Below are 57,671 nucleotides of genomic sequence, written 5' to 3'. Positions count from 1 at the left end.
CCCGCGATCCGGTCCCTCGCGGTCCGCCACACGCGTCGGCGAGCAACAGGGAGCGAAACGGCTATGCGCTGCGCACAGGGCATCGACCCCGATGTCCGATGCGCCGTGCACCCGGAGCGGTTTCCTGCCGAACAGCGCGGAGGGCGGACATGACCATTGAATTCAACCCCTCGAAGCGGGCCACCCTCGGAGTGGAGTGGGAACTGCAACTGGTGGACCGCGACAGCGGCCACCTGCGCCAGGACGCCCAGAAACTCCTGGAAGAACTCCCGGAGCTCAGTGGCGCCGAAAGCAACCCCCCGCTGCGCCATGAGCTGATGCAGAGCACGATCGAGGTGGTGACCGGCATCTGCGAGACCGTGGACGAAGTCAAGGAAGACCTCTCAGCCACGGTCGCACGGCTCACGCAGGCCGCGGACGGCCGCGGAATCGAACTGGCGTGCGCCGGCACCCACCCGATCGACGACTGGCGGGACCAAGAGTTCGCCCCGAGTCAGCGCTACAGCGAACTGATCGAACAGATGCAGTGGCTGGCCCGGCGCATCCTCACCTTCGGGGTCCATGTCCACGTGGGGGTGACCGACCGCGACAAGGTCATCCCCATCGTCAATGCGCTCTCCCGCTACCTGCCGCATTTTCTCGCGTTGACCGCGTCCAGCCCGTTCTGGAGCGGGCACGACACCGGACTGGCTTCCAGCCGTTCCATCGTCTTCGGTGCGCTGCCTACGGCGGGGCCGCCGCCGCGGCTCGCGCACTGGGGGGCGTTCGAGGAGTACATGGACACGCTGCTGCGGGCAGGCACCATCACCAGCATCAAAGAAGTGTGGTGGGACATCCGGCCGCATCCGGAGTTCGGCACGGTCGAGATCCGGATGTTCGACGGAATCCCCACGGTGCGCGAGGTGGGCATGGCCGCCGCGCTGTCGCAGAGCCTGGTGCAGTTGTTCGAGCAGCAGCTCGATCGGGGATACCGGCTGCCCAGTCCGTCGAGTTGGGTAGTCACCGACAACAAGTGGCGAGCCACCCGGTACGGGTTGGACGCCCGGATCATCATCGATGAGCGCGGGAGCACCGTCCCCCTGCGCGACGACCTGTACGAACTGCTCCATGAACTACGGCCGATCGCTGAGCGCCTGGGGTGTGCCGAAGACCTCGACGTGGTCGCGGAGATTCTCCACTACGGCGCATCCTACGAACGCCAGCGGGCCATTATCCGGCAGGGAGGCGTCCTCAAGGACGTAGTCGACGCGCTGGTCAAAGAGTTCCGGGCTGGGGCACCCGCGGTCGGGTCGAGCCATGGTCGAACAGATCCATCGAGAAATGGGGGTCCCTCGCATGCAGGGGCGTGACCTGCGCGAACAGTTGGCCGTGTTCCTGGCGCACCGGGAACGGGAGTTTGTCGAGTTCCGCCGCGACCTTCACCGGCATCCCGAGCTCGCTTTTGCGGAGCACCGCACGACGCAGCGGATCGAGGAGCGGCTCATCGACGCCGGGCTCAAACCGTTGCGTCTCCCCCAGGGCACTGGGTTGATCTGCGATATCGGTACCGGTGAGGGTCCGACGGTGGCACTGCGTGCCGACATTGACGCGCTGCCCCTCAACGACGAGAAGGACGTTCCCTACCGGTCTACTGTCCCGGGCGTGGCACACGCCTGCGGACACGACGTGCACACCACGATCGTGCTGGCCGCCGGCCTGTTCCTCGCCCAGCAGGAGCGGGCCGGTGCGCTGCCCGGCCGGGTCCGGCTGCTTTTCCAGCCGGCCGAGGAACTGCCGGGAGGGGCCCGCGAAGTGATCAACGCGGGCGGTTTGGAAGGGGTCGACCGGATTTTCGCGCTCCACTGCGACCCGCGGCTTCCCGTGGGGCAGGTGGGGCTCCGGTCGGGGCCGATTACCGCGGCCTGCGACCAGGTGCTGGTGCGGCTGTCCGGGCCTGGCGGGCACACCGCCCGGCCTCATTTGACCGCAGACCTGGTCTACGCCCTCAGCAAGATCGTCACTGAGCTGCCCGCCGCCCTGTCGCGGCGGGTGGACCCCCGAGCCGGGCTCAGCCTGGTATGGGGGCGGATCAGCGCCGGCTCCGCGCCCAACGCTATCCCCGACGACGGGGTGGTGGAGGGGACGCTGCGCTGCCTGGACGACGAGGCCTGGCATGCCGCCCCCGATGTGGTGAAGGAACTGCTGGACTCGGTGGTCGCCGCCTACGGTGTGCAGGCCGAACTGGACTACCGCAGAGGCGTGCCGCCCACCATCAATGAGCCGAACAGCGTGGAGATCTTCCGCGCTGCCTGCGTGCAGGTGCTGGGCGAGCAGGCGGTGGCAGCCACTCCGCAGAGCCTGGGCGGCGAGGACTTCGCCTGGTATTTGGAGACCACGCCGGGCGCGTATGCGCGGCTCGGCACCCACTGGGGGAATTCCGACCGTCCCATGCTCGACTTGCATCGCGGCACGTTCGACGTGGACGAGACCGCGATCGGGGTGGGGACACGGTTCATGGTCGCCACCGCGTTGGCCGCGCTCCGCGCCGAGCAGCGCGGCGGCCTGGACGACACCGCTGAAGCGGACTGACCAGGGAGGACGCGCGCCGCAGTATGCCAGGGTGCGGCGCGGTTCCGGTGGGAAGCTGATTTCCATGGATGCTAAGCCGACCCTGGAACAGATCCGCCGCGCCCCCAAAGTGCTGCTGCACGACCACCTCGACGGCGGGCTGCGGCCGCAGACGATCGTCGAACTCGCTGATGCTGCCGGCTATACCGACTTGCCGACCGACGACCCGGAAGAGCTGGGCGCCTGGTTTGTGGCGGCGGCCAATTCGGGGAGCCTCGAACGCTACCTGGAGACTTTTCGGCACACGGTCGCGGTGATGCAGACCCGGGAAGCGTTGGAGCGGGTCGCCGCCGAATGCGTGGAGGACTTGGCAGCAGACGGGATCGTCTACGCCGAGGTCCGTTACGCCCCAGAACAGCATCTGCGCGGCGGGCTGCGCCTGGAAGAGGTGGTGGAAGCCGTCCAGGCAGGGTTCGCGGAGGGAGTCCGGCGGGTGGCGCACCGCGGCGCGGTGATCCAGGTGCGGACGCTGCTGACCGCGATGCGGCAGGCGGCGCGCTCCCGGGAGATCGCCGAGCTTGTGGTGCGCTACCGGGACGAGGGCGTGGTGGGGTTCGACCTTGCCGGGCCCGAAGCGGGCTTTCCCCCCAGTCGGCACGTGGACGCGTGCACGTACCTGCGGCAGCAGAACGCGTATTTGACGATCCACGCGGGGGAGGCGTCCGGCCTGCCGTCGATCTGGGAGGCGCTGCAGTGGTGCGGTGCGGACCGGATAGGCCATGGGGTGCGCGTCGTCGAGGACATTGAGGCGGCGGACGAGCACCTGCACGGGGCACGGCTGGGGCGGCTCGCCTCCTATGTGCGGGACAAGCAGATCCCGCTCGAGATCTGCCCGAGTTCGAATGTGCAGACCGGGGCGGCTCCTTCGTTGGAAGCCCACCCGATCCATCTGCTGCACCGGCTGCGGTTCCGGGTCACGGTCAACACCGATAACCGGTTGTTGGGAGGAATTACGCTATCTGACGAGTTTGCCGCGCTGGTGGACACGTTCGGTTACGGGTGGGATGACTTGGAGAGTTTCACGGTGAACGCGATGAAGTCGGCTTTCGCGTCGTTCGATGAGCGGTTGGTGCTGGTCAACGGCCGGATCAAGCCGGGGTTTGCGCAGCTCAAGTGGGGCGGGCGGTGACGACGTTCCGGCAGCCTTTCTCCCACTTCATGGGGTGGGCGTGGCTGGTGATCTCCGCGCTCCTGCTCGTCGACCTGGTGGTGCGGGGCAAGGATTTCAGCGCGGTGGTGTCGGGTGCGGTCCTGCTCATCACGGTGGGGGTGGCCTACGTGGTGGCGATCCGCCCCAAGGTGGTGGCGACCGAGGACGGGGTCCGCCTGGTCAATCCGCTGCGGGAAGTCTTTGTGCCGTGGTCGGCTTTCACGTGGGCTGATGTCTCCGACGTGCTGCGGGTCCACGCCGACGACCAGGTGTTCCGCTCGTGGGCGGTGCGGGAGAACAAGCGCGCCGAGGTGCGGGAGAACCTGCGGCGGCTCAACGGCTACGGGGAGGGGCCGGACGACCCGCGTCAGATGCGTCCCGCCGAGCGGGTGGCGTGGACGCTGCGCTCCCAGGCGGAGCAGCGCAAGGCCCGCGCGGGGAAGGGGGCAGGTGCCGGGGCGGGGCCGACCGTGGCGTGGTCGCCGGATGCGGTGGCGTCTCTTGCGGTTCCGGTGGCGCTGTGGCTGGCGTCGCTGATCGTGATGTGATGGACGTCCCCTTGACCCCCACACCCAAGTCGGGTTAGGTTAGGCATGCCTAAAGAGAACGGGGTGGTTGTGGGGCGCGGACCACAACCGCTCGGCTGTCTCGGGTGAAACGCGGGTCGCCCGAGAACGGTGAGTACAGCCCGGCAAGGGTTGCGCGGATCAGCGCCGGGATGTACAGCGTCACAGACCGTCGGCACGGCACCGGTGCGGAAACATCTCGGCACGGGATGCTGCTCGCCACGCCGCGCCAGGTGCCGACCCGGCGGATCGGGGCTCCGCGGCTTTCGGAGGGGAGGCGGACGTCCGCCACGACCATGCGGGCGTGGCGCTTCTCCTCCGAAAGCTGGGGCCGGAACTCTGCGCAGCCGGTTACCGCGGTTCACACGGCCGAGAACGCAGCGCCTGGACATAGTCGGCCGGCGCTCCGGCCTTCTGCGCTGCAGAAGCGATCATCTCCAGGTACCGGGCGGAAGGCAGCCCGCCCTCGTAGTCGTTGAGGATGTGGATCCACGCGGTCACCTCCCCGTTGAACAGGGTGGTTGCCCGCACTTTGATCCTGGAATACAGGCCGATGTCGCTCCCCTCCCAGCTGTCCAGCGCGTGCAGGTCCCGCTCGGTGACGTCGTAGAGCGCCACGAACACGCTGGACGTCACGTCCTCCACCACGGTGGCCAGAGCACCGTCGCCCTGCGCTCGGCCGCCGCCGAATGTCAGCCTCCAACCTTCCAGCCACCCGGTGTCCCACAGCGGGGAATGCGGCGCGCACCTGGCCATCTGATCCGGGTCGAGCGTGGTGGCGTATGCGGCGTAGAGGGGCACGGGGCCATGTTACGACCTCTTCTCCCTTTCGCGCCTGCCAAATCGCCGCTTGGGGATGCGCGACAATGGAGGGCACCGACCAGTAGGCGATACCGGCGCCCGCGGCCTACCCGGCTGGGGCGTGTCCACCACGAGCGGACCTCGCGGCCGAAGAACATTAAGGAGTGGATGGGACGTGACGAAGGTCGTCATTATCGGAGGCGGACCCGGAGGTTACGAGGCGGCCCTCGTCGCTGCGCAACTGGGAGCCGACGTCACGGTCATCGAACGCGACGGTATCGGTGGTGCATCCGTACTCACCGACTGCGTACCCTCCAAAACACTGATCGCCACGTCCGTGCGCACCTCGTACGTCAAAGAGGCAGCGACACTGGGTATCAACGTGGGCAACGAACCCGAGGACAAAGACCTTGTCCGGGTCGAGCTCAAAACCGTCAATGCGCGAGTCAAACGCTTGGCGCAAGCCCAGTCGGTCGACACCGCGAACCGGCTGAGGACGGAAGGCGTCGAGATCATCATCGGCGAGGCCAGACTGGTCGATCCGCACATCGTCGCCGTCGGCGACGAGCGGATCCGCGCCGATGTCGTGCTCATCGCTACCGGGGCGCATCCGCGCGAACTGCCCACGGCCCGCCCGGACGGTGAGCGCATCCTCACCTGGCGGCAGTTGTACGACCTCAACGAGCTGCCTGAGAAACTTATCGTGGTTGGATCCGGAGTGACCGGGGCCGAGTTCGCCAACGCCTACCAGGCCCTCGGATCCGACGTGACCCTCGTCTCCTCCCGGGACCGGGTCATGCCCACCCAGGATGCGGACGCTGCCCGCGTGCTGGAAGACGTGTTTGCCCGCCGCGGCATGACCGTGCTGGGGAACTCCCGCGCCGAGTCGGTGACCCGCACCGATGCCGGGGTGCTGGTCCGGCTCACCGACGGCCGGGTCATTGAAGGCAGTCACTGCCTCATGACGGTCGGCATGGTGCCCAACACCGCCAACCTCGGCCTGGAAGAAGCGGGAATCCGGCTGGACGAGCGGGGTTTCGTCCAAGTCGACCGGGTGTCGCGGACCTCCACCCCCGGGGTGTATGCAGCCGGGGACTGCACCGGCGTCAACATGCTTGCCTCCGTGGCCGCCATGCAGGGGCGGATCGCGATGTGGCACGCGCTCGGGGCTGCCGTGTCCCCGCTGCGCCTGTCCACTGTCGCTTCCACGGTGTTCACCCATCCCGAGCTCGCCGCAGTCGGCGCTACCGAGGACGACGTGGTGTCGGGCCGGGTGGACGGCCGCATCGTCAAACTGCCGCTGGCCACCAACCCGCGCGCCAAGATGCACAACACGCGCGACGGCTTCGTCAAGCTCATCTGCCGCCAGCACACCGGGATCGTGCTCGGCGGCGTTATTGTCGGTCCGCGAGCCAGCGAGCTCATCCTCGCGGTCTCCCTGGCGGTCCAGCAGCGGCTCACCGTCGACGACGTCGCGCACACGTTCGCGGTCTACCCGTCGCTGTCGGGAAGCGTGACCGAGGCGGCCCGCTCCCTCATGCAGGGCTTCCCTGAATAGGGAGCAGCGCGGGGCGCGACTCCTGCCCGAGGAGAAAGGGGTCCCGGCCGGATCAGCCGAGACCCCTACGCTGCCTGGTGTGCCGGAGACCGACGGTCAGAAGTCGCCGAAACCGCCAAAGTCTCCTCCGTCGAATCCGCCGCCGCCGAAGTCGCTGAAACCGCCTCCGTCGCCGCCGAAGTCGCCGAAGCCTCCGTCGTCACCACCGAAGTCGTCCATGCCAGCGCCCATACCGGCGCCCAGCATGCTGGCTCCCATCATCGAGCCCATCATGTTGCCGATCATCATGCCGGTGAACATGCCCATCATCATGTCCATACCGAAGTAGCCGCCCGCGTACGGCGCATAGGCGGGGCCCGCGTCGTAGTAGGCCACCCGGCGGCCGCCCATGTCGACCATGCGCACATCGGGGTGCATGCCGGACAGGACAGCGCTGGCGCAGGCCTGGCATGCCGGAACCGAGCGGACTGCGCCGCCCGGGGGCGCCCAGTCGATGTCCCGCACCGACGGGCCGTGCTGCGGGTTGAAGAAGCAGGGGGCGCGGCGCTCCGGCACCGGTTCACCCGCCAGCCGGGCGCGGGTCGCGGTCATGTAGTAGCGGCCGTCTTCCAAAGCGTTGGTCACCCGCTGGATCTCGTCGGCGCGGGTGATGGTCTCCAGCTCCGCCTTGGCCCGGTCGTAGGCGTTCAGCGCTTTGGCGTAGTCCTCGCGGGTCGCCTCGTCGGCTGTGCTGAGGTCGAGGTCGAGGCGGGCGATGTCCTCGCCGAGCAGGGTCACGTCCTCGGCGACAGCCTTCTTGACTTCCGCCAGCTCCCGGGCTGCCTGGGCTTCCCGCTTCTTCTTCGACCGGTAGAGGAAGAAGCCGGTGCCGACGATGGCGAGGATGAACAGGCCCAGCAGCACCATGCCGAAGATGCCCGAGGCTGCGGCCGCGTCCGCTTGGGCTTCGGCTTCGTTGGCGAAAGCCACGGCTGCGTCGGGGACGGTGCTCATCCGCTGGGCGGCCTCCTCGGCCGCGGCGACATCGGAGGGAGAGAGCACGGTGGAGTCAGCCGCGGTGGTGTTGCCGATGAAGACCAGGTAGGAGCCGTCGCCGACGTCTTGCTGCACTTCCGCCATGAAGGAGCCGAGCTCCGCCTGCGACGTGAACTCTTCTTCGGGGAAGACGACAAAGTAGACCGGGGTGTCGACGTTCTCCGCGGCCTGGCTCATCAGTTCCGCGTCGCGGTCGGTGACACCGGTGGCGTCCGGGTCGATGTAGACGTGGGAGCTGTTCAGCGCGTCGGCGACTTCGTCCACGCTGGGGTCCGCGTATGCGGGTGCGGCAGCCACGGCGGCAGCGGCCACCGCGGCGAGTGTGGTGATTGCTAGTCGGCGCACCATGATCCGTCCGTTCCTCTCGCCTCTCTCACCTATGACGACGAATGGGGTGGGGGTTTGGGTTCCCGCGCGGGCGGTCCATGACCGCGCAAGCTCGGAAAAGCCGGCGGGAGCCGTGCCGGGCGGTTGTGCTGCTGCGCCCGTGCGAGGGAGCGGGGGAGCCTTACCTCGTGGCGTCTATCTTCCTCGCTGCGGGCCCAGGGCGGCCAGGGCGAGAGGACATCCACCTCGGGCGGGAGTGCGCGCAGGCCGGGCGGGCCGCTGGACGGTCCGCCCGGCCTGGTGAGGAGCGCTACGGGTCAGGAGCTTTTGATCTCGCAGATCACCGCGCCGTTTCCGACGGTCTCGCCGGCGCTCACCGACAGGCCGGTGACGGTACCGGACTTGTGCGCGGTCAACGGCTGCTCCATCTTCATGGCTTCGATGACGACGATCGTGTCGCCTTCCGAAACCTCCTGGCCGTCGGAAGCCACGACTTTGACGATCGTGCCCTGCATCGGGCTGACCAGGGCGTCGCCGCTCACCGCTGCCGCGGACTTCTTCCGTGAGCCGCCGCGTTTGCCCGACTTCTTCGCGGGGGCGGAAGCGGACAGGTCCGCACCCAAGCCGGCAGGCAGGACCACTTCGAGCCGTTTGCCGTCGACTTCGACGGTGACCTTCTCCCGTTCCGCGGCTTCGGTCTGCTCCACGTCGCCCGAGAACGGCTCGATCACCCCGTCGAATTCGGTTTCGATCCACCGGGTGTGCACGCTGAACGGCTGCTCCGGGTCGGCCGGGGCGAACGCCGGGTGGCGGACGACCGCCTGGTGGAACGGGATCACGGTGGGCATGCCGCCGACTTCGAACTCGGCGAGGGCGCGCCGCGCCCGCTCCAGGGCTTCGGTGCGGGTCCGGCCGGTGACGATGAGCTTGGCCACCATCGAGTCGAACGCCTGCGGCACGGTGAAACCGGGCTCGCAGCCGGTGTCTACGCGCACGCCCGGTCCGCCGGGCAGCCGCATCGACGTGATCGTGCCGGGGGCGGGCATGAAGTTGCGGCCGGCGTCTTCGGCGTTGATGCGGAACTCGAAGGAGTGGCCGCGTACCTCAGGGTCGTCGTAGCCCAGTTCTTCCCCGGCTGCGATGCGGAACATCTCCCGCACCAGGTCGATACCGGTGACTTCTTCGGTGACCGGGTGCTCCACTTGCAGGCGGGTGTTGACTTCCAGGAAGGAGATGGTGCCGTCGGCGCCGACCAGGAACTCGCAGGTGCCCGCGCCGACGTAGCCGGCCTCCCGCAGGATCGCCTTGGAGGAGGAGTACAGCAGTTCCACCTGCTCGTCGGTGAGGAAGGGGGCGGGGGCCTCTTCGACCAGCTTCTGGTGGCGGCGCTGGAGCGAGCAGTCGCGCGTGGAGACCACGACCACGTTGCCGTGGGCGTCGGCCAGGCACTGGGTCTCCACGTGGCGCGGCCGGTCCAGGTAGCGTTCCACGAAGCATTCGCCGCGGCCGAATGCGGTGACTGCTTCACGTACCGCCGACTCGTACAGGTCGGGGATCTCCTCCATGGTGCGGGCGACCTTCAGGCCGCGCCCACCGCCGCCGAACGCGGCTTTGATTGCGATGGGCAGGCCGTGCTGCTCGGCGAAGGCCAGCACTTCGTCGACGCCGGACACCGGGTCCGGGGTGCCCGCGACCAGCGGCGCGCCGACCTTTTGCGCGATGTGGCGGGCCTTGACCTTGTCGCCCAGGGCGGTGATCGCCTCGGGGGGAGGGCCGATCCAGGTCAGTCCAGCGTCGATCACGGCCTGGGCGAAGTCAGCGTTTTCTGCGAGAAATCCGTAGCCGGGGTGGACGGCGTCCGCCCCCGACTTGGCCGCGATCGCCAGGATCTTGTCGATGTCGAGGTAGCTGTCGGCGGGGGTCTGCCCGCCGAGGGCGTAGGCTTCGTCGGCGACTTTGACGTGGAGCGCGTCGATGTCGGGTTCGGCGTAGACCGCGACGCTGCCGAGGCCTGCGTCCCGGCAGGCGCGCGCCACCCGGACAGCGATCTCGCCTCGGTTGGCGATGAGAACTTTACGCACGGTCGAACATTCCTCCTGGAGGGGCATCGGGCGTCGATGCCGTGGGCAAGTCTGCGGGCTGCAGGCCCGCAGCGGGGTGCGGGCAGAGGGGCCGGCGGGTTATCCCGGGTGGAAGCTGCGGCGCCAGGCGTCAGGGCTGGGCCGCGGCGGCACGCCGAGCAACCGGGCGCGGTCGCGCCAGCCTGAGCGGGGGGCAGCGCCCGCGGCCCGGCTGCGGGCGGCCTGGATGGCCCGGGCGCGGGCGGTGAGGACTGCGACGAGCGCCGCCGTCTCCTCAGGTGTGGGGGAGCCCCGCACGACCCGCAGGAAGGGGGCGGGAGTGGGCTGGGTGTGGTCGCTGGTCATCAGAGTGGGATATTCCCGTGCTTCTTGGGCGGGAGCTGCTTGCGTTTGCCGCGCAGCGCACGCAGGGCTTTGATGACGGACGTGCGGGTTTCCGACGGCATGATGACGCTGTCGACGTAGCCCCGTTCGGCCGCGCTGTACGGGTTGAGCAGAGTGTCTTCGTATTCGGCGATGAGCTGGGCGCGGGTCGCTTCGACGTCGTCGGCGGCGGCGAGGGTACGCCGGTGCAGGATGTTGACGGCACCCTGGGCTCCCATGACCGCGATCTGCGCGGTCGGCCACGCCAGGTTGATGTCTGCACCCAGGTGCTTGGAGCCCATGACGTCGTAGGCGCCGCCGAACGCTTTGCGGGTGATGATGGTCACCAGGGGGACGGTCGCCTCAGCGTAGGCGTAGAGCAGTTTGGCGCCGCGCCGGATGATGCCGCCGAACTCCTGGTCGGTTCCGGGCAGGAAGCCGGGGACGTCGACCAGGGTCAGCACGGGGATGTTGAAGGCGTCGCAGGTGCGGACGAACCGGGCGGCTTTCTCGGAGGCGTCGATGTCCAGGCAGCCCGCGAGGTTCATCGGCTGGTTGGCGACGACACCTACCGGGTGGCCTTCGACCCGGCCGAAGCCCACGATGATGTTCTGCGCGAACAGTTCGTGGACTTCCAGGAACTCCCCGTCGTCCACGATGTGTTCGATGACGCGGCGCATGTCGTAGGGCTGGTTGGCCGAGTCGGGGATGAAGGTGTCCAGCTCCCGGTCTTCCTCGGTCACCTCCAGGGTCACCTGGACGGGTTCGACGGGCGGCTCGTCCAGGTTGTTGGAGGGCAGGTAGGACAGCAGCGCCTTGACGTACTCCAGGGCGTCGTGCTCGTCGGAGGCCATGTAGTGGGCCACGCCCGACTTGGTGTTGTGGGTGCGTGCGCCGCCCAGCTCCTCCATGGTGACGTCTTCACCGGTGACCGTCTTGATGACGTCGGGCCCGGTGATGAACATCTGGGAGGTCTGGTCGACCATGACGATGAAGTCGGTGAGGGCGGGCGAGTAGACGTGGCCGCCTGCTGCTGCCCCCATGACGAGCGAGATCTGGGGGATGACCCCGGAGGCGTGGGTGTTGCGTTTGAAAATCTCGGCGTAGAGGCCCAGCGCCACCACGCCCTCTTGGATGCGCGCGCCGCCGCCTTCGTTGATGCCGATGACCGGGCAGCCGGTTTTGAGCGCATGGTCGAGGACTTTGACGATCTTCTCGCCGTAGACCTCGCCGAGGGAACCGCCGAAGACGGTGACGTCCTGGCTGAACACGGCGACCGGTCGGCCGTCGATGGTGCCGTAGCCGGTGACGACGCCGTCGCCGTAGGGGCGGTTCTTCTCCAAGCCGAAGTTGGTGGACCGGTGACGCGCGAAGGCGTCGAACTCCACGAAGGAGCCCGGGTCGAGCAGGGCGTCGATGCGCTCGCGGGCGGTCATCTTGCCCTTGGCGTGCTGTTTTGCTACGGCTCGTTCGGAGCCTGCGTGGACCGCCTCGTAGCGGCGTCGCTGCAGGTCTGCGAGTTTGCCCGCGGTGGTGCGAATGTCGATCTGGTCCGCGGGCAGCGGTTCAGGGGCTTGGGTCGCCATAAGGCCTCAGAGTATTAGTCCGGTTCTTCGTTCAACTGGGGAGATACGGGTTACTCATCGGTGGTGTCGGTGCGCGGGTCTTTGACCTGGCACATTCCGTCTCCACGGGACTTCTTTTGATGATAACAGTTCTCATGTTTATCGCTCGAGGTGCCTACGCTGCGCGATAAAAAGAACACCCCTACGTTCAAGTGGAGTAGACCAATCTGGGTATCGTCTGTGCCATGACACGCGACAGCGCCCGCCAGGAGATGCCCGACCAGCTTCGCCGCGACGTCCGGTTGCTCGGCGAAATGCTCGGCACCGTACTTGCCGAGAGTGGCGGTCAAGACCTGCTTGACGATGTGGAACGACTCCGCCGCGCCGTCATCGGAGCTCGCGAGGGGACGGTCGAGGGCAAAGAGATCACCGAGCTCGTCGCCTCGTGGCCACTGGAACGCGCCAAGCAGGTGGCGCGTGCCTTCACCGTCTACTTCCACCTGGTCAACCTGGCTGAAGAGCACCACCGTATGCGCGCCCTGCGGGAACGCGACGACGCGGCCACACCGCAGCGCGAATCGCTGGCTGCCGCAGTGCACTCCATCCGCGAAGACGCCGGGCCAGAGCGGCTGCGCGAACTCATCGCGGGCATGGAATTCCACCCGGTCCTGACCGCGCACCCCACCGAAGCGCGCCGTCGCGCCGTCTCCACCGCGATCCAGCGCATCAGTGCCCAACTGGAACGCCTGCACGCGGCCCACCCGGGAAGCGGCGCCGAAGCCGAGGCGCGTCGCAGACTCCTCGAAGAAATCGACCTGCTGTGGCGAACATCACAGCTCCGCTATACGAAGATGGACCCGCTCGACGAAGTGCGGACCGCCATGGCCGCCTTCGACGAGACCATCTTCACCGTCATCCCCGAGGTCTACCGCAGCCTCGACCGGGCGCTCGACCCCGAAGGCTGCGGACGGCGCCCCGCGCTGGCGAAAGCCTTCGTCCGCTACGGCAGTTGGATCGGCGGTGACCGCGACGGCAACCCCTTCGTCACCCACGAAGTGACGCGGGAAGCCATCACCATCCAGTCCGAGCACGTGCTGCGCGCCCTGGAAAACGCCTGCGAACGCATCGGCCGCACCCACACCGAGTACACCGGCCTCACCCCGCCCAGCGCGGAACTGCGCGCCGCGCTGAGCAGCGCCCGGGCTGCCTACCCGCGCCTGATGCAGGAGATCATCAAGCGCTCGCCCAACGAACCCCACCGCCAGCTCCTGCTGCTCGCCGCGGAACGGCTCCGCGCCACCCGGCTGCGCAACGCCGACCTCGGCTACCCCAACCCGGAAGCGTTCCTCGCCGACCTGCGGACCGTCCAAGAGTCGCTTGCTGCCGCGGGCGCTGTGCGCCAAGCCTACGGCGAACTCCAAAACCTCATCTGGCAGGCCGAAACCTTCGGCTTCCACCTCGCGGAACTGGAAATCCGCCAGCACAGCGCAGTCCACGCCGCCGCACTCAAGGAGATACGCGCTGGCGGGGAACTGTCCGAACGTACCGAGGAAGTCCTCGCCACCCTGCGGGTCGTCGCCTGGATTCAGGAGCGGTTCGGCGTGGAAGCATGCCGCCGCTACATCGTCAGCTTCACCCAGTCCGCTGACGACATCGCCGCCGTCTACGAGCTCGCCGAGCACGCCATGCCCCCGGGCAAGGCGCCCATCCTCGACGTCATCCCGCTCTTCGAAACCGGTGCCGACCTGGACGCGGCCCCCCAGGTCCTCGACGGCATGCTCCGCCTGCCCGCCGTCCAGCGCCGCCTCGAGCAGACCGGCCGCCGCATGGAAGTCATGCTCGGCTACAGCGACTCCGCCAAGGACGTCGGCCCGGTCAGCGCCACCCTGCGGCTCTACGACGCCCAGGCGCGGCTGGCCGAATGGGCGCGCGAGCACGACATCAAACTCACCCTGTTCCACGGCCGCGGCGGTGCCCTGGGCCGCGGCGGCGGGCCCGCCAACCGGGCCGTCCTCGCCCAGGCCCCCGGATCGGTGGACGGCCGCTTCAAGGTCACCGAGCAGGGCGAAGTCATCTTCGCCCGCTACGGTCAGCGGGCGATCGCCCACCGCCACATCGAACAGGTGGGCCACGCCGTGCTCATGGCCTCCACCGAAAGCGTGCAGCGGAGAGCCGCCGAGGCAGCCGCCCGGTTCCGCGGTATGGCTGACCGCATCGCCGAAGCCGCCCACGCCGCCTACCGCGCCCTCGTCGACACTGAAGGGTTCGCGGAGTGGTTCTCCCGGGTCAGCCCGTTGGAGGAGCTGAGTGAGCTGCGGCTGGGGTCGCGTCCGGCGCGCCGCTCGGCTGCCCGCGGCCTCGACGACCTCCGCGCTATCCCGTGGGTGTTCGCCTGGACCCAGACCCGGGTCAATCTGCCTGGCTGGTACGGGCTCGGCAGCGGCCTGGCCGCGGTCGACGACCTGGAAGCGCTGCACACCGCCTACAAGGAGTGGCCGCTGTTCGCCTCGCTGCTGGACAACGCCGAGATGAGCCTGGCCAAGACCGACCGGGTGATCGCCGAGCGCTACCTCGCGCTGGGCGGGCGTCCAGAGCTCACCGAACAGGTCCTCGCCGAATACGACCGCACCCGGGAACTGGTCCTCAAAGTCACGCGGCACACCCGCCTCCTCGAGAACCGCCGGGTGCTGTCCCGCGCGGTCGACCTGCGCAACCCCTACGTGGACGCCCTTTCGCACCTGCAGCTGCGTGCTCTGGAAGCCCTGCGCACCGGGGAAGCCGACCGGCTGTCCGAGGAGGACCGCAACCACCTGGAACGGCTCCTGCTGCTCTCGGTCAACGGTGTGGCCGCAGGGCTCCAGAACACTGGGTGAGCGCCGAGCTGCGGCAATTCCATGGCAAAGCCGCCCTCTCCCTGCGGGGGAAGGCGGCTTCGCCGTTGCTTGAATGGGACTATGCCTTCTTCGCTCCACTCCGACCTGAGCAGGCCGCCCCTGGACCAGCAGGCGCTCCACCAGGCCCTGGTCCAGCCGGGAGCGCTGTGGACCAGCGTCCACGTCGTGCCGTCGCTCGGATCCACCAACACCGAGCTGCTCGCCCAGGCGCGGCAGGGCGCTCCCGCGGGCACGGTGCTCGTCACCGAGCACCAGACCGCGGGACGCGGCCGGCTCGGCAGGTCGTTCCACACCCCGGCGCGGGCCGCACTGACCTTCTCGGTCCTGCTGCGCCCCACGGTCCCGTCCGCCCGCTACGGGTGGCTGCCCCTGCTCATGGGGGCGGCGACCGCCGCCGGGGTGCGGCGGGTCGCCGCGGTCGACGCCCAGGTGAAATGGCCCAACGACGTTCTCGCCCAAGACCGCAAAATTGCGGGCATCCTCTCCGAAGCCGTCTTCGGCCCGTCCGGGCCGGCCGTGGTGATCGGCACAGGGCTCAACGTCACCCAGACCGCGGCGGAACTCCCCGTGCCCACGGCCACCTCGCTGGCGCTCGCCGGAGCGTCCTGCGTCGACCGCGGCCTCCTGCTCTGCGCGATCCTGCAGGCGTTCGCGGACCGCTACACCCGCTGGGTCGAGCACGATGGGGACGCTGAGCGCAGTGGACTGGCCGCGGAGTATCGTTCTGTGTGTTCTACTCTTGGTCAACAGGTGCGCGTCCACCTCCCCGGCAACAGCGTGGTGGAGGGTACGGCCATGGGGATCGACACGGACGGGCGACTCCAGGTACGCTCCGACGGCGGTCGCGACCACGCCCTGACCGTGGGAGACGTCGTCCACGTCCGCTTCGCCGGCCCCTGACCACCTCCCGCTTCGCCCATCCGCCGGCCCGCAGCCCTTCAAGCAGGTGTTTCTTGACGGGGAAGCCCGAGAAGGGCTAAACCGACAGTCATGCGCGCCTCACCTCGCTAGGAGGGGTGTCGGCTCACCCATGTCCAGCGGGCGTCACCCCTACCGCCCCGACCTCGAATACGAGAGAACCCATGCCGTCTCGTCCTGACCCCAAGGAGACCGAAGCCGTCCTCATGGGAGGCGAGGCGCGGTATACCCGTGATGAGGTGGTGCGACTCGCGGGAACCTCGCCTGAGTTCGCCGCCAGGATCTGGCGGGCGCTGGGATTCGCTGCCCGCGAGGACGACGTTCCCGCTTACACCGACAGCGATGTCGAGGCGATGCGGGTCACCGCCCGGCTGATCCGCGACGGTCTCCTCACCGAAGAGGCCTCTATCCGTCTCGCCCGCGCCATGGGCCAGACGATGATCCGCCTCGCCGAATGGCAGACCAGCATCCTCACCACCCTGTCGTACAAACCGGAGGTCGACACCGACGGGCATCTGGGACCGCTGGTGGGGCTCGCCAAAGAGCTGCTGCCCGACATGGAGACCCTGCTGCTGCATGTGTGGCGCCGCCAGCTCGTGGCGGCTGTCTCGCGCAGCCTGGCAGTCCAAGAACAGCAGAGCGAGGACGCTTCCCCCCACTACTTTCCGCTCATCGTCGGTTTCGCGGACCTGGTCTCCTTCACCACGCTCAGCAGGGAACTGGACGAGGTCGCCCTCGCCGACGTGGTGGAGGGGTTCGAAGCGACCTCCGCCGACATCGTCGCCTCCTGCGGCGGCCGGATCGTCAAAACCCTGGGGGACGAGATCCTCTACGTCGCCGACGACGCCCGCTCGGCCGCGGACATCGCCCTGCAGCTCGCCGCCGGCGTCAAAACCCACGTCGAAGTGCCGGACGTGCGGGTCGGAGTGGCCTACGGTCCGGTGCTGGCCCTCCTCGGCGACGTGTTCGGCACCACGGTCAACCGGGCCAGCAGGCTCACCTCCTTCGCCCGCCCCGGCACGGTCCTCATCGACGAGGCCCTCGCCGCCCAGCTCAAAGACGAAGAGGGCTTCCAGGTCGTAGCGGTGCGCGCCCGCCACGCGCACGGCCTGGGGCAGCTCCAGCCCTACGCGCTGCGGCGCAGTTTCGGGTCGGCAGCGGCCGCACGCGGGTGACCCCGCCGCGTTACTCTCCCACGGCTGCCGGGAAGGCCTTGAACGAAGAGGTCGCCCGCGCGGTGCCGTGAGACGACGGAAAGCGGTGGTACATCCCATGACCGACAGTCCTGACACGGCAGTTCCCGTCACGGTCAGCGGGGTCGTCACCTCGGGAGTGCTGCCTCCCGAAGCCCGGACCCGGGAAGGCAGCGCCAACGTGTGGATCATCGGGGACGACCGCGGCGCGATCGTGATCGACCCGGCGCACGACCCGGTGGCGATCTCCCGCGGTCTCGGTGACCGCGAACTGATGGCAGTCGTGTGCACGCACGCCCACGAAAGCCATGTGAACGCAGCGGAAACCCTCGCAGACCTCACCAGCGCACCGATTCTGCTCCACCCGGCTGACCTGCCGCTGTGGTACCGGCGCCACCCCCGCCGCGAACCGGATGCGCCCCTGCTGGACGGGGAAGTCCTCCAGATCGGTGCGGTTGAACTGGAGGTGCGGCACACCCCCGGGTACACCCCTGGCTCGGTCTGCCTGTATGTGCCTGCGCTCGCCACCGTGTTCACCGGTGACACCCTGCTCGGGCACGGCGCGAGCGGAGAGTATGCTCCGGACGACCCGGAGACGCTCCGCACTTCGGTGGCGGGACGCCTCTTCACCCTGCCGCCGGAGACCACGGTCTACTCCGGGCACGGCGCCGCGGCCCCGATCTCCGCCTGGGCAGCCCAAGCGGAGTGAGACGGGAGCGGCGGGTCAGGCAGGCCCCGTGGTCCGCGCCAGAGTGGCCCGGCCCGGGGGGAGGAAGAGCGCGAACGTCGTCGGCTTGGACTGGATGAACTCCACCCGGGCGCCTTCGGACTCGGCGATGTGCCGAGCCAGCGCCAACCCCAGTCCGGTGCCGTTGCCACTCGTCACTTCACGCTCGAAAATGCGGGGGACGAGGTCTTCCGGAATCCCTTCGCCTTCGTCGCTCACCTCGATCCGCACGGACTGTCCGGTTTCGACGCGGCGGACAGTCACCGTGCCAGCCCCGTGCTTGAAGGCGTTCTCCACGAGGGTCGCCAGGATCTGGGCCAGGTCGGTGGGCACGGTCATCGCGGTCAGCCCCGGCTGGCCGGCGAGCTGGATCTTCCGCCCGGCCTGGGTGAACACCGGCCGCCACTCTTCCATGAACTGCTCGATCACATCGTCGATCGCGACCGGTTCCAGTTTGGGGTTCTGGGTGCGGCGGGCTCGTCCGAGCAGGCTTTCCACGATGTCGACGAGCCGTTCAGTCTGGGCGAGCGCGGCCTCGCCCTCCTCGCGGACCACATCGGGTTTGTCTGCTTCAGCGATGATCTCTTCCAGCCGCATCGACAGCGCGGTCAGCGGAGTGCGCAACTGGTGGGAGGCGTCGGTAGCGAAGTGCCGCTCAGTGGAGATCAGGCTGGCGATGCGTTCGGCGCTGCGGTCTAAGACTTCAGCCACGGCGTCGGCTTCGGGAATGCCGTAGCGGTGACCCCAGGGGCTGATGAATCCGGAACCGAGCCGTTCTGCGGCTGCCGCCAAGTCCACGAGCGGCAGGGTGAGCCGTCTCGCCTGCAAGATCGCCAGTCCTACCGCCACGCCGATCGCCAGCAGGGACAGGGAAGCGATCCCCAACCAGGCGCTGATGATCTCCTCGCGCACCCCCCGGGTGTCCCGCCACACCGAGATGGAGGCTCCGCTGGCGGAGACCACAGTCGCGTTGAGCGCTGCAGGCGCGTCGGAAGCGTGCGGATCGTACTCCCAGCCTCCGGTCACCACGGTGGAGGAGCCGCTAGGAGTGATCTGGATATGCCGCTGGGGGTAGACCTTGGCGAAGTAGGCGGCGTCGACGCGGCCCTCGCGCATGAGCTGGGTGTCCACCTCGGTGCCGATGATCTCGGCTTCCCGCTGGAGTTGGTCGATGTTCGCGTTGTTCACCTGTTGGTAGGTGAGCGCCCCCAAGGGCAGCCCGAGCAGTAGTACCGCGACGATGGCCACCACGAGGGTGGAGAACAGCATCCTCCTGCGCATAGTGCCTCGTCAACGCCGCGGGCGCCTCACTCCTTCTCGAACCGGAAGCCGACCCCCCGCACCGTAGTGATGTAGGAGGGCTGGTTGGCGTCGTCGCCGAGCTTCCGGCGCAGCCAGGAAATGTGCATGTCCAGTGTTTTCGTGGACCCCCACCAGTTGGTGTCCCATACCTCCCGCATGATCTGCTCCCGGGTGACCACCTTGCCCGCTTCGCGGACCAGGACCCGCAGCAGGTCGAACTCTTTCGTGGTCAGTTGCAGTTCGCGGTCGCCGAGCCAGGCTCGGCGGGAGTCCGTGTCGATGCGCACCCCGTGGACGACGGGGACTTCGCCGCCGCCGCGGCGCAGCAGGGCCCGGACCCGGGCCAGCAGCTCTGCCAGGCGGAAGGGTTTGGTGACGTAGTCGTCGGCCCCCGCGTCCAGTCCGACGACGGTGTCCACCTCGTCGGCCCGGGCGGTGAGGATGAGAATCGGAGTTCCGTGCCCTTCGGAACGCAGCCGCCGGGCTACTTCGAGCCCGTCCAGTTCGGGCAATCCCAAGTCCAAGACGAGCAGGTCGATGTCGCCGCTACGGGCACGGTCGAGTGTTTCCATACCGTCGACGGTGACGTCGACTGAATATCCTTCCCGCCGGAGCGCGCGGGCCAACGGTTCAGAGATCGAAGCATCGTCTTCGGCCAGCAAAACGCAGGTCATAGCACTGATCGTAAGACTCTCGCTGAGATTTTCGGGTTACGCTCGCCGATGGACCAGAGATTTCCTAAAAATGTGCAACTCCTGTCTTCGCCAGGTGCTGCCTATTTCGCGCAGTCCTCTGGTCCTAGAGATAGCGGCTCTGTGAAAAAAGAAGTTTACTGAGCAAATAATCCTTTTTGTTGTTGGCCTTGTCGAAAGTAAGTAAAAACCTTTTTACGAAAAATTGAGTGAATAGGGCTACCCCTGCTCCGCTTCTGCGGCAGACACCCGGTGCGGGGCGCGGAACACCCACCGGCGGTAGCTCCAGAACCGGAACAGGGTGCCCAGGCCCACCCCCACCACATTGCCTGCGATGTTCCGTGCCAGCGGGCCGTCCAGCCCGAGGACCGCGATCGTGAACCACAGGCAGGCGACCTGGATCCCCAACCCCACCGCGTTCAACCCGAAGAACATGACATACGACCACAGCAGATGGCCGTGCGAACGGTGCCGGAACGTCCAGAACCGGTTGCCGAGGAACGCCACCACGGTGGCGCAGACCGTGCCCAGCGCCTGCCCCACGAGTTCCGGAAGGCCCAGCGCATACCAGAACACGTTGGTGGCGACCAGTTGCGTCACATAGGCCACCGCGCCGACCACGCCGAATTTGGCCAGCTCGTGGATGAGTTGGGCGAAACGCTGGTACACCGTGGAGAGCAACCGCACGAGCCGTTCCGATCTGAACCAAGAGGATTACTAGACTTTTCCGGGTTCCCGCGTCGGTGGAAAGCGGGGCCGCACCCCAGTATCCGTGAACGAGAGGTGAGGCAGCCGTGAGCGAGACTAACCGGACCGTCCCCGTCGTCGGCATGGTGGGAGGCGGCCAACTCGCCCGGATGACCCACCAGGCGGCGATCGCGCTGGGCGTGGACTTCCGCGTCCTGGCGGCCCGCCCCACCGACAGTGCGGCGCGGGTCGTCGCCGACGTGCACCTCGGCGACGACCGGGGCCGCGACGACCTGCTCGCCTTCGCCAAAGACAGCGACGTGGTGACGTTCGACCACGAGCACGTCCCCCAGCCGGTGCTGCGGGAACTCCACGACGCCGGGATCGTGCTGCGCCCCGGCCCGGAAGCGCTGCACCACGCCCAAGACAAGCTGGTCATGCGCACCCGGCTGAGCGAACTCGGCGCCCCCTGCCCGCGGTGGCGCGGCATCACCAGCCTGGACGAGGTCACCGAGTTCGCCGGGCAGACCGGCTGGCCGGTGGTGCTCAAAGCGGCCCGCGGCGGCTACGACGGCAAAGGCGTGTGGGTAGTCGGCGATGCAGCAGAGGCCGCGGCCGTCGTAGAGCGCGCCGCCCGCGAGCAGGTCCCGCTGCTGGTCGAAGAGAAGATCGCGTTCCGCCGGGAACTCGCGGTCCAGGTCGCCCGCTCCCCCTACGGCCAGGTCGCGGCCTACCCGGTGGTGGAGACCGTGCAGCGCGGCGGAATCTGCCACGAAGTGATCGCTCCTGCCCCCCACCTGTCCGAAGACCGGGCGGTGGCCGCCCAGGAGCTCGCCATCGAACTGGCCGCTGCGTTGGACGTGGTGGGGCTGCTCGCCGTGGAACTGTTCGAAACCGACACGGGTGTCGTCGTCAACGAGCTGGCGATGCGGCCGCACAACTCCGGCCACTGGACGATCGACGGCGCCTGCACGTCGCAGTTCGAACAGCACCTGCGGGCCGTCCTGGACCTGCCCCTGGGGTCGCCGCGCACTGTGGCCCCCTTCACGGTGATGGCGAACCTGCTCGGCGGGCACGACCCCCACGTGTTCAACCGCTACATTCATGTCATGGCCCGGGACCCGGAGCTGAAAGTGCACTTCTACGGCAAAGAAGTCCGGCCCGGCCGCAAGATCGGACACGTGACCGTGGTCGGGGACGACCCCGAAGCCCTGCTGGAGAGAGCTAGAACTGCCGCCGCCTACCTCAAGGGAGACGCACAGTGAGCCAGAGCCCGCCCGCCGTCGGCATCGTGATGGGAAGCGACTCCGACTGGCCGTTCATGGAAGAGGCAGCCGAGGCACTGGACGAGTTCAGTGTCCCCTACGAGGTTGACGTGGTCTCGGCGCACCGGATGCCGCACGAGATGATCGCCTACGGCTCCCAGGCAGCGGAGCGGGGCCTGAAAGTCCTCATTGCCGGGGCCGGCGGGGCAGCCCACCTGCCGGGCATGCTCGCCTCGGTCACTCCGCTGCCGGTCATCGGGGTGCCGGTCCCGCTGAAGTACCTCGACGGGCTCGACTCGCTGCTGTCCATCGTGCAGATGCCCGCGGGAGTCCCGGTGGCCACGGTGGCGGTGGGCGCGGCCCGCAATGCGGGCCTGCTGGCAGTGCGGATCCTCGGCGCCCACGACGAGGAGCTGCGCGCGAAGATGGCCGACTTCCAGGACGACCTCAACCAGCAGGCCAAAGCCAAGGGGGAGCGGCTGCGCCGCAAACTCACGGAAGGCTCCTCGTTCGGCTTCGGCGCCCGCTGAGCCCGGAGCACCCGCCCAGCGACATTCCGAGCCCGGCCCTGGATCGAGCAGTCTCGTCGGCCGGGCTCATCCCACCAGGCGCGGCCATTCGATCGCGGGACAGCGGTCCATCACCATGGTGCGCCCCGCGGCCAGCACCCGGTCGGCAGCGGCAGGATCCACCACTCCCAACTGGAACCACACGCCCTGGACTTCAGGCCGGGTGAGCGCCTCGTCGGCAACCGCGCCCGCCTCTGCGGAGCGGCGGAACACGTCCACCACGTCCACGTCGAAGGGAATGTCGGTGAGCGAGGCGTACCCCCGCTCACCGTGCACTGTTGCCGCGGTGGGGTGCACCGGCACGATCCGTTTGCCGCGCTCCTGCAGGAACCGGGCCACCGAGTAGGCGGGGCGGTGCGGATTGGCGCCCAGCCCCACAATCGCCCACACCTCGGTGTCCACGAGCAGCCGGCGGATCGCTTCCGGATCATTGAGCTGTGCCATACCGTGTCCCCCTCGTGCGGAACAGCAACGGGCCGGTCACGGGCGCCCAAGAGCCCGGTACGTCCAGCCGCGGGAACGCCAGTAGTCGGGGTCCAGCGCGTTGCGGCCGTCCACGATCCGCTTCTCAGCCACCACCTTGCCGAGCTCGTCCGGGTCGGCATCCCGGAACTCGGCCCACTCGGTGAGGAGGAGAACCACTTCGGCGTCCCGGACCGCTTCCAGCATCGTGTGCGCGAAGTTCAACTGCGGGTAGGCGCGCTTGGCGTTCTCCAAAGCCTCCGGGTCGTAGACCGTGACCCGGGCGCCCAGCGAGTTGATCGTAGCCGCCACGTCCAGTGCGGGAGAGTCCCGGATGTCGTCGGAGTTCGGTTTGAAGGACGCGCCCAGCACACCGACGGTGCGTCCGGCGAAGCTCCCGCCGATGAGGCCGCGCGCGATGTCGATCGTGCGGGCACGGCGCCGCTGGTTGATGGCGTCGACCTCGCGCAGGAACGACAGGGCCGATTCCACTCCCAGCTCGTCGGCGCGCGCCATGAACGCGCGGATGTCCTTGGGCAGGCAGCCGCCGCCGAAACCCAGGCCAGGGCCGAGGAACTTGCCGCCGATCCGGTCGTCGTAGGAGAGCGCCTTGGCCAACTGGATCACGTCCGCGCCCACCGCTTCGCACACCTCGGCCATCGCGTTGATGAAGGAGATCTTGGTGGCGAGGAACGCGTTGGCGGAGACTTTGACCAGTTCCGCGGTCTGCAAGTCGGTGACCAGGAACGGGATGCCCCGTTCGATCTGGCTGGCGCAGATTTCCCGCATCACCTGCTCGACCCGGGGGGAGTCGGTGCCGAGGACGATCCGGTTCGGGTTGAGCGTGTCTTCCACCCCGTGGCTTTCCCGCAAGAACTCCGGGCTCCAACCCAGTTCCACGGCTTCACCCGCGGGGGCGAGGGCCCGGAACCGGGCGGCGAGGCGGGCCGCGGTACCCACCGGCACCGTGGACTTTCCGATGATGACGGCGGGCCGAGTCAGCAGGGGGGCCAGCGTGTCGACCACGGCGTCGACATACCGTAAGTCGGCTGCGTTGGAGTTGGCCTGCTGCGGGGTCCCGACACAGATGAAGTGCACGTCAGCGAAGGCCGCGACTTCGGCGTAGTCGGTGGTGAAGCGCAGCCGGCCAGCGGCCAGGTTGCGGTTGAGCACCTCTTCGAGACCCGGTTCGTAGAACGGCACCCGACCGGAGGAGAGGCTTGCGATCTTGCTCTGGTCCGTGTCGAGCCCGAGGACGTCGAACCCCAGGTCCGCCATGCACGCGGCGTGGGTCGCTCCGAGGTATCCGGTGCCGAGCACCGCGATTCTGAGGCGCTGCTTCTCCGCCAATGGAATCAGTCCTTCCTCACCGACCGGCCTAGGAATGCTATCTGCGGGCTGTTCCACCGCCCCAGGGCCCCCTCCGGGTCACGTGCCGCCACGACCGCTCACTGGCGTGCACGAGGGGCGGTTAATCCCAACACGGTAGTCGGCTTGAACCCTGTCGAACTCCCGCACAGCACAACAGACTGCAAGAAATTGGACAGCGTCTGGTGAGGCAGGACCGTGGTTTACCGTCCGTCGCCGAACACCCGAGTGTGATGGTCGTCATCCCCCGCCAGCGGATGGATGCCGTCCTCGCCGCGGCGGAACGGGAGAGTCGTCCGAGTAGCCAGGTCGTCGGCCTGGTCGGAGGCGGGAGGCGGGTCTGCGGGAGGCGGCGGGGTCGGCGTGGGGCCGTGTTCCCGGGCCGGGGGCGGAAGCGGCGGGTACACCTCCTCGGACCAGGGCTGGCTTCGCGAACGCCATCGGGACGGCACGAGCGCGGAGAGGAACAGCAGCGTGCCGAGCGTGCACAAGAGCGGCAGCCCGGGGCCCAGCGGATGGACCAGCGAGTCGGAGCCTACCAGCCACGCCGGGAGGAGCTGCGTCAGCGAGCCGGGGTCGAGGAGCGCCCACAGGGGGCCGCCGAGAAGCACTCCGCCGGAGACGAACGCAGCAAGCGGCGAGAACCGGGTTGCAGCGAGGACTGCGCCGAGCAGGCCGACCCCCATCAGGACGGCGCAGGCGGTGGGCAGCGGGACGCTGGACTCCTGTCCAGCGGCGTGTCGAGCGATCTGATCGCCCGCCCATGCCACGCCGACCCACAGCAGCGGGGTGACCGCGACTCCGGCGAGCAGACCGAGCAGGTGGCGTACCACGGGCCCTCCTTAACAACCGGTGTTCTCTCTCCCTACCACCGGGAGGCAGGAAACTCACTTCTGTCCGCCTCACCGGGACAACGCGCGGTAGCCGCCCGTGGTTTCCGGGACCGCGTACGGCCCGGAGTTCACCGGCACACGTTCTCCGCTGCGGTGCGCGTGTGCACGGTCTCCCGGCCGCCGACGTCCACCGGCTGCTCGGCAATCGGGGAGGCGGCGTGGGCGGGTACGGCTACCCCGGTGTGGTTCACGCCGGCGATCACTTGGAGGCGGCCTCCCAGCCCCGGGTCGACTTCGGCGCGCGCCCCCGGAATGCTCTCCACGAGCAGGGTGGCGGCGTCCTCGCGCTCCGGGGAGTAGCGGACCAGGGTCTCGGCGAGGTCCTGCTGCGGCCAGTTCCCGGCGCTCTCCGGCACCTGGAACCCCGACTCCAGCAGTTCGACACGCACCTGGGCGCCCAGCCCGGGAATGGTGGTGCCGTTGTAGACCTCCACGGTCACCTCGTCCGGGGAGGGGAGGGCTGAGTCTTCCGCGGACTGCGGCTGGGGGATGGGCCGGTCCGCAGCGATCGCGGTGAACAGTTCGGTGGCGTGCTGTTCATGCCAGGTGACCGCGACTTCGCCGCTCGGCGTCCAAAAGTCGATCCGGTCCACCGGAACCTGGGTAAACGTGACGTCGTCGAGGCCGAGGGAACGCAGCTGCGTGCCCAACTGGATGAGGGCAGCGGTGTCCAGCGTGTCGTCGACCGTGATCGAGCCGAGCGCGGTCTCCACGAACTGGGCGAGCCGGGCCGGGTCGCTGAGGATCTGCGCATTGAGCGCCTCGTCGAGCAGTGCGGCCAGCACCTGCTGCTGCCGGTCGATGCGGTCCAAGTCGCCGTGCGGGCTTTTACGGGTGCGGGCGAAAGCCAGCGCTTGGGTGCCCTGCAGGCGGTGGGTTCCGGCTTCGAGGGACAGGTGGGCCTTCTCGTCGTGGATCGCCTCGGGCAGGCAGACGGTGATCCCGCCGAGCGTGTCCACCACTTCCACGAACCCGGTGAAGTCGATCTCCACGTAGTGGTCGATGCGCACCCCCGTGGCCGCTTCCACGGTCTGCACGGCCAGTTGCGGTCCGCCCAGGGAGTAGGCGGCGTTGATCTTGTCAGGGCCGTGGCCGGGGATCCGCACCCAGGAGTCCCGGGGGATGCCCACCACGGTGATGTGCTCCCGCTGGTGGTTGAGGTGGACCAGCATCATGGTGTCCGAGCGCCGCCCTTCGACGTTGCCCACCCCCAGTTCGGAGCGTTGGCGGGAGTCCAGACCGCTGCGGTCGTCGGAGCCGATCACCAGGAAGTTCAACGCGCCCTGGGAGGCCGGGGGACGGTTCTCGTCCAGCAGGCCCGTGAAGACGTCGTAACGGTGCAACTGGTCAGAGAGCCAGCCGGTGACCGCCCATGAGCTTCCCGACACCAGCAGGACCACAGCGGACAGGAACCCGCACAGCAGTAGTGCGGCGCGGCGCCGTCGGGCGGCCGCGCTGGGCAGCCACGGCAGCTGGTCTGCGGGGGCGCGGCGACGGGGCGGGATGTTCTGATGCGGGGGGAGCGGTCCCGACCGGATCCGTCGAAACTCGGGTACTTCCCCTAACGGGCGGGGTGTGTCGTTACCGTCCTCGTTCACCGGTTGTCCTCCCGAACCATCCGGCCCGCCGCTGCCGCGGGAGCAGTCCGAGCCGCCGACTCTTCCAGAGTGGCAGCACCACCCTTCCGGATCGGGAAAATCCGGTTACGGCGTGTTGCCTCCACGTCCCGTCCACCGGGATGGGACGGTCGTCGAGCGGATCCCGGGCACCGCTGTATGCAGTACCGTTGCGACAGCGGATTCCCGCACTCACATACCCAGATTCCTTCCCGGATCGCGTGAAAATCTTGTGGATATGCCCGTGAGCTGGCCTGCCGTTTCGGTTGTCATGCCTGTCCTGAACGAGGAACGCCACCTCGCCTCCGCCGTGCGCCACGTTCTGGAACAGGACTATCCAGGTGAAATCGAGGTCGTCCTGGCCGTGGGGCCGTCCAGCGACCGCACACAGGAGATCGCTGACGGACTCGCTGCGGCGGACCCGAGGGTCAAGGTGGTGCCCAACCCGTCAGGCCGTACCCCGTCCGGACTCAACGCGGCTATCGCTGCGTCCTCCCACGACATCGTTGCGCGCATCGACGGCCACGCCATGATGCCCTCCGACTATCTGCGGATCGCGGTGGAGACGCTGGAGGAGACCGGCGCGGACAACGTGGGCGGCATCATGGCCGCGGAGGGGGAAACCCCGTGGGAGAAAGCGGTGGCCGCCGCGATGACGTCGAAGATCGGCGTGGGCAACGCCCGCTTCCACACCGGTGGGGAGAGCGGGCCCGCTGACACCGTCTACCTGGGCGTGTTCCGGCGCTCCGCCTTGGAGCGGGTCCAAGGCTACGACGAGGCGTTCCTGCGGGCTCAAGACTGGGAGATGAACTACCGGATCCGCATGACCGGCGGGACCGTGTGGTTCCAGCCGCGGATGCGGGTGTCCTACCGGCCGCGCCCCAACGTCCGGGCGCTCGCCAAACAGTACTTCCACTACGGGCGGTGGCGCCGGGTTGTGGCCCGGCAGCACCCGGGCACCCTCAACTTCCGCTACCTGGCTCCGCCGGTTGCGTTGACCGCGATCGTCCTGGGCCTGGTGGGCGGGTTCTTCTTCTGGCCGGCGTGGCTGATCCCCGGCGGCTATGTGGCGGCGATCCTCCTCGCCTCGATTCCGCTGGGCTCCGGACTGCCGCTGGCTTCCCGCCTCGCGCTCCCGGTGGCGCTGGCCACCATGCACATGGCGTGGGGGGCGGGCTTCCTCACCAGTCCGCCGAGCCTGGGCTCCGACTCGCGGACTGCGCAGGCGCGGCGCCAGCAGAAAGCCCAAGCCAACTGAGTGCACGGTCCTTTCCCCAGCCTGGGGAAAGGACCGGTGTCCTATGCAGAGGACGCGGCCGTAGCGGTGAGGGCCTGCACGGTGCCGGGAACATCGTCGACGACCACGGCGGCCACTCCGGCAGCGGCGAGGCGCGCCGAGTCCGCCGGGTCGGGGCACCACGACACCACCTGCAGACCGGCGCGGTGCGCGGTCGCAACCGTCTCCTCAATCGAGCGCCGCCCCGGGCGCTCCGGTTCGCCGCCCAGGCCGAACGATCGGGCATCGACGGCGACCAGGGCGCAACCCAGGGCCACGGCCCCGGCGAGGGCGTGGTCGACGGGGTTGCGGACGAACGGCATCCAAGCGGTGGCCACCCCGGGCACCTGTTCCTGCACTGCGAGCAGGGCAGAGGGGTCGAAGGAGCACACGAAGACCCGCTGGAGGCGCGCGTGCCGCTTCAGGTACGGCGCGAGCAGGCTGACCGTGCGCCGGGCAGGCGGGTCGACAGCGTCCTCCAGCACAGTTTTCACGTCGAAGTCCAGGCCGATGTCCGAGGGGATCGCTTCCAGGACCTCGTCGAGGGTGGCGACCCCGGCGGCCCGGGCTTCCGCGGCGGGCAGGTCCACGATGAGCCGCCCGTCAGGCAGGGCAGCGTTGTGGTACGCCAGCAGGACGTCGTCGGCGCTGCGCCGCACGTCGATCTCCACCCAGGAGGCGCCGTGCGCCACAGCCGCGGCGCACGATTCGGGGGTGTTCTCCACCAGGCCGGCAACGGTGCCGCGGCCGAAGCCGCGGTGGCCGATGACCTCGGTCGGGACGAATATCACTGCGCCACCCCGGTGCGGAGCAGGGCTTCAGCCACGGCAAGGTCGCTGGGATGGGTCACTTTGATGTTGCTCTCCTCCCCGGTGACGATACGCACGGGTTCCTCAGGCAGGTAGCGCAGGACGACACCGCAGTCGTCCGTGGCGGTGAACCCGGGTTCGGCGAACGCTCGCGCATAGGCCCGGCGGATCACGCCGAGCCGAAAACCCTGCGGGGTCTGCATCCGACGCAGCGCAGCGCGGTCGGGGACCGCGGCGATCACTTCGCGTCCAGAGGCGTCCAAGGTGACCTGGACCACGGTGTCACTGGACGGTACAGCCACGCCGACCGCGCCGACTTCGGTAAGTTCAGTCACACAGGCAGTGATCGTGCGGCCGCTGACCAGCGGACGCGCGGCGTCGTGCAGGAGCAGCAGGTCGTTGTCGTCGTAGTCGTCGACTGCCTGCAGGGCGGCGAGAGAGCTCTCGGAACGGCTCGCTCCTCCCGGAACGATCCGGGACACCTTGTCGTACCTGCCTTCGGCGAGGATCTTCTCCGCTTCCGCGAGGTGGGCGGCGTTCATGACCACGACGACCTCGTCCACCTCTGGGGCGGCGCACAGGGCGGCGACCGAGCGTTCCAGGATGGTCTGCCCGGCCAGCCGCAGGAGCTGTTTGGGGTGCGCACTGCCCATGCGCGACCCTACGCCGCCGGCGAGGACAGCAGCGGCGACCCGCGGCCGGCGGTGCGCGGGCTGATCGAGCGACATGGCCTCTCCCGGGGTGACAGCAACACAGCGGCGTGACAAGGAGAGGCTAGCCCACGGTTCCGGAACACTCTGGGCAGCGATTCAACAATGGAGGAACAATTCACCGCGAATGGGACAGCAGGGCGGTATCACCGGTAACCTTAGGACGCCTGGAATCACAGGGCCACCGGTCGTGCAACCATGGATCTGGTCCCGGTGTTCTCCCGGAGAGGCGGCGGACGTGCCCCAGCTTTCGTCAGCGGCGCCGCTCACTCCTGAGCATCCCCGCCACAGATGTGGCATGTCATGACGGTGGCCTCGAAATATCCGCCGTGGCGCACTAGCGGCCCCGTCGGAGACTTCGGATGCCACAGGCAAACCCCTACGAATCCCACGGCGATCTCTATCGCGCGATCGTTTCCATACGACTGCATCCTGAGGAGGTGCGGTGGCGTCGAGGACGCTGGACGTCTGGCAACACCGGAAAGTCGTCAGACACCTGGTCCGCCGTGACCTCAAAGTCAAGTACCAGAATTCGATCCTCGGTTACGCCTGGTCGATGTTAGAGCCGCTGGCGATGGCCTGCGTCTACTACTTCGTCTTCGGCGTGGTGTTCGCGGCGACTGGCGGAGCGCGCGAGGCACCGGGCGGCCCGGACGCGCCCGGGGGCTACGCCCTGTTCCTGCTGTCAGGGCTGCTGCCGTGGATGTGGTTCAGTGCGGCGCTCAGCGACGCGCCCCGCGCACTCACCACCCACTCCAAGCTCATCACCACGATGAAAGTGCCCCGGGAGATCTTCCCCCTGGCCATCGTGCAGACCAAATTCGTGGAGTACCTGCTCACCTGGCCTGTCCTGCTGATGTTCGTCGTGGTGCTGCGGGGCGAGACCGGGTGGAACTTCTTCTGGGTCATCCCGGCGATCGCGGTGCAGTTCATCCTGTCGCTGGGGATGACTCTGCTGCTCTCCTCCATCAACGTGCTGCTGCGCGACGTGGAACGGATCGTTCGTATCCTGAATCGAGTGCTGTTCTACAGCACGCCCGTCATCTACCCGCTGTTCCGCGTCACGGAGATTGACGCGCTGCCCGACTGGTTCAAGTGGCTCTACCAGCACAATCCGCTGGCAGGGATTTTCCAGATGCACCACGCGGTGTGGTACGCCAGCGAAGCGCCTCCGGCGTCCGTCTTGTGGACGACGGTCGGCGGAGCCATCCTGGTGATGTTGGTTGGGTACGTCACGTTCCGACGACTGGAGAGCGCCGTCCTTAAGGAGCTGTAATGGCGGAGCCGATCATCGAGGCTGAAAGGCTCGGTATCAAGTTTGCGACGAACCGCCGGCGCAAACGCAGTCTGCGGGAGATGTTTATTCACGGAAACCGGCGTGACCCCAACCGAGGTGCCTCCGATTTCTGGGCGCTGCGCAACGTCTCCTTTACGATCACTAAAGGCGAGTGTGTCGGTATTGTCGGCAAGAACGGGACGGGTAAATCCACTCTGCTCAAATTGATCGCCGGGGTGCTGATCCCCGACGAGGGCAGAGTCACTGTCCGCGGAAAAGTCGCTCCGCTGCTGGAGCTGCGGGCCGGGTTCAACGACCACCTCACCGGGCGGGAGAACGTCTACCTGGTGGGCGCCCTGCACGGGATGAGCAACGAGATGCTCCAGGAGCGGTTCGACGAGATCATCGAGTTCGCCGAGATCGAGTCGCGGTTTATCGACACCCCGGTGCGCCATTACTCCAGCGGCATGAAGGTGCGGCTCGGATTTGCGCTCATCTCCCAACTGGAACACCCCATCATGCTGGTGGACGAGGTGCTCGCGGTGGGGGACAAATCCTTCCGCAACAAATGCTACGACGCCATTGAGCGAATGCTGCAAAACCAGCGCACCATGGTCCTGGTCTCGCACAACGAAGGCGACCTCAAACGCTTCTGCGACCGCGGCCTGTACATCAAGAACGGCGAACTGGTGTTGGACACCGACATCAAAGCCGCCCTGGACGCCTACAACGCCGACACCAAGGCGGAGATCGCCAAGCGGAAGAAGAAGAGCAAAGCCGCCTAAGCCGTCCCGTTCCGCCCCGTGTGGCCCCTTGCCAAGCGGTCTGTGGCCGGGTAACCGTTGACACCTACAGAACGTGTGTGGGAAAGGCGCGGCGAGTGACGGAGACCGGAGTACTCACCGCCTACGGGATGCGGCCGCTGGCCGAGCCCGTGGTGCGCTGGGCGGTGCGGCGAGGCACCACTCCGGCTGCCATGGCCCGGGCCGGGGCCGTCCTCACCGCAGTGGCGGCCGTGTGGTTCACCGACACTGCCCTGATGGGCAGCCTCGTCGGGACGCTCGCGCTGGCGCTGGTGCTCTACTGCGACGCGGTCGGCTCTCGCATAGCGGAACACCGCTGCGATGCGCTCAACGCCTGGGCGGTCGCGATGCTCAGCCGGGTACGCGAATACGTGCTCTTCCTAGGACTGGCGCTCGGCGCGTCCCTGGCAGGCCAGACCGACGTCTGGCTCTGGGCGGCGGGGGCACTGACCGCCCACGCGGTCCGCGAATCAGTGGCGGAGGCCCGCGCGGCACACCGCCCGGAGGCTCAGCCCCGGGACGCGTCCAGGGGAGCGCCCCCGCCGATCGAAGCGATCGACCCCAGCTACCGCAGCCGGGAACCGGCCGACCCCGACTTCACCGCGGAGCTCCTCGGCCTGGCCCGCGACCCGGACGACACCGCTGAGCCGCCCGGAACCGTCCGGCTGCGCCCGGCCCCTGCGTCCCAGAAGACCAGGGACCGTGGCGCGGCGCCCGGGAACGCCGCCCCACCCCGCCGGAGGCGGCAGGCCGTGTCCCGCGGACGCGCGGGGAGGCTCCTCCGCGACGTGGCCCGGTTCGGCCCGTCGGAGCGCTTCCTCGTCATTGCCGTTTCGGTAACGATTTGGCATGCATCGGTGGCTTTCGGGGCGTTGATCGCCGGATCCGTGGCTGCTATGGCAGTTGCCACATTGCTTCCGCAATCCGACTCCCGGTAAGGCCCACCATGAGCTCTGCGACGCAGTCTCCCCACGTTGACCTGCGTTTTCTTCGAGACGACGGGCATTTGAGCACGGGCATCGGCGTTCTCGTCCAGGGCGCGCTCCCGCCGGTTCTGCCGGCTTTCGCCGGAATCCTGGTGATGGGAGTCTTGTTATTCACCGGTTTTGAGGATCTGAACGGGGTTACCCTGTTCGCACCGGCGGCGGCACTCCTCTTGTCGGGAGTGGCTTCCGCGCATCCGCACAATGGGCGGTTCGACTGGATTGTTCCGCCATTGCTGCGAGCAGCCGAATACCTGTACCTCTGTGCGCTGGGCTACGGTTCCGGCGTACCAGGTCCCCTAGTATTCGCACTTGTCGCGTTAGTCATCTTCCATCACGGTTCCGCCGTACGCCGGGTACGCCACGGTATTCCCCCTTCCGAGTGGGCCAGGCTGGCTATGCTGGGCTGGGACGGTCGGATGCTCCTCATCGCGGCCGGAGGGGCGCTGGGATGGCTGCCCTTCACCTACGGTCTGCTCCTGGGCTATCTGGCGGTCCTGCTGGCGTGGGAGACCACCACAAGCTGGCTTTCGGCACCGGTGACCGCGGTGGCGGTAGAACCACGTGAAGGACAAGGGGGCGCTGTGGCCTCCGACAACTGAGGGAGGGAAGCGCCGACATGCTCGGCATGATTCTTGCCGCTGGGGCAGGGCGCCGGCTGCGCCCGTACACCGACACGCTGCCCAAGGCTCTGGTGCCGGTCGATGGTGACACCACCATCATGGACATCGCCCTGCAGAACCTGGCCTCGGTGGGGCTCACCGACGTAGTGGTGATCGTCGGCTACCGCTCCGAGGCGGTGGAGGAGCGGCGCGAGGCACTGGAACGCCGCCACGGCGTCAAGATCACCACCGTCTTCAACGACAAGGCTGAGGAGTGGAACAACGCCTACTCCCTGTGGACTGCACGGGACTACTTCGCTGAGGGCGTGGTGCTGGTCAACGGTGACACCGTGCACCCGGCCAGCGTGGAAAAAACACTACTCGCCAACAGGGGACCGGAGATCGTCCTCGCGGTAGACACCGTGAAAACACTTGCTGATGAAGAGATGAAGGTGGCTCTGGACTCCTCCGGACACCTGCAGCGGATCACCAAGCTGATGGACCCCGCGACAGCCGCAGGCGAGTACATCGGAGTCACCCTCATCGAGGGGAGCATCGCCGGCCGCCTGGCAGACGCGCTCCGTGCCACCTGGGAACGCGACCCCCAGCTCTACTACGAGGACGGCTACCAGGAACTGGTCGACCGAGGCGAGAGGATCGCTGTGGCGCCGATCGGCGAGGTCGACTGGGTTGAGGTGGACAATCACGACGATCTGGCTCGCGCTCGGGAGATCGCATGCCGCTACTAGCCCGGATGCTGGCCTCGCCGCTCTCCATTGACGTGCGGCGGGGAGCGATCGCGGACCTGGGACTTCTCCTCGCGGACCGGAGGATCGCCAACGAGGGACGGATCGCGGTGGCGGTCGGCCCCGGCCAGGGCGCCCGGATCGTCGCGGACCTCAACCTTCCCCACTGCGAGGTCTTCCAGGTCGACGAAGGTACCGTCGACGTCGCCAACGAACTCGGCAAGAAGCTGCGGACGGAGGCTTTCGAAGCGGTCGCGGGGATCGGCGGCGGCAAGACCATCGACGTCACTAAATTCGCCGCCACCATGGCGGGAATCCCGATGATCGCGGTCGCCACCAACCTCTCCCACGACGGCATCGCCTCCCCGGTGAGTTCGCTGGAGCACGAGAGCGGCAAGAGCTCCTACGGGGTGAACATGCCGGTCGCCGTCGTGGTGGATGTGGACTACGTCCGCTCCGCACCTGACCGGCTGGTCCGCTCGGGGATCGGGGACGTGCTCAGCAACCTGTCCGCGATCACCGACTGGGAGCTGGCCGGCAAGGAGATGGACGAACCGGTCGACGGGATGGCCGTCACCTTCGCCCGGGTGGCCGCCGAGTCCGTGCTGCACCGCCGCGACTCCGTGGAATCCGAGAGCTTCCTCACCGCGCTCGCCGAGGCCCTGGTGCTGTCGGGGATGGCCATGTCGGTGGCCGGGTCGAGCCGGCCCGCTAGCGGCGCTGACCACGAGATCCTCCACGCCATCGACCAGCTCTACCCGGGGACCAGCAACCACGGAGAACTGGCTGGGCTGGGCACGCTGTTCGCCTTCTTCCTCCGCTCCCGCTACCTGGGCCACGGGGAACAGCAGCTCGAGGACATCCGCGCCAGCCTGCTCCGCCACCGGCTTCCGACTCTCCCCTCGGACGTGGGGCTGGACGAAGAGCAGTTCGTCAAAGCCGTGGTCCACGCGCCGTCCACTCGGCCGGGACGCTACACGGTCTTGGAGCACCTCAACCTCTCCGAAGACGAGATCAGGCGGAGCGTTCGCGACTATGTCCAAACCTTCGGTCGCTGAGGTGCGGGCCGGCGGCCAGCCGGAAGGAATCAAAGAGCGGGTCAACGAGGAGCATTGGGCGGGACGCCTCTACATGCGGGCGATCTCGCCCTATGCGAGCACGTTCTTCGTGCGCCTGGGGGTGCCCCCGAACCCGATCACCTACCTGATGGTGGTCTGCGGTGTGCTCGCCGGGATCGTCGTGGCCTTCGGCGGGCTGTGGTCGGCCCTGCTCGCGGCCCTGCTCATCCAGGTCTACCTGCTGTTGGACTGCTCTGACGGCGAGGTCGCCCGGTTCACCGGGCGTACCAGCGTGACCGGTGTCTACCTGGACCGCATCGGCCACTACTTCGCTGAGGTCGCCCTGCTGGTCGGGGTAGGGATCCGGGCGCAAGGAGAGTTCACGGCCGGAGGCTGGGTGGTCGCCGGACTGGCCGCGGCACTCGGCGCCGCACTGATCAAGGCGGAGACCGACAACGTGGTGGTGGCCCGGGCCAAGGCGGGGTTGAGCGACCACGTGCCGGCCGCAGCCCTGAATCCCCGGTCCTCGGGCCTGAGCCTGGCGCGCCGGATCGCTTCTGCGCTGCGTTTCCACCGCATCATCCAGGCAGTGGAGCTCTCCCTCCTGGTCGTGGTGGCCGCAGTGGTGGATGCGGTCCGTGGCGACCTGGCTGCCACCCAGGTGCTCATGGCTGCCTGTGTGGCGGTGGCAGCGCTGCAGACCGTGCTGCACTTGGTGAGCATCCTGGCCTCCAGCCGGCTGCGGTGACGCGCGGGCGTTCCGCTCACCCTGCCGGTGTTGATACGGTCGTTACCTGGTTCATGAGACCGTTGAATTCCGTTGTCCTGTCATCCATCTTTGGTGTGTTGAACGGTTGTCGATGAGCGGTTCCGTCCCCTCCCCTAGCGCGACACGGCAGGGTGAGGCATCCGGAGCGGACACGGGGTCCTCCCAGGACGCGCTCCCCTCCGGCGGATCAGTACGGGCCGCGCCGGGGCAGGAGCCATCCGTTCCCCAGCGCGGAGGTAAACAACAGTTGAAGCTCTCCTGTGTGCTGCTGACGATGGGCAATCGGCCGGCAGAGCTGCGCCGGGCCATCGCCAGCGTGTTCGAACAGGAGGGTGTCGACATCGAGGTGGTCGTCGTCGGGAACGGCGCAGACCTCCCGGACTTGGATGAGCGGGTGGTCACCGTGCGGCTTCCCGAGAATGTTGGAATCCCGGCTGGCCGGAACGCGGGAGTGCGGGTCAGTACCGGCGACATCATCCTGTTCCTCGACGACGACGGATGGTACCGGTCCCGCAACCTGGGACGGCACGTCCACGACCGGTTCGCAGCAGACCCCTCGCTCGGTGCGCTGTCCTTCCGGATCTCCGACCCTGACGGCGGCCCGGACCAGCGGCGGCACGTGCCTCGACTCAGAGTGGGCGACCCGGGCAGGTCGAGCCGGGTCACCACGTTCCTCGGCGGGGCGTCGGCGATCCGGCGCACCGCGTTCGAACAGGGCGGCGGGCTGCCTGACGCGTTCTTCTACGCGCACGAGGAAACAGACTTGGCGTGGCGCATCCTGGATGCGGGATACCACATCGAGTACGACGCTGAGGCGGTCATGTACCACCCGGCGACGTCCCCGACCCGGCACGCCGACTTCTACCGGCTCAACGCCCGCAACCGCGTGTGGCTGGCCAAGCGGAACCTGCCCTGGCCGCTGGCCGTGGTCTACGTGGCGGTCTGGGTGGCGCTGACCGTGCTGCGCGAACGTTCCCTCAGCGCACTGCGTCCCTGGTTCTCCGGGTTCTGGGAAGGGTGGCGGACCGACGCGGGGGAGCGCCGGCCGATCCGATGGTCCACGGCCTGGCGGATGACTCTCGCTGGACGGCCGCCGATCATTTGAACGGTCGCAGCGGCGTAGAACGAGGTGTGGCCCACCCCGCGCGGCGGAGTGGGCCACTGTGCATGCGGCGGGCCTAGAGTTCGGTCACCACATCCTCGTAGTCGAGGCGGGGCAGCCGCGGGAACTGGGGATGGTCCGCGCCAGGCTTGCCGATGTTCATGACGACGAGCGTGCGGTACCGCCCGTTAGGGAAGAACTCGGCGTCGATCGCGGCGGCGTCGAAACCGGTCATCGGCCCCGCTGCCAGCCCGGCCGCGCGGACTCCGATAAGGAAGTACCCGATCTGCAGGGACGCGTTGAGTTTCGCGGTCGTCGCGCGGGCTTCAGCGCTGCTGGAGAACATGTCCCGGATGCCCTGGGCACGGTCGGGGAAGAAGCGGTCGGCCTTCTCGTGGAACTCGCTGTCGTAGGCGAGGATGGCGGTGAGCGGAGCCGACAGGGTCTTGGCCTGGTTCCCCTCGGCCATGTGCTGGACGAGACGCTCCCGGCTTTCGCGGGAACGCAGCAGCACGATGCGCAGCGGCTGCGTGTTCATCGCGGTGGGACCGTACTTCACCAGGTCGTAGATCGCGCGGACCTGTTCTTCGGAGACGGGTTCGCCACTGAAGGTGTTCGCGGTCCGCGCCTCCCGGAACAGGAGGTCCTGGGCGTCCTTGGCGAGTTCCAGCGGTTCGGAGATCTGGGACAAGGTCTCTCCTGGAAAGAAAGTACGTCGAATACGGGGCTGTCCGGCGGTGCAGGCCGGATCAGCAACGTACAACTTATCTTCCCAGGAAAGGATTCCGGGGTTTCGTGTGTTTCCGCTCACCCAGCGCCGATGAGGCGCGCACCCCCGGCTGCGGTCCCGCATCCAGAGCTCCGCGCCGTTGCGGAAGCTCTGAAAACGGGACCGGGAACCGTACCGGGCGCAAACAGCTAGCCGAGAACAGGCGATCAGAGGACTTGGACGCCCTTGCGGCTGATCGAAGCAGTGAGACGGCCCCCGGGCAGCTCGGAGTCAGCGCGGCGCAGCACCCCCCTGGTGTCGAGGAGGCGCTGGCACCGCTCCAGCAGCATCTTGGGCGTGTACTCGGAGTGGTCGGTGAGGAGCACCGTCAGGTCCGCTTCACCCAGTGCCTGCTCCAGGTCGTCCGCGCGCGGGATCGGAGACCCGTTCACCTGCCACTCCGGAACATGCGGGTCGTGGAAGAGCAGCGTGGCGCCTTTCTGCATGAGCTTGGCTGCCACGGCCCGGGACGGAGACTCCCGCTGGTCAGCGATGTTCGCCTTGTAGGTGACCCCCAGCAGCAGGATCGTCGACCGCGACAGCGCCAGCCCGGCCTCGTTGAGCATGTCCTGGACCCGCCACAGCACATAGTCCGGCATGCGCGAGTTGATCTCCTGGGCGAGCTCCACGAAACGGAAGGGGTAGCCCAGGGTCTTGACCTTGTACGACAAATAGTTGGGGTCGATAGGGATGCAGTGGCCGCCCACCCCTGGCCCGGGGTAGAACGCCTGGAAGCCGAAGGGTTTAGTGGCAGCGCAGGCGATGGCGTCCCACAGGTCCACCCCCAGTTCGCGGCAGAAGATCGCCATCTCGTTAACCAGGGCGATGTTGACGTGCCGGTACGTGTTCTCCAGGAGCTTGGCCATCTCCGCTTCCCGAGTGCCGCGCGCCCGCACCACCGTGCGCACGAACTTGCCGTAGAAGGCGGCCGCGATCTCGCCGCAGAGTTCGGTGTACCCGCCGACGACCTTCGGTGTGTTAGCCACGCCGAACAGCGTGTTGCCCGGGTCGATCCGCTCGGGGGAGAACGCCAGGTGGAAGTCTTTCCCCGCGACCAGGCCGGAGCGTTCCAGAATCGGCCGGAGCACCTCGTCGGTGGTGCCGGGGAAGGTCGTGGACTCCAGAATGACCAGGGTTCCCGGGGACAGGTGGGCAGCGATGGTCTCAGCCGCGGAGGTGACCGCGCTGAGGTCGGGAGAACCCTCCTCCGAGAGAGGCGTAGGGACGCAGATCACGATTGTTTGGGCGTTGCGGAGCACGCTGGGGTCCGAGGTTGCGGTGAACCCGGCAGCCCGCATATCCGCGATGTCCAGCTCGGAGAGGTCGTCGATATGCGACTTTCCGGCGTTCAGCCCGTCGACCACGCGCTGGTTCACGTCGAGGCCGGTCACCTTCAGACCGGACCGGCATGCTTCATGCGCCAACGGAAGCCCGACATAACCCAAGCCGACGACCACCAGGTCAGAGGTGTAGGTCGAGACGCCCACAGTTGATCTCCCTCATATGGAAAACGTGCCCTCGGGGTGTTCATTTTCCCGGTAGCTAGACGCGCGAGATTGGTACCGCGTTGCCTTCCGATATCTTTCTGGCCTGTTCAGGACATTCTTGTTCCCGGAGACATAAGAAGGTCGATATCTGGGTATGCGGCTGCGGGCTGCTCTCGGCGTGCGATCGATGATAGCGCTTCTACCAGCGGTAAGAAGGGGGAAAGTAGGGCAGGGAAACGATTTCGCGAAGATTGATGAATTACCTGAGAGTCAAAGACTCCCGCGGGTGTCATCGGCAAATTTAGTGATTCTGTTTACGGAGATGCTGCTACGGTTTGTATTTGCTTACCGTCGCAGGGCGACAGGGTTTTCCTGGCTGTAACCGGATCGGGCACTACGATGGCGGTGCGCCACGCCCGATGCGGCGCGGTGGCACTACCGGAGCGACCTGAAGCGTGTCATCCGGTTCAACACCCGTTCATCCGCGTCCGCCAAGGTGAAGGAGTGGCACAGTGACGTGCGCACCTGGCCCCCACGGGCGACCCGCGCTCCGGAAGGACGGACGATGAAACGGCGTGAGCAGAGCCAGACCGAGCAACTCCGCAAAGCGCTCGCCGAACGGGAAGCGCAGCTCCAAGAAGCCCAGGCGCGCCTCGCTGCCCTGGAAGGATCCACCTCGCTCCAGGTGGGCCGCGCCCTGGCCGGGGCTGCCCGGCGCCCCGCCCGAGGACTGGTGAACCTGCCGCGGGAACTGTACCGGCTGTGGCGGGACAGCAGCAGCCGCTCAGCGGGCAGCACGCCGAAACAGCGCGTACGGTCCCCCGAACCGGTCCGTTCCTATGAGACCGAACGCCAGGAAGCCCGGCTGCTTGCCGGGCAGCCAGCGTTCAAAGACGAGCGGGTCGTCATCGCTGGGGTGTTCTCCGCCGTAGCCCGCGCGGCCGTGGAACCGTACGCGCGGCTCGTCCCGCTGCGCCCGCACGACGTCCAGATCGTCTTCGACTCCGCCGACGTCGACGCGGTCATGGTCACCGCCTCAGCCGCCCAACCCGGAAACCTGTGGGCGCACGTGGGCGACCCGGCCGCGGTCGACCGCACCCGGGCCCTGCGATGGGTGCTGGACGCGGCCGCTGCCCGCGGAGTGGCGACCATCCTCGTCTGCGACGCGCCCGCACCCCCCGCACTGGCCGGGCTCGGCTTCGACTACGTCCACCAGGGCGACCTCGGCGTCCCCCTCCACCGCTACAACCCGATCGCCGCCCCCGAAGATCGCGCCGCCACCCTGCTGCGGGTCAGCGGAGCTGCCCCCTACTGCCACCCTCTCGTCGCGGAAAGCAAAGGAGGGGTGCGCGCCGACGCGCGATGGGAAGAACTGCCGGAACTGCTGCGCGCCGCCGCAGTCGCGGTCGTGGACACGCCGACGCTCGCCGACCAGGCACTCGCCTGCGGAACCCGGGCCCTCCTCGCCGGAACCGCCCCCGGTCCCGGATTGCCGGACACTGCGGCGCGCACCGCTGCCGACGAAGCCGACTTCATCCAAGCCGTTGCTGAAGGGCCCCTCAGCCCCGCCGAGCTCCGCCTGGCCCTCCGCACGCTCTTCCTGACCCGGGCCACCCCGGTAGTCCTGGCGGACCTCCTGGAACGGGTCTCGCTTCCCGCGGGGGGAGGCTCCGCCACCCAGCCGCTGGCGGGACGGGCCACCACAGTCCTCGCCTGCCCGTTTGACGACACCGAATCGCTTGCCCTCGCCGACGACATGTTCCGCCAACAGCACCCGCCTGCCGAAGTCGTCGTGCCTGACTCCCGCGCCGCATTCGCCGGGATCCAGCGGTTGAAAGACCGTGGCATCCCCGTGCGTACCGTCGCCACCGCTCCGGAGGACCGCTGGTCTGCGGCTGAATGGGCCCAGCTCGCCGCCGCCGCAACCACCCCCTGGACGGCACTGTGGGACCAGCCCGCGGGGGAATTCTTCCTTGCCGATGCACTCTGCGCCGCGGAATGCTCCGGAGCGGACGCGGTCGGCCCCGCCGTCGACCCGGCAGCCTCCGGAGCCGACTACGTCTTCGTCAGCGCAGTACGCCCTGTCCTCGCCCGCCGCGAACTGGTCCGCAAAGGACTGCCGCCCCAGCAGTGGAGCCGGCATGGGGCGCGCCTGCTCGCTCTCAGTGCCGCGGGCCCCGCAGCCTCGAGCCCTGTCCCGGAGCACACACCCGGCGGTTAAGCGGCACACTGGAACAAACGGAGAAGCGCTGACAAGGCCACCACCGTGGATGGTGCCACGCCACAGGCGTACCCCCGGGGCGCAGAAAGGACATCCGTGAACATCCGCGCACTCGTCTACGGCGATGCTGACCCTGACTCCATGGACGCCACCGCCCGGTGGGCGCAGTCCATGACCCAGGCACTGGCCGCAGCCGGGTGTGCCACCATGCTGCTGCTCCGCAACCAGCCGGGCACGGACGTCCTCACCGCCCCCTTGGCCGGGCTGCCGAACGTCACGGTAAGACATCCCAAGACCGGGGCGCACCGGATCGACCCCGGTCCGCACGGGCTCGACCCTGAGCAGGCGGTGGAACTGATCACCCGGCTCGACGCGGAACGGCGCTTCCACCTCATCGTCATCCGCGGGCAGCGCGTCGCCGCGGTCGCCGCCCACGCCGAAGAACTCGCTGGACGACTGTGGACCTGTGTGGACGACGTACCGCACACCCTGGCCCGGATGACCCCCAGCGTGGTCTCCGAGCTCACCGAGATCGCCCTGGCCTCCCGGTACCTGCTGTGCGCCAGCGAAGAACTGCGCTGCTTCGTGGAATCCACCGTGCCCGCCGCCTCCGGCCGCGCCGTGCTGCTTCCCCCCATGCTCACCGCGGCACCCCGCAGAGCAGACCGGCCCGGCGTGCCGCTGCGTATCGGCTATGCCGGGTCGATCGCGGAAACCCGCAACATGGTGACGCTCACCCAGCTTCCCGCGGCGCTCGGTTCCCGCGGTATCCCCGCGGAGCTGCACGTGGTCGGCGACGCTATCCGCAACGGCTCCCCGGAGTGGGTGAGACGAGCCACCAAAGCACTCAAAGATACCCCCAACGTGGTCTGGCACGGCGGCCGCTCCCACGAAGAAGCCCTCGACCTGCTCGCCCGCTGCCACCTCGCCGTGTCCTGGCACCGCTCGGACATCGACGCTGCCCTGGTGCCCGCGTTGACGGCACTGGAGCCCGGCACGCTGGGGATTCCCGTCGTCGTCAACCGCACCCCGCTCTACGAGCGACTGCTCGGCGCCGACTATCCGCTCTTCGCCGCCCCGGACCTGCAGAGTCTGGCGGACGCGGTGGAACGGGCTGGCCAGCCGGAGGTCTACCGCACAGCAGGGGAACGCTGCGCGGCCGCGGCCGCCCGCTTCACCCTCGACCAAGGAATCCAGGTCCTCCGCTCCCTCCTGCAGGCAGCCCTGCCGCCGCCACCCCGGGGAACCAACCCGGACCTGCCGCTGAAAGTCGCGATCGCCGGCACCGACCTCAGCGGTCTCGACCGGCTCATCCAGCATCTGAGGAGCCTGCCCGGTATCGAGCTGCGGCTCGACGAATGGGAAGGCCCGCACACCCACGACGAGTACCTCAGCCGGGAACTGGCGGCCTGGGCCGACGTGGTGATCTGCGAGTGGTGCGGCCCGCACGCCCTGTTCTACGCCAAGTACAAACGGTCCGGGCAGCGGCTGCTGGTGCGGCTCCACCGGTTCGAACTCGCCACGGAGTGGCCGCGCCGCCTCGACATCGAAAAAGTCGACGCGGTCATCTGCGTCAGCCAGCACTACGCGGACCGCGCCCGAGAGCACGCTAGTTGGCCCGCCGACCGGATGGTGGTGCTCCCCGAAGGCATCGACGTGGACCAGTTGTCCCGGCCCAAACTGGACGGCGCCCGCTACACGCTGGGCATGCTCGGAGTCATCCCCTCCCGCAAGCGGCTGGACCGGGCGCTGGACGTCCTTGCCGCACTGCGTGCCCGCGACCCCCGCTACACGCTGGCGCTCAAAACCCGGCAGCCCTGGGATTACTGGTGGGTGTGGAACCGGCCCGAGGAGCGCGCCCACTACGAGCACGTCTACCGGCGTATCCAACGGTCCAGGACGCTCTCCGACGCTGTCGTGTTCGACCCGTACGGCCCGGATGTGGCGGTATGGCTGCGCCGGGTCGGCTTCGTGCTCTCCACCAGTGACGACGAGAGCTTCCACCGGGCGGTAGCCGAAGGGGCGGCCTCAGGCAGCGTCCCCGTGGTGTGGGCGTGGCCGGGCGCCGACACCGTCTACGCGCCGCGCTGGGTCCACGGCGACGTGGCGCAGATGGCGGACGCGGTGCACACCATCGTCACCGAGGAGCGGTTCGACGCGGAACGTGCCGCAGCCCGTGCCGAGGTCGCGGAACGCTATGCGCTACCGAAGATCCTCGAACAGTGGGTCCGCTTGATCGTGGCGGGCGAGCCACCCGAGGCTGCTCCCCGCGCCTGACCGCTACCCGGCAGGAGGCGGTCAGCAGGCGTCGTCTTCGGGTGCCTCGGCGGTCTTCGCGTTGAGCGAGTCAAGCACGTTGCTGGAATCCCCGGAGGACTGCCCTTTCAGCCCGTCCCAGTCCATGGAGATCACCAGCTGCACGGTGGAGCCCAGATACGGGCTCTCCTCAACGACGGCTTTCTTCACCTGCGCGGCGACCGTGTGGGCGTGCGCCTCCATACCGGGACCGTAGAAGACGGTGGTCCGCCCGGGAACCGACCCCTGCGGGTTGCCCGTGCCCGCCACCACGAACCCTCGTGCCTGGAGCTCCTCGCCCACCGTGCCGGCCAGGCCCGAGGTGGTCGTGCCGTTGATGACCTCCACCGAGACTTCGGCGGGGTCGACGGTGGGCACGTCCTCCTTCTCCTCGTCCTTCTCCTCGTCGTCGGACTTCTCGTCGGTGATCTCCGTGTCGTTGGCGATCGCCTGGAACAGCCGGTCGGCGTCAGGCTGGGTCCACGCCACCCGGTTCGCGTCGTCAGGGTGCGCCCCGTTGGGGACGGTCACGAACCGGATGTTGCTCATGTCGACCTCGCGCATCTGGATGGCGATGTCGGTCATCTTGTCGACGGTGAACTGGTCGTCGACGGTAATGGAGTCCGTGACCGAGCTGAGGAATGCGTAGATGCTGCTGGGGCTCGACATGATCTCCCCGCTCATCACCTTCCGCAGCATGGCGCCGAGGAACACCTGCTGGCGGTCGATACGGCTCAGGTCGCTGCCGTCGCCCTGGCCGTAGCGGGAACGCATGTAGCCCAGTGCCTGCTCGCCGTTGAGGGTCTGCCGCCCCGCATCCAGTTTCAGATGCGCTTTAGGGTCGTCGATCGGGTGTGGGATGCACATCTCCACCCCGCCGATCGCGTCGACCATCTCCTTGAACCCGGTGAAGTCCACGCTGACGAAGTGGTCGATGTGGATGCCGGTGAGCTGCTCCACGACCTTCCACTGGCACTGGATGCCGCCGTAGTTCATCGCGGAGTTGAGCATGCCGCGGTGCGCTTCCATGCCCGGGCGATCCCCGTTGGGCTCGCACGCCGGCATGTCCACGATGGAGTCGCGGGGCAGGTTGACCAGGATCGCGCCGTCGTGGTTGGGGGAGATGTGCGCGATGAGTAGCGTGTCGGGGCGTTCGCCTTCGATCTCCCCGCCGTACTCCGCGTTCGCGCCGCTGCGCACGTCGGAGCCGATGATCATGATGTTGATCGCGCCCTCGACCTTGGTGGGCCGATCCCAGGCGTCGGTGTCGACCGTCTCCTGGCTGATGTTGCCGTAGATGTCGTAGTAGGCGCCGTAGGCGGTCAGGCTACTGGCGATGACGAGTGCCGTCGCCCCTATTGCCACCCAGCCGCCGAGGCTGAGCTTGCGTTGCAGGGCACGCGATCCTGCGGACCGTCGGGAGGAGGATCTCTTCGGCATCGAACACCAGGAGGGGAGATAGGGGTCAGGGAAGCGACCTGTAAGAAGCCTGCGGCGGCAGAGGAGAAGGGAAATCACCGACGACTGCCGTCACGCGCTCCATGTCGAGCCGCGATTGCAGAGTAGTGGAGTCACGGCTCGGAATGAGCACAAGTGAGGAGGCCGCGGACAGTACGCCCAAAAATTTGGACAGATCATCCCCCAGCGCCGCAAGAGGGGCATGATCGGAAGTGATGATAGCCACTCGGTCTTCGGCTGTCAGCTTTCCGAGACGCGCAGCGTCCCGGCCCCTGTCGGCCAGCTCACCCCCCGTCCAGGAGCGGCCGCCGTGCACCAGGGCCGCCGCCTGGGGATCACCCTTAGGCGGAGCGAACACGTCGCCGTACCCGCGGGCCTCCTGCGTGTAGTCCGTCGCCGCGGGCGGGCAGTCGTCCATCGGCAAGCCCAGCGGGTGCAGGGAGGCCCCAACCACCTCGCGGGCCCCCGAGGCGAGTGCGGCGTCCACCCGGGACGCGTCGGCCACCACCACGTCCGCTTCCGGGATGTCTGCTTCAGCGAGCACCACGGTCGTCCCCGTCACCCAGCACGCCACCGTCCAGGCGAGGCTCTGCCAGTGCAGGGGCAGGGCGAGCGCCACCGTGTCCCCGGGCAGTGCGCCCAGCCCGTCCACCAGCATGTTGGCTGTTTTCGCCACCCAGTTGTCGAAGGTGGCGAACGACATCTCCACCCGGACGTCAGTGGCAGGGTCGTAGGAGGTGAGGAAAGGGCGGGTAGCGTCGACGCTCTTCGCCGCCCACCACAGCTCTCCCGGAGTGTGCGCTGACAACAGCAGGCCCTTTCTCGGTTTGGTGGCGAATCGGGGCACATCGTACCTGCGGGAGGGCGGGGAAAGCAGAACACCGCTGCCGGGGCGGGCCAATGCCGGGGCCGTGCCCGCGCCGGCCGTTCCTGGCCGGGGAAAGATTCCGGTTCCGGAGCCGCCGCGCAGGGGAGCTGGCATTGTTGCATTCATGCACCTGTCTCCCGGCACCCTGCTCGCCCGGGTCACACTGGTTCCGGTGGTGGCCGCCACCGCCTGGCTGGCGGTCGCGTTCCCTCTGCTCTGCCTCGGCCACTTCACGCCGCTCCTCGGAGTGCTGCTGGGAGGACCCGCACTCGTCGCCGCGCTCGTCCTCCTGCCCCGGCTGGCCCCGGACATTGACGACACCCCGTGGTGGGCGCTGCTCCTAGTGGTCCTGGTCACCGCCGCCTTTGCCGCGGTGCAGCTCGCCTACCACTCCGAGCAGCTCGTCGTCCGGCGGGACGCCGCCTCCTACGCCCAGTACACCGCGTGGATCGCCGAGTACGGTTTCCTGCCGATCCCCCAGCAGCGGGAGCTCATCGCCGGGAACGATCCGGCGCTCACCTACCACAGCCTCGCCTACTACCAGGTCGACGACGTGGTCTGGCCGCAGTTCCTCGCCGGCGCCCCCCTGGTGTACGCGCTCGGGTTCTGGGCCGCGGACCTGGAAGGACTTGTGCTGGCACCGCCGGTCACGGGTGCTCTCGCGGTGCTGACGTTCGCGGGACTCGTCGCGCGGCTCGTCGGTGCCCGATGGGCGCCGCTGGCCGCCCTCCTCCTCGCGGTGTGCCTGCCCCAGCAGTGGATCAGCCGCTCCACGTACAGCGAACCGGTCGCCCAGATCATGCTGCTCGGCGGGCTCGTGCTTGCCTACGACGCGCTGGAGAGAAGAGCCCGGGGCCGGTGGTCGGCAGGGCACACGCTCGCTCTTGCCGCGGGGCTGAGCTTGGGACTGGGGCTGCTGGTGCGCATCGATGCGCTCCGCGACCTGCTGCCCGTGGTGGGGTTTGTGGGGCTGCTGCTTGTCGCCCGGCGCCGGGAGGCCACCCCCTTGGGGCTGGGGTTGGCAGTCGGGGCCGGCTACGGGTTCGTGGCCGGATTCGGATACTCCCGCCCCTACCTGAACTACCTCGCGGACTCGCTCAATCCTCTCCTGTTCATCAGCGGGATCGTGGTGGGCGGCACGGCCGCGGGCGTGCTTCTGCTGTGGCGGCGCGGCATCCCTCGCCTGGACCGCCCTCCCTGGCTGCCTACCGCGGGGGCGGTCCTCGTCGTCGTCGCTATGGCGGCGATTGCCGCCCGCCCGCTGCTGTTCGTCCAGCGTGGCCACGGCGACGAAGCCACCGGCATCTATATCGGGCAAGTCCAGGAGATCGAAGGGCTGCCTGTCGACCCCGACCGCACTTACGAGGAGATGAGCCTGACCTGGGTCGGCTGGTACGTCGGCTGGGCCACGGTGCTGTTGGCGACGCTCAGCGTCGCTCTCCTGGTGCGCCGGATGGCGCTGCGCCCCACTCCCCAGTGGGTGCTGCCGCTGATGGTGCTGTCCTGGACGGTCGGCACCACGCTGCTGCGCCCTGCCATCACCCCCGACCATCCGTGGGCCAGCCGCCGCCTGGTCACCCTGGTGCTCCCGGCGTTCATCCTGTTCGCGGTCTTCTTCCTCGCCTGGGCCCGGCGCCGGGTCCGCGACCGTGCGCCGCACCGGCTGCGCCGGCTGGGCACTCCCCTGGCCGTGCTGGGCGCGGCTACCCTGCTGCTGCCCACTGCGGCTACCGCAGCCGGGATCATGACCTATCGCATGGACGTCGGGTCGATCGCGGCCACCCGGCAGACCTGTGCAGAGCTTCCGGACACGGCCAGCGTGCTCATCGTCGACCCCAACACTGCCGCCAAGTTCATGCAGCTCATCCGCGGTATGTGCGGGGTGCCCACAGCGCAGGTGGTGGAAACCGACCCGGAGACCGTGCACCGGATCGTCGCTGAAGTCCACGATCGCGGCCGCGACGCGGTGCTCGCCGCCGACCGAGCCGAACGGCTCCACCCGTACCTGCCGCCGTGGATCGTCCCGCGCCACTCGTTCGACGTCCACACCGAGCAGGACCCCAGCACGCTGATGAAGCCGCCCACGGGAGCATGGCGGTTCAACGGGGACCTGTGGATCGCGGTCATCCCCGCGACCGCGGCAACTCCCTCGATATCCTGATCGCACCGTGAGTGAGACCGCCCCCAGCCCGCAGCACGCCGATCCCCGCGTCACGATCGTCCTGCCCTGCTATAACGAGCAGGACCACGTGGTCGCCGAGATCGAACGGATCTGTGCGGCAATGGACGCCAGCGGCCATTCCTATGAACTGCTCGCGTTCGACGACGCCTCCACCGACGACACCCTTGCCCGACTGCGCGACGCCGAACTCCACTTCCCGAACCTGAAGGTCATCGCGTTCTCCACCAACGGCGGGGCGGGAACTGTGCGCCGCATCGGAACCCAGCGCGCTCGCGGCGAGATCGTCGTGTGGACCGATGCGGACATGTCCTATCCCAATGAGCGCATCCCCGAGCTCGTGGACATCCTTCTCAAGGACGACACCATCGACCAGGTGGTGGGGGCCCGCGACCAGGAGATGGGCAGCTACCGGTTCCTGCGCGTCCCCGCCAAGTGGCTGGTCCGCAAGCTCGCCGAGCTCCTCACGAACTCGCACATCCCTGACCTGAACTCGGGGCTGCGCGCCTTCCGCCGCGACGTGTCCCTGCCCTACCTGCGGCTGCTGCCCCCGGGGTTCTCCTGCGTCACCACCATCACCCTGGCCTTCCTGTCCAACCAGCACGCCATCCACTACGAACCGGTGAGCTACGCCAAGCGGGCCGGGCGCTCCAAATTCCGGCCCGTGCGCGACGCCTACCGCTACCTGCTGCAAGTGCTGCGGATGGTCATGTACTTCAACCCGTTGAAGGTGCTCATGCCGCCTGCCCTGTTCCTGCTCGGCACCGGCGTGCTCAAGGTCGTCTACGACGTGGTCACCGATCCGGTCTACATCCGCAACAACACGATCATGCTGCTCATGACCGGGCTCATCGTCGCCGCAATGGGGCTGCTGGCCGATCTCATCGTGCGGTCCCGCGACTCCTGACAGGGAAGCAGCCATGCGGATCACCCTGGTGGGCCCGACCCACCCGTACAAGGGCGGAGGGGCCCGGCACACCACCGAACTCGCCCACCGGCTGGCCGCTGCAGGACACCGGGTCGTCATCGAATCGTGGCGTGCCCAGTACCCGGCGCTGCTGTACCCGGGGCAGCAGACCGTCACAGAACCGGAAGGCCCGCCCTACCCCGGCACCCGCCGCGACCTCGCCTGGTACCGGCCCGACAGCTGGTACCGGGTCGGCCGCAGGGCGGGCCGTGAAGCCGACCTCGTCGCACTCGCCGTCTTCTCTCCCGTCCAGGTTCCCCCCTATCTCGTCCTGCGCGCCGGCTGCGGGACAGCAGCCCGCGTGGTGGCGCTCTGCCACAACGTCCTGCCGCACGAACAGCGGCCCGGGGACACCGCACTGATGCGGGCCCTGCTCCGCCGCGTCGACGCGGTCCTCACCCATTCGCCGCAGCAGCGTGCTCTCGCCGACCGCTTGCTGGGCGGCAGCGGCCCGCCCGTGCGCATGGCGGAACTGCCCCCGCACCTGCCGGACATCGGCCCGCGCCAGCCGCGGCCCCCGGGGGTGCGGCACCGCCTGCTGTTCTTCGGGATCGTCCGCCCCTACAAGGGGGTGGACGTGCTGCTGCGGGCGCTCGCGGCCGGGCCGCCGGAGGTGGCGTTGACCGTGGCGGGCGAGTTCTGGGGCGGTTCCGCGGAGCTGCGGGCGCTCGCCGAGCAGCTCGGCGTCGCCCACCGGGTGGAGTGGCGGGAAGGATACGTGCCCGCCGGGGAGCTGCCCGCCCTGTTCGCTGAGTGTGACGCGGTGGTGCTGCCCTACCGCTCGGCCACCGCCACCCAGAACGTGTGGCTGGCCCACGCCCACGGCGTGCCGGTGATTGCCACCCGCGTGGGCACCCTGCCCGACCAGGTCCGCGACGGGGTGGACGGACTGCTGTGCCGCCCCGACGATCCCGCGGATCTGGCGCGAGCGATCGCCGACTGCTATGCGCCCGGCCGTCTGGACGCGCTGCGGGCGGGGGTCCGGCCGGTCGACACCGACGCCTCCTGGGACCGGTACCTTGCGGCCCTCACCGACACGGCCGGATAGGGGTCATTGCGGATCCGGAGCAGCCGGGGGGCGTACCGCGGCCAGGCAGAGCAGGGCCCACAGGAGGTCGGCAACGGTCATCACCAGCCGAGACAGGGCGGCCACCACCAGCGCTGCCCCCGCGTCGAGGAGCGGGGCCAACGCGGTCACCAGGACCGCTTCCCGGACTCCCAGCCCGGCAGGCGCGAACACGACGAGCAGGCCCAGGGTCCACGCCAGGGCGTAGCCGCCGGTAGCGGCAGCCCACGAATCCCAGCCGCCGCCCACCCCTGCCACCAGCAGCCACACGTGCGCCCCGAGCGGCAGCCAGGACAGGAGTGACCAGCCCACGGCGGCGGCCATGCCCCGCCCGCTCACCCGGTCGAGTTCCGCGTCCACGTCGGTGCGCACCCGGCCGATCCGGCGCAGCACCCCGTGCAACACCCAGGTCACCAGCCGCGGGTGGGTGAAGAGCAGCAGAAGCGGAGCCGCGGCCAGCACCCACCACCAGCGCCGTGCCGCCTCTTGGGCCGCGATCGGCAGCAGCACCGCGGCGACCAGCAAGTTCACGGTCAATGTCACCGTGATCGCCAGGACGGTGGCGGCGGCCGCCCGGTAGCGCGGCACCGCGCGGTCCCGGGCGAGTTCTACTTGGGCGAGGAACGCCCACACCGACCCGGGTACGTACTTGCCGAGCTGGCCGACGAACATCACCCGGGCCGCGACCGGGACGGGCAGGGGAGAACCCAGGTCGGCGAGCAGGGCCCGCCACGCCAGCATCTGCGTGCCCAGCCCGGCGAGTGCGGCAGCGAGCGCACCGGCCACGGTCCACGGGGACAGGGCGACGAGCGCGGCCCCGGCCTCGTCCCACCGGGCGCGGAGCGCAAGCACAGCACAGCCGAGGACGACGACCACCACGGCACTGCGCACCCGTCGCTGGACGCGGAGACGGCTCACCACCCGGCCAGCCTAAGCCGCCGCGTCGGCCCGGGGAGCAGTCCTGGGCGCACCACTACTGTTTTCCGGCTGTCCGACAGGGCCAGTAGGGTGGGCCCGTGTTCGCTGACGCCGTAGCCTTCCTGGGCCACCAGATCCACGTGTGCCGCTACCGGGAAGCAGGCACACTGCTGCGGTGGCTGGGCCGCGACCTGACCGGGCAGGTGGTGCTCGACGTCGCGGGCGGCGACGGCTACTGGGCGGCGCAGGCCCGCCGCCGCGGCGCGCGAGCCGTCTCCCTCGACCTGGCCCGGCACAAGATGCTGCGCGGCCAGCGGATCTCCCACGCGCCGGCGCTCATCGAAGGCGACGCCCTGCGGCTGCCGTTCGCCAACGCCAGTATCGACAAGATCATGTCGGTCTGTGCTCTTGAGCACTTCACTGACGGGCCCGCGGCCCTCCGTGAAATGGCCCGAGTCCTCAAACCCGGCGGCGACCTTGTCCTGTCCGCGGACTGCCTGTCCCGCCGCGCCGAATGGCCGCACCTGTTCGACGCGCACTGCCGCCGCTACCACGTGCACCGCACCTACACCCACGAGACCTTGCAAGCCCTGCTCGGCGCGTGCGGCTTCACCCTGGTGGACTACCGCTACCAGTTCCGGTCGCGCCGCATGGAGCGCGCCTATCTCACCCTGTCCGCCTACGGCGGCCGGGTCGGGTTCAACGCTGCGGCCCCGCTCATCCCGTTCGTCGCGTGGAGCGACCGCCGCCACCCGAACACCCAGGGCAGCATCGTGCTCTGCCACGCCCGCAAACAGTAACCCCTTACCCTTCTAACAATAATCATGAATATGGTGGGGTGGTGGAAGGGAAGAAACAGACGGGACATACCGGCGGGCCCGCGCGCTCAACGGTGAAGCCCACGGCGTATTGTGCGCCCATGAGTGGTTCTGGAAACGGGATGAAGGAAGTGGTTCCCTCGGCCGCTGCTCTGCGGCGTGCACTAGCCCGGGTCAGGGACGGCAAGACCCTGGACCCGACCGAAGCGGAAATCCTCTTGCACGCCCGCGGCGACGACTTGGAGGCCCTCCTCGACCACGCCTCCCGCATCCGCGATGCTGGGCTTGCCGCGGCTGGACGCCCCGGCGTCATCACCTACAGCCGCAAAGTCTTCATCCCCCTGACCCGGCTGTGCCGGGACCGCTGCCACTACTGCACGTTTGCCACCGCCCCCGCGAAACTGTCCGCCCCCTACCTGTCCCCGGACGAGGTGCTCGAGATCGCCCGCCAAGGCGCGGCCCTCGGCTGCAAAGAAGCACTGTTCACCCTCGGGGACCGGCCGGAAGACCGCTGGCCGCAAGCCCGCGCCTGGCTCGACGAGCAAGGCTACGACGACACCCTCTCCTACGTGCGGGCCATGGCCATCCGCGTCCTCGAAGAAACCGGGCTGCTGCCGCACCTCAACCCGGGAGTGCTCACCTGGAGCGACTTCCAACGCCTCAAGCCGGTCGCCCCGTCCATGGGCATGATGCTGGAAACCACGGCGCGGCGGCTATTCACGGAACGCGGCCAAGTCCACTACGGCAGCCCGGACAAAGACCCCGTGGTGCGGCTGCGCGTCCTCGAAGACGCGGGACGCTCCACGGTCCCCTTCACCACGGGCATCCTCATCGGCATCGGCGAAACCCTCGCGGAACGCGTCGACTCGATCTTCGCGATCCGCAAGATCGCCCGCCAGTACGGCGCGATCCAGGAAGTCATCGTGCAGAACTTCCGCGCCAAACCGGACACCGCGCTGCGCGACTGGCCCGACGCCGACCTCGAAGACCTCGCCGCCACCATCGCCGTCACCCGCATCCTGCTGGGCCCCAAAGCCCACATCCAAGCGCCGCCCAACCTCATCACCGACGACGGGAACCCGGAGCAGGGCACAGGCGACGAGTTCACGCTCATGCTGCGCGCCGGCATCGACGACTGGGGCGGGGTCTCACCGCTCACCCCCGACCATGTCAACCCGGAACGCCCCTGGCCGCAGATCGACCTGCTCGCCGAACGCACTGCCGCGGCAGGCTTCACCCTCCGGGAACGCCTCACCGTCTACCCCGAATACGTGCGCCAAGGCGAACCGTGGATCGACCCGCGCCTCCACGACCACGTCGCTGTCCTCGCCGACCCGGAGACCGGGCTGGCCCGCCCCGACGCCGTCATCACTGGGCGCCCCTGGCAGGAGCCCGCCAGCCTCGAATCCGGGGGCCGGACCAACCTCCACAAGGACATCGACACCGCAGGCCGCAGCAGCGACCGGCGCGGCGACTTCGACTCCGTCTACGGCGACTGGTCGGAACTCCGCGCACGCATCGCCCAACCCGCCCGCGACACGCGGGCACCCCACCGGTTCGACCCGGAGATCCGTGCCGCCCTGCGCCGTGCCGAAGACGATCCTGCCGGGATCACCGACCGCGACGCCCTGGCCCTGCTCGCCGCGGACGGCCCCGAACTGGAAGCGCTCGCCGACCTCGCCGACCGGGTCCGCCGCGACACCGTGGGCGACGAGATCACCTTCGTCGTCACCCGCAACATCAACTTCACCAACGTCTGCTACACGGGATGCCGGTTCTGCGCTTTTGCGCAGCGCCGCACCGACGCCGACGCCTACACCCTCTCCCTCGAACAGGTCGCAGACCGGGCCGCCGAAGCGTGGGAGGCCGGGGCCACCGAAGTGTGCATGCAAGGCGGGATCCACCCCGACCTGCCGGGAACCGCCTACTTCGACATCGCCCGGGCAGTCCGGGAGCGGACCCCCGACATGCACATCCACGCGTTCAGCCCCATGGAGGTCATGAACGGCGTGTCCCGCACCAACCTCCCGATCCGCGAATGGCTGCTCCGGGCCCGCGAAGCCGGACTCGACTCCCTTCCCGGCACTGCCGCGGAGATCCTCGACGACGACGTGCGCTGGGTCCTCACCAAGGGGAAACTGCCCACCGCCCAGTGGATCGAGGTCATCACCGCCGCCCACGACCTCGGCATCCCCACCACGGCCACGATGATGTACGGGCACGTGGACGCCCCGCACCACTGGGTCGCCCACATCCGGCTCATCCGCTCGCTGCAGGAACGCTCCCTGGAACAGAACGGCCGCCCCGGGTTCACCGAATTCGTGCTGCTCCCCTTCGTGCACACCAACGCGCCCATCTACCTGGCCGGGCTGTCGCGGACCGGGCCCACCGAACAGGAGAACCGGGCCGTGCACGCCCTCGCCCGTCTCCTGCTGCACGGCGCGATCGACAACATCCAGTGCTCGTGGGTGAAACTGTCTGAGGAGCAGTGCCGGCGCCTCCTCGCCGGCGGCGTCAACGACATCGGCGGCACCCTGATGGAAGAGACCATCAGCCGGATGGCGGGCTCCACCAACGGGTCGTTCAAAACCATCAGCGAGATGCGCGCCATGGTAGAACCGCTCGGACGCCCTCTGCGCCAGCGCGACACCCTCTACCGGGAAGTGCCCGCGGAGCGCCGCGCCATCGCCGAAGCCAACGACGGGGTGGCCGCGAGCCTGCGCCGCACCCGGCTGCCCGTGGTCTGATCCGGGCTTGCTGCCCGTGGCGGCCGCGCCTCCCCGGAAGCGCGGCCGCCACGTCCCCGGTTCTCGCGGGCTACCGCACTTCGATGAACGCTTCCGGGTCGCGCGGCGGCCGGTGCTTGGGCGGCGCCGCGGGATGCCCAACCGCGACCGCCCCCATCGGCTGCCAGTCCTCGGGAAGCTTCAACACTTCGCGGACCACGTCGGGGCAGAACATCGTGGACGACACCCACGCCGAACCCAGGCCCTCAACCGTCAAGGCCAGGAGCAGGTTCTGCACCCCCGCACCCATGGCCACCAGGAACATGGCGCGCTCCGCGGAGGCGCGGCGCTCATCCGGATAACTGTGCGCGCCCTCCGCCACGAGGCACGGCACGATCAGATAGGGGGCGCGACGTAGCACATCCCCGCGCCGGATCCGCCGCGCAATGCGCTCCTCAGACAGCCCGTCCGCCCGCAAGTCCGCAACCCACGCTTCCGCCATCGCGTCCAGCAGCCGTGTGCGTTCGTCCGCGGACTCCAGGAGCACGAACCGCCACGGCGTGGTGTGGTGCGGGGCAGGCGCGGTAATGGCCGCGGCCACCGCGCGGCGCACCGCCTCCGGGTCCACGGGGTCGTCGGTGAATTCGCGGATGGTGCGGCGCGCGTGGATGACGTCCCGGGAACCGTAGCGGAACAGGTCCTGGTCGGCGGGGCGTACCAGGACTCGCGCACCCTCCCCGTCCTCCGCGGTGACCATGTGGCCTAGGCCGCGCACCACAGCCACCGGGATCCCCGAGGCCTTGCCTTTCACCAGCTCCCCGGCGGAGGCGAGCTCGTCAGCAACCGCGTTCAGCGTCACTTCGAGCACGTTGCCGTGGGTGTCGCGCTGCCCGCGCATGTCCTCCAGGGCGGCGATGCCCGCGGCCCCGATCGCGATATCGGTCTGGCCCATCCGCCACGGCCGCCCGAACGTGTCCGAGATGATCACCGCGACCTGCACGCCTGCGCGGTCCCGCAGCCCGGCGCGGATCCGCCGCGCCGACGCGTCCGGATCCTCGGGCAGCAGCAGCACGTGCCCCGGGGCCACATTCGAGGAGTCCACCCCGGCCGCCGCCATCACCAGACCGTGCCGGGTCTGCACGATCCGCGTACTGCCGTGGCGGGCCACGACCCGCACGGTCTCCGTGTCGATGGCCTCCTCGCGGCTCATCGCGCGGATCCGCCCCTCGGCTTTGCTCACCACCTTGGAAGTGACGACGAGGATGTCGCCGTCGGCGAGCTCCGTCCGCTCCGCGATCAGCGCGGCAAGGTCGTCCCCGGGCTGCACCTCGGGGATCCCCTCGACTCCCCAGATCGTGATCATGACCGTTCCTTCAGCTCCAGCGCCAGGTCCACGGCGGCGCCCGCGATCGCCGCGGTGCGCTCCGGATCGCTCATGTACAGCGGCATGGCCCGCACTTCCACCCCCGCGACGACGGTGTCCGCATCGGCCTCGTCGACCAGCCAGCCGTCCAACAGGTCGGCGCCGTAGTGCTCAGCCACCGCCCGGGCGCTGGTCTCCACCCCGATCGTGCGCAGACAGGCGTCCGCCATCCCCCGCACCGGGGCCCCGCCGATGATGGGGGAGACCCCCACCACGGTCTTGGCGGCCACCGCATCCCGGATTCCGGGAATGCCGAGGATAGACCCGATACTGACCACGGGGTTGGACGGCGGGAAGAGGACGAAGTCGGCTTCGTCGATCGCGGAGAGGACGCCGGGCGCGGGTTTGGCGGAATCCGCGCCGACGCTCACGAACGACTCCGCGGGAATCTGGGCGCGGTACCGCACCCACCACTCCTGGAAGTGGATCGCGCGGCGACCCTTCTCATCCGCTACGACCACGTGGGTCTCTACCTGGTCGTCGGTCATCGGCAGCAGCCGCACCCCCGGCTTCCACCGGTCGCACAGCGCCTCAGTGATCGCAGAGAGCGGGTATCCGGCCGCCAACATCTGCGATCGCACGATGTGGGTGGCGATGTCCCGGTCACCGAGCCCGAACCATTGGGGATGCATGCCGTAGGCGATGAGCTCTTCGCGCACCGTGAACGTCTCGTCGGCGCGTCCCCAGCCTTGCTCCTCGTTGATCCCGCCCCCCAGGGTGTACATCACCGTGTCCAGATCGGGACAGACCCGGAGCCCGAAAAGAGTGATGTCGTCTCCAGTGTTCCCGATGACCGTGATCGAGGACGGGGATTCCCCCTGTTCAGCACGGTGGTGCAGGGCATCTTTGAGGCCGCGGAGAAAACGTGCGCCACCGATGCCGCCAGCCAGTACGACTATCCGCATAGGGTCAAGTCTGGCAGTCTGGGATTGCGCGCCGCGCCCCACGGTGCCGCATGTCCGTCCGGTCTCCGGCGGAAACACGGACACGGGCGGCATGTCGAATGGTGATCAGGCTTTGGCCTCGTGGAGACCCTTTCGCCTGATTTCCCAAGCCACACCACGGATATGTAAAGCTTCCACCGACGCGACAAGAAGTAGCCTGCGGAGGGGAACCTCTCTTGAATAACGAATCCATTCAACGGTTGCGTGAGCCGGCCGCTTGGGCGCTCCTCGGCGCCACGGCAGCAGTCCTGCTCGGCGCACTGATCCACATCTTCGGTGGGCCTGGACCCGATACATCGGCCCGGTTCGCGGACGTCGGCGGCAGCGTGATCGGTCCCGGCACCGTTGCGCTGATCTTGGCCGCTGTGGCGCTCGTGCTGACCGCACCGAACCGTTCGCCGCGTACCTTCGGCATCGTGATGATGGCGATCATCGAACTGGGTGTCGGTGCGCTCCTCGGCGTCATCTCGCTCATCATGGGCTTTGTGGCCTACGGCGACCTCAACCTCGCCGGCGCCTTCCAGCACTTCTTCACCATAGGCGCCTACCTGACGGTCGCGGTTTTCACCGGGATCTTCTTGATCCGGGCGTTCAACGACCCCAACCTGGTGCCCCGCGCCACCGCCTCCTCGTACCCCAGCGGTACCCAGCAAGCCTTCAACCAGCAGCAGACCCCCGGATACGTCACCGGCGCCCAGCAGTCCGCGGGACAGGCAGGTGCCTGGCAGCAGTCCCAGACCGGAGCAGGGGCTGAGGCCC

Annotated in this window: 48 protein-coding genes and 1 pseudogene; 28 read left to right on the top strand and 21 right to left on the bottom strand. The window is 68.5% G+C overall.

Annotated elements, in window-relative coordinates; all coding sequences use genetic code 11:
• Positions 1 to 149 precede the first annotated feature (149 nt).
• The 4 genes from TF1_RS12390 (at position 150) to TF1_RS12375 (ending at position 4,305) form a co-directional block, all read left to right on the top strand.
• Positions 150 to 1,349 (top strand): glutamate--cysteine ligase, encoded by a 1,200-nt coding sequence (locus tag TF1_RS12390; RefSeq protein ID WP_011292988.1) that lies wholly within the window; start codon positions 150 to 152, stop codon positions 1,347 to 1,349.
• Positions 1,336 to 2,568: a M20 family metallopeptidase gene (locus TF1_RS12385; protein ID WP_011292987.1), complete on the top strand. Its 1,233-nt coding sequence runs from the start codon at positions 1,336 to 1,338 to the stop codon at positions 2,566 to 2,568. The genes TF1_RS12390 and TF1_RS12385 overlap by 14 nt, the downstream gene beginning before the upstream one ends.
• 64 nt (positions 2,569 to 2,632) lie before the next feature.
• Positions 2,633 to 3,736, top strand: coding sequence for an adenosine deaminase (locus tag TF1_RS12380; RefSeq protein WP_011292986.1), 1,104 nt, complete (start codon positions 2,633 to 2,635; stop codon positions 3,734 to 3,736).
• Positions 3,733 to 4,305 carry a PH domain-containing protein gene (locus TF1_RS12375; protein WP_011292985.1) on the top strand — a complete coding sequence of 191 codons (573 nt, stop codon included), beginning with the start codon at positions 3,733 to 3,735 and terminating at the stop codon, positions 4,303 to 4,305. Before TF1_RS12380 ends, TF1_RS12375 begins: the two co-directional genes overlap by 4 nt.
• A gap of 369 nt (positions 4,306 to 4,674) precedes the next feature.
• Here TF1_RS12375 and TF1_RS12370 read toward each other — a convergent pair whose 3' ends face one another.
• A complete protein-coding gene (locus TF1_RS12370; protein WP_011292983.1) occupies positions 4,675 to 5,124 on the bottom strand; it encodes a gamma-glutamylcyclotransferase in 450 nt (149 codons plus the stop codon).
• A 175-nt stretch (positions 5,125 to 5,299) separates the two neighbouring features.
• Between TF1_RS12370 and TF1_RS12365 the strand changes: the two genes are divergently transcribed.
• A complete protein-coding gene (locus TF1_RS12365; protein WP_011292982.1) occupies positions 5,300 to 6,682 on the top strand; it encodes an NAD(P)H-quinone dehydrogenase in 1,383 nt (460 codons plus the stop codon).
• Between the two features lie 96 nt (positions 6,683 to 6,778).
• Here TF1_RS12365 and TF1_RS12360 read toward each other — a convergent pair whose 3' ends face one another.
• From TF1_RS12360 to TF1_RS12345, 4 genes are all read right to left on the bottom strand, one after another.
• Positions 6,779 to 8,065, bottom strand: coding sequence for a hypothetical protein (locus TF1_RS12360; protein ID WP_011292981.1), 1,287 nt, complete (start codon positions 8,063 to 8,065; stop codon positions 6,779 to 6,781).
• A 296-nt stretch (positions 8,066 to 8,361) separates the two neighbouring features.
• Complete coding sequence (locus TF1_RS12355; protein ID WP_011292980.1) at positions 8,362 to 10,125, bottom strand: acetyl/propionyl/methylcrotonyl-CoA carboxylase subunit alpha; 1,764 nt, start codon at positions 10,123 to 10,125, stop codon at positions 8,362 to 8,364.
• 99 nt (positions 10,126 to 10,224) lie between these two features.
• The gene (locus TF1_RS12350; RefSeq protein WP_011292979.1) at positions 10,225 to 10,470 is read right to left on the bottom strand and encodes an acyl-CoA carboxylase subunit epsilon; all 246 of its coding nucleotides are present in this window, start codon (positions 10,468 to 10,470) and stop codon (positions 10,225 to 10,227) included.
• A complete protein-coding gene (locus tag TF1_RS12345; RefSeq protein WP_011292978.1) occupies positions 10,470 to 12,074 on the bottom strand; it encodes an acyl-CoA carboxylase subunit beta in 1,605 nt (534 codons plus the stop codon). Before TF1_RS12345 ends, TF1_RS12350 begins: the two co-directional genes overlap by 1 nt.
• Before the next feature lie 251 nt (positions 12,075 to 12,325).
• Between TF1_RS12345 and TF1_RS12340 the strand changes: the two genes are divergently transcribed.
• The 4 genes from TF1_RS12340 to TF1_RS12325 all read left to right on the top strand — a co-directional run bounded on the left by TF1_RS12340 (position 12,326) and on the right by TF1_RS12325 (position 17,767).
• Positions 12,326 to 14,926, top strand: coding sequence for a phosphoenolpyruvate carboxylase (locus TF1_RS12340; RefSeq protein WP_255266183.1), 2,601 nt, complete (start codon positions 12,326 to 12,328; stop codon positions 14,924 to 14,926).
• A gap of 81 nt (positions 14,927 to 15,007) precedes the next feature.
• Positions 15,008 to 15,847: a biotin--[acetyl-CoA-carboxylase] ligase gene (locus tag TF1_RS12335; protein WP_016189199.1), complete on the top strand. Its 840-nt coding sequence runs from the start codon at positions 15,008 to 15,010 to the stop codon at positions 15,845 to 15,847.
• A 182-nt stretch (positions 15,848 to 16,029) separates the two neighbouring features.
• A complete protein-coding gene (locus TF1_RS12330; protein WP_011292975.1) occupies positions 16,030 to 17,040 on the top strand; it encodes an adenylate/guanylate cyclase domain-containing protein in 1,011 nt (336 codons plus the stop codon).
• A gap of 97 nt (positions 17,041 to 17,137) precedes the next feature.
• Positions 17,138 to 17,767, top strand: coding sequence for an MBL fold metallo-hydrolase (locus TF1_RS12325; RefSeq protein ID WP_011292974.1), 630 nt, complete (start codon positions 17,138 to 17,140; stop codon positions 17,765 to 17,767).
• Between the two features lie 15 nt (positions 17,768 to 17,782).
• Here TF1_RS12325 and TF1_RS12320 read toward each other — a convergent pair whose 3' ends face one another.
• The 3 genes from TF1_RS12320 to TF1_RS12310 form a co-directional block, all read right to left on the bottom strand.
• Positions 17,783 to 19,066: a sensor histidine kinase gene (locus tag TF1_RS12320; protein WP_038044118.1), complete on the bottom strand. Its 1,284-nt coding sequence runs from the start codon at positions 19,064 to 19,066 to the stop codon at positions 17,783 to 17,785.
• Between the two features lie 26 nt (positions 19,067 to 19,092).
• On the bottom strand, positions 19,093 to 19,761 hold the full coding sequence (locus TF1_RS12315) for a response regulator transcription factor (RefSeq protein ID WP_011292972.1): 669 nt from the start codon (positions 19,759 to 19,761) through the stop codon (positions 19,093 to 19,095).
• Positions 19,762 to 19,998: 237 nt separating this feature from the next.
• Positions 19,999 to 20,466, bottom strand: coding sequence for a GtrA family protein (locus TF1_RS12310; protein WP_011292971.1), 468 nt, complete (start codon positions 20,464 to 20,466; stop codon positions 19,999 to 20,001).
• Between the two features lie 107 nt (positions 20,467 to 20,573).
• Here TF1_RS12310 and TF1_RS12305 point away from each other — a divergent pair, with 107 nt between their 5' ends.
• Both TF1_RS12305 and purE read left to right on the top strand, forming a co-directional pair.
• Positions 20,574 to 21,731 (top strand): 5-(carboxyamino)imidazole ribonucleotide synthase, encoded by a 1,158-nt coding sequence (locus TF1_RS12305; protein ID WP_011292970.1) that lies wholly within the window; start codon positions 20,574 to 20,576, stop codon positions 21,729 to 21,731.
• Positions 21,728 to 22,261 (top strand): 5-(carboxyamino)imidazole ribonucleotide mutase, encoded by a 534-nt coding sequence (gene purE, locus TF1_RS12300; RefSeq protein ID WP_011292969.1) that lies wholly within the window; start codon positions 21,728 to 21,730, stop codon positions 22,259 to 22,261. The genes TF1_RS12305 and purE overlap by 4 nt, the downstream gene beginning before the upstream one ends.
• Positions 22,262 to 22,327: 66 nt before the next feature.
• Here purE and TF1_RS12295 read toward each other — a convergent pair whose 3' ends face one another.
• The 4 genes from TF1_RS12295 to TF1_RS12280 form a co-directional block, all read right to left on the bottom strand.
• A complete protein-coding gene (locus tag TF1_RS12295) occupies positions 22,328 to 22,744 on the bottom strand; it encodes a CoA-binding protein (protein WP_011292968.1) in 417 nt (138 codons plus the stop codon).
• Positions 22,745 to 22,780: 36 nt separating this feature from the next.
• Positions 22,781 to 24,112 carry a UDP-glucose dehydrogenase family protein gene (locus TF1_RS12290; RefSeq protein WP_041428149.1) on the bottom strand — a complete coding sequence of 444 codons (1,332 nt, stop codon included), beginning with the start codon at positions 24,110 to 24,112 and terminating at the stop codon, positions 22,781 to 22,783.
• A 221-nt stretch (positions 24,113 to 24,333) separates the two neighbouring features.
• A complete protein-coding gene (locus tag TF1_RS12285; protein ID WP_061783910.1) occupies positions 24,334 to 24,963 on the bottom strand; it encodes a hypothetical protein in 630 nt (209 codons plus the stop codon).
• A 128-nt stretch (positions 24,964 to 25,091) separates the two neighbouring features.
• Positions 25,092 to 26,621: an LCP family protein gene (locus tag TF1_RS12280; RefSeq protein ID WP_061783909.1), complete on the bottom strand. Its 1,530-nt coding sequence runs from the start codon at positions 26,619 to 26,621 to the stop codon at positions 25,092 to 25,094.
• Between the two features lie 262 nt (positions 26,622 to 26,883).
• On the opposite strand from TF1_RS12280, the gene TF1_RS12275 reads away from it, so the two are divergent.
• Positions 26,884 to 27,897, top strand: a complete 1,014-nt coding sequence (locus tag TF1_RS12275; RefSeq protein ID WP_081430452.1) for a glycosyltransferase family 2 protein — start codon at positions 26,884 to 26,886, stop codon at positions 27,895 to 27,897.
• Positions 27,898 to 27,938: 41 nt separating this feature from the next.
• Here the strand turns inward: TF1_RS12275 and TF1_RS12270 are convergent, their stop codons facing one another.
• Positions 27,939 to 28,706, bottom strand: coding sequence for a glycerophosphodiester phosphodiesterase (locus TF1_RS12270; RefSeq protein ID WP_011292963.1), 768 nt, complete (start codon positions 28,704 to 28,706; stop codon positions 27,939 to 27,941).
• The gene (ispD, locus tag TF1_RS12265) at positions 28,703 to 29,452 is read right to left on the bottom strand and encodes a 2-C-methyl-D-erythritol 4-phosphate cytidylyltransferase (protein ID WP_011292962.1); all 750 of its coding nucleotides are present in this window, start codon (positions 29,450 to 29,452) and stop codon (positions 28,703 to 28,705) included. Before ispD ends, TF1_RS12270 begins: the two co-directional genes overlap by 4 nt.
• A gap of 427 nt (positions 29,453 to 29,879) precedes the next feature.
• Here ispD and TF1_RS12260 point away from each other — a divergent pair, with 427 nt between their 5' ends.
• The 8 genes from TF1_RS12260 to TF1_RS12225 all read left to right on the top strand — a co-directional run bounded on the left by TF1_RS12260 (position 29,880) and on the right by TF1_RS12225 (position 36,776).
• The gene (locus TF1_RS12260; protein ID WP_011292961.1) at positions 29,880 to 30,710 is read left to right on the top strand and encodes an ABC transporter permease; all 831 of its coding nucleotides are present in this window, start codon (positions 29,880 to 29,882) and stop codon (positions 30,708 to 30,710) included.
• Positions 30,710 to 31,495, top strand: coding sequence for an ABC transporter ATP-binding protein (locus TF1_RS12255; protein ID WP_011292960.1), 786 nt, complete (start codon positions 30,710 to 30,712; stop codon positions 31,493 to 31,495). Before TF1_RS12260 ends, TF1_RS12255 begins: the two co-directional genes overlap by 1 nt.
• Positions 31,496 to 31,590: 95 nt before the next feature.
• Positions 31,591 to 32,451 (top strand): hypothetical protein, encoded by an 861-nt coding sequence (locus TF1_RS12250; RefSeq protein ID WP_011292959.1) that lies wholly within the window; start codon positions 31,591 to 31,593, stop codon positions 32,449 to 32,451.
• Positions 32,452 to 32,459: 8 nt separating this feature from the next.
• A complete protein-coding gene (locus tag TF1_RS12245) occupies positions 32,460 to 33,098 on the top strand; it encodes a DUF5941 domain-containing protein (protein ID WP_011292958.1) in 639 nt (212 codons plus the stop codon).
• Positions 33,099 to 33,115: 17 nt separating this feature from the next.
• On the top strand, positions 33,116 to 33,847 hold the full coding sequence (locus TF1_RS12240; protein ID WP_011292957.1) for a phosphocholine cytidylyltransferase family protein: 732 nt from the start codon (positions 33,116 to 33,118) through the stop codon (positions 33,845 to 33,847).
• Positions 33,848 to 33,852: 5 nt separating this feature from the next.
• Positions 33,853 to 34,902, top strand: coding sequence for an iron-containing alcohol dehydrogenase family protein (locus tag TF1_RS12235; protein ID WP_011292956.1), 1,050 nt, complete (start codon positions 33,853 to 33,855; stop codon positions 34,900 to 34,902).
• The gene (locus TF1_RS12230; RefSeq protein WP_061783908.1) at positions 34,880 to 35,650 is read left to right on the top strand and encodes a CDP-alcohol phosphatidyltransferase family protein; all 771 of its coding nucleotides are present in this window, start codon (positions 34,880 to 34,882) and stop codon (positions 35,648 to 35,650) included. The genes TF1_RS12235 and TF1_RS12230 overlap by 23 nt, the downstream gene beginning before the upstream one ends.
• Before the next feature lie 295 nt (positions 35,651 to 35,945).
• Entirely contained in the window at positions 35,946 to 36,776 is an 831-nt protein-coding gene (locus tag TF1_RS12225; protein WP_061783912.1) for a glycosyltransferase, read from the top strand.
• A gap of 73 nt (positions 36,777 to 36,849) precedes the next feature.
• Here the strand turns inward: TF1_RS12225 and TF1_RS12220 are convergent, their stop codons facing one another.
• A complete protein-coding gene (locus TF1_RS12220) occupies positions 36,850 to 37,464 on the bottom strand; it encodes a malonic semialdehyde reductase (RefSeq protein WP_016189187.1) in 615 nt (204 codons plus the stop codon).
• A gap of 245 nt (positions 37,465 to 37,709) precedes the next feature.
• Positions 37,710 to 39,029, bottom strand: a complete 1,320-nt coding sequence (locus TF1_RS12215; protein ID WP_011292952.1) for a nucleotide sugar dehydrogenase — start codon at positions 39,027 to 39,029, stop codon at positions 37,710 to 37,712.
• A 565-nt stretch (positions 39,030 to 39,594) separates the two neighbouring features.
• On the opposite strand from TF1_RS12215, the gene TF1_RS12210 reads away from it, so the two are divergent.
• Both TF1_RS12210 and TF1_RS12205 read left to right on the top strand, forming a co-directional pair.
• Positions 39,595 to 41,250, top strand: coding sequence for a hypothetical protein (locus tag TF1_RS12210; RefSeq protein WP_011292951.1), 1,656 nt, complete (start codon positions 39,595 to 39,597; stop codon positions 41,248 to 41,250).
• 96 nt (positions 41,251 to 41,346) lie between these two features.
• Entirely contained in the window at positions 41,347 to 43,527 is a 2,181-nt protein-coding gene (locus tag TF1_RS12205) for a glycosyltransferase (protein WP_011292950.1), read from the top strand.
• 21 nt (positions 43,528 to 43,548) lie between these two features.
• Here the strand turns inward: TF1_RS12205 and TF1_RS12200 are convergent, their stop codons facing one another.
• Positions 43,549 to 44,985, bottom strand: coding sequence for an LCP family protein (locus tag TF1_RS12200; RefSeq protein WP_011292949.1), 1,437 nt, complete (start codon positions 44,983 to 44,985; stop codon positions 43,549 to 43,551).
• A 25-nt stretch (positions 44,986 to 45,010) separates the two neighbouring features.
• The gene (locus TF1_RS12195) at positions 45,011 to 45,811 is read right to left on the bottom strand and encodes a TIGR03089 family protein (RefSeq protein ID WP_016189184.1); all 801 of its coding nucleotides are present in this window, start codon (positions 45,809 to 45,811) and stop codon (positions 45,011 to 45,013) included.
• A 184-nt stretch (positions 45,812 to 45,995) separates the two neighbouring features.
• On the opposite strand from TF1_RS12195, the gene TF1_RS12190 reads away from it, so the two are divergent.
• From TF1_RS12190 to TF1_RS12180, 3 genes are read left to right on the top strand one after another with little or no spacing between them, the layout of a single operon-like run.
• Positions 45,996 to 48,032 (top strand): hypothetical protein, encoded by a 2,037-nt coding sequence (locus TF1_RS12190; protein WP_061783907.1) that lies wholly within the window; start codon positions 45,996 to 45,998, stop codon positions 48,030 to 48,032.
• A gap of 7 nt (positions 48,033 to 48,039) precedes the next feature.
• A complete protein-coding gene (locus tag TF1_RS12185) occupies positions 48,040 to 48,957 on the top strand; it encodes a glycosyltransferase family 2 protein (protein WP_011292946.1) in 918 nt (305 codons plus the stop codon).
• A gap of 13 nt (positions 48,958 to 48,970) precedes the next feature.
• The gene (locus TF1_RS12180) at positions 48,971 to 50,065 is read left to right on the top strand and encodes a glycosyltransferase family 4 protein (protein WP_016189182.1); all 1,095 of its coding nucleotides are present in this window, start codon (positions 48,971 to 48,973) and stop codon (positions 50,063 to 50,065) included.
• Positions 50,066 to 50,068: 3 nt separating this feature from the next.
• Here TF1_RS12180 and TF1_RS12175 read toward each other — a convergent pair whose 3' ends face one another.
• Positions 50,069 to 51,004: a lysylphosphatidylglycerol synthase domain-containing protein gene (locus tag TF1_RS12175; RefSeq protein WP_234351737.1), complete on the bottom strand. Its 936-nt coding sequence runs from the start codon at positions 51,002 to 51,004 to the stop codon at positions 50,069 to 50,071.
• 95 nt (positions 51,005 to 51,099) lie between these two features.
• Here TF1_RS12175 and TF1_RS12170 point away from each other — a divergent pair, with 95 nt between their 5' ends.
• A complete protein-coding gene (locus tag TF1_RS12170; RefSeq protein ID WP_011292943.1) occupies positions 51,100 to 51,801 on the top strand; it encodes a class I SAM-dependent methyltransferase in 702 nt (233 codons plus the stop codon).
• 119 nt (positions 51,802 to 51,920) lie between these two features.
• Positions 51,921 to 54,566, top strand: a complete 2,646-nt coding sequence (locus tag TF1_RS12165) for a bifunctional FO biosynthesis protein CofGH (protein ID WP_081430430.1) — start codon at positions 51,921 to 51,923, stop codon at positions 54,564 to 54,566.
• 70 nt (positions 54,567 to 54,636) lie between these two features.
• Here TF1_RS12165 and TF1_RS12160 read toward each other — a convergent pair whose 3' ends face one another.
• Both TF1_RS12160 and cofD read right to left on the bottom strand, forming a co-directional pair.
• Entirely contained in the window at positions 54,637 to 55,908 is a 1,272-nt protein-coding gene (locus TF1_RS12160; RefSeq protein ID WP_011292941.1) for a coenzyme F420-0:L-glutamate ligase, read from the bottom strand.
• Positions 55,905 to 56,873: a 2-phospho-L-lactate transferase gene (gene cofD / locus TF1_RS12155; protein ID WP_016189180.1), complete on the bottom strand. Its 969-nt coding sequence runs from the start codon at positions 56,871 to 56,873 to the stop codon at positions 55,905 to 55,907. The genes TF1_RS12160 and cofD overlap by 4 nt, the downstream gene beginning before the upstream one ends.
• A 215-nt stretch (positions 56,874 to 57,088) precedes the next feature.
• On the opposite strand from cofD, the pseudogene TF1_RS12150 reads away from it, so the two are divergent.
• Positions 57,089 to 57,671: pseudogene (locus tag TF1_RS12150) on the top strand (LMBR1 domain-containing protein); the annotation flags it as partial.

Source organism: Thermobifida fusca NBRC 14071 = JCM 3263 (assembly GCF_001592045.1).
Taxonomy (GTDB): domain Bacteria; phylum Actinomycetota; class Actinomycetes; order Streptosporangiales; family Streptosporangiaceae; genus Thermobifida; species Thermobifida fusca.
Note: the sequence above shows the minus strand (reverse complement) of the source record. Positions and strands in the feature narration are given on the sequence as shown.

What these genes read in the sequence shown, in the direction of transcription:
- TF1_RS12350 (WP_011292979.1), bottom strand. Translation starts at nt 10,470, where the DNA reads ATGACCAGCGACCACACCCAGCCCACTCCCGCCCCCTTCCTGCGGGTC.
- TF1_RS12230 (WP_061783908.1), top strand. Translation starts at nt 34,880, where the DNA reads ATGTCCAAACCTTCGGTCGCTGAGGTGCGGGCCGGCGGCCAGCCGGAA.
- TF1_RS12380 (WP_011292986.1), top strand. Translation starts at nt 2,633, where the DNA reads ATGGATGCTAAGCCGACCCTGGAACAGATCCGCCGCGCCCCCAAAGTG.
- TF1_RS12200 (WP_011292949.1), bottom strand. Translation starts at nt 44,985, where the DNA reads ATGCCGAAGAGATCCTCCTCCCGACGGTCCGCAGGATCGCGTGCCCTG.
- TF1_RS12360 (WP_011292981.1), bottom strand. Translation starts at nt 8,065, where the DNA reads ATGGTGCGCCGACTAGCAATCACCACACTCGCCGCGGTGGCCGCTGCC.
- TF1_RS12255 (WP_011292960.1), top strand. Translation starts at nt 30,710, where the DNA reads ATGGCGGAGCCGATCATCGAGGCTGAAAGGCTCGGTATCAAGTTTGCG.
- TF1_RS12390 (WP_011292988.1), top strand. Translation starts at nt 150, where the DNA reads ATGACCATTGAATTCAACCCCTCGAAGCGGGCCACCCTCGGAGTGGAG.
- TF1_RS12165 (WP_081430430.1), top strand. Translation starts at nt 51,921, where the DNA reads ATGAGTGGTTCTGGAAACGGGATGAAGGAAGTGGTTCCCTCGGCCGCT.
- TF1_RS12325 (WP_011292974.1), top strand. Translation starts at nt 17,138, where the DNA reads ATGACCGACAGTCCTGACACGGCAGTTCCCGTCACGGTCAGCGGGGTC.
- TF1_RS12345 (WP_011292978.1), bottom strand. Translation starts at nt 12,074, where the DNA reads ATGGCGACCCAAGCCCCTGAACCGCTGCCCGCGGACCAGATCGACATT.
- TF1_RS12225 (WP_061783912.1), top strand. Translation starts at nt 35,946, where the DNA reads ATGGGCAATCGGCCGGCAGAGCTGCGCCGGGCCATCGCCAGCGTGTTC.
- TF1_RS12210 (WP_011292951.1), top strand. Translation starts at nt 39,595, where the DNA reads ATGAAACGGCGTGAGCAGAGCCAGACCGAGCAACTCCGCAAAGCGCTC.
- TF1_RS12340 (WP_255266183.1), top strand. Translation starts at nt 12,326, where the DNA reads ATGCCCGACCAGCTTCGCCGCGACGTCCGGTTGCTCGGCGAAATGCTC.
- ispD (WP_011292962.1), bottom strand. Translation starts at nt 29,452, where the DNA reads ATGTCGCTCGATCAGCCCGCGCACCGCCGGCCGCGGGTCGCCGCTGCT.
- TF1_RS12240 (WP_011292957.1), top strand. Translation starts at nt 33,116, where the DNA reads ATGCTCGGCATGATTCTTGCCGCTGGGGCAGGGCGCCGGCTGCGCCCG.
- TF1_RS12235 (WP_011292956.1), top strand. Translation starts at nt 33,853, where the DNA reads ATGCTGGCCTCGCCGCTCTCCATTGACGTGCGGCGGGGAGCGATCGCG.
- TF1_RS12335 (WP_016189199.1), top strand. Translation starts at nt 15,008, where the DNA reads ATGCCTTCTTCGCTCCACTCCGACCTGAGCAGGCCGCCCCTGGACCAG.
- TF1_RS12330 (WP_011292975.1), top strand. Translation starts at nt 16,030, where the DNA reads ATGCCGTCTCGTCCTGACCCCAAGGAGACCGAAGCCGTCCTCATGGGA.
- TF1_RS12315 (WP_011292972.1), bottom strand. Translation starts at nt 19,761, where the DNA reads ATGACCTGCGTTTTGCTGGCCGAAGACGATGCTTCGATCTCTGAACCG.
- TF1_RS12385 (WP_011292987.1), top strand. Translation starts at nt 1,336, where the DNA reads ATGCAGGGGCGTGACCTGCGCGAACAGTTGGCCGTGTTCCTGGCGCAC.
- TF1_RS12295 (WP_011292968.1), bottom strand. Translation starts at nt 22,744, where the DNA reads ATGGCACAGCTCAATGATCCGGAAGCGATCCGCCGGCTGCTCGTGGAC.
- TF1_RS12160 (WP_011292941.1), bottom strand. Translation starts at nt 55,908, where the DNA reads ATGATCACGATCTGGGGAGTCGAGGGGATCCCCGAGGTGCAGCCCGGG.
- TF1_RS12245 (WP_011292958.1), top strand. Translation starts at nt 32,460, where the DNA reads ATGAGCTCTGCGACGCAGTCTCCCCACGTTGACCTGCGTTTTCTTCGA.
- TF1_RS12320 (WP_038044118.1), bottom strand. Translation starts at nt 19,066, where the DNA reads ATGCGCAGGAGGATGCTGTTCTCCACCCTCGTGGTGGCCATCGTCGCG.
- cofD (WP_016189180.1), bottom strand. Translation starts at nt 56,873, where the DNA reads ATGCGGATAGTCGTACTGGCTGGCGGCATCGGTGGCGCACGTTTTCTC.
- TF1_RS12180 (WP_016189182.1), top strand. Translation starts at nt 48,971, where the DNA reads ATGCGGATCACCCTGGTGGGCCCGACCCACCCGTACAAGGGCGGAGGG.
- TF1_RS12190 (WP_061783907.1), top strand. Translation starts at nt 45,996, where the DNA reads ATGCACCTGTCTCCCGGCACCCTGCTCGCCCGGGTCACACTGGTTCCG.